The following is a 57059-nucleotide window of genomic DNA, read 5'->3' as shown; positions in this document are numbered from 1 at the left end:
GATCTGCGCCGCCGGATCGCTCCCCGGCGACCTGCACCGGCTCTGGCGACCGGCCGATCCGAAGCAGTACCACGTCGAGTACGGGTACTCCTGCATGGGCTACGAGATCGCCGGCGGCCTCGGGGTGAAGCTCGCCGCCCCGGAGCGCGAGGTCTTCGTCCTGGTGGGCGACGGTTCCTACCTGATGATGGCTCAGGAACTGCTGACGGCCGTCTCCGAAGGGATCAAACTCGTCGTCGTCCTGGTCCAGAACCACGGCTTCGCCTCGATCGGCGCGCTCTCCGAGACCGTGGGAGCACCCCGCTTCGGCACCTGGTACCGCTACCGCGACACGGAGACCGGGGCGTTGGACGGCGAACGGCTGCCCGTCGATCTGGCGGCCAACGCGGCGAGCCTGGGCGCGGACGTGCTGCGGGTGACCACGGTCGGCGAACTCCGGGGCGCCCTCCGCGATGCCAGGGCCTCCGACCGGAGCACGGTGATCCACATCGAGACGGACCCGCTGGCACCCTCCCCGTCCTCCGGGGCGTGGTGGGACGTGCCGGTCGCCGAGGTCTCGGACGCGCCGGAGACCGTGGCGGCCCGGGAGGCGTACGCGAAGGCCAAGTCGGACCAGCGGCCGTATCTCTGAGGGGGAGCGGCCGGCCCTCAGACCGCCCGCAGTGCCCGGGGCCCTTCAGGATCGGGGCGGTCGCCCACGAGGGCGGGCAGGTCGGTGAGCGCGGTGATCCGGAAGTCCGCGCTCTCCCGCACGTCGGGGTGGTCCGCCCACCAGTGGCCGTACGGGCCCCGGCGCAGATGGGCGGCGAGCAGGCCGCAGGAGCGGGCCGGGAACAGGTCGTCCGCCGGGTGGTCGCCCACGTACAGCGTCGCGGAGGGGGCGGCGCCGGACACCTCCAGGACGCGGGCGAAGAACTCCGGGTCCGGTTTGGTCACGCCCCATTCCTCCGACGTGACGACGAGGTCCGCGGGGAGGTCGAGGGCGCGCAGCAGGTCCCCCGCGCGGGCCGTGCCGTTGGCCGCGACGACCACGCGCACGCCCAGCGAACGGAGTTCGGCCAGGGCCGGGCGGACGTCGGGGTAGAGGTCGGACTCGTCCAGATACTCACCGCGACCGGCCGCCGCCCTGGCCCGTGCCGCCTCCGCGACGTCCATCCCGGGGCGCAGCAGCCCCAGCGCGTCTGCGCCGTCCCCGCCCCGGACGACCGAGGCCCCGACGAGGGCGCTCAGCGTGTGCGGGGGGACGCCGAGCCAGTCGGCCCAGGACGCCCAGTAGCGGTCGTCGCGGACGAGGGTCTCACCGATGTCGAAGACGATCGTTTCCATCACCGGACCGACCCTACGGCGCCGCCGCCGCCGAACGGCCGAGGCGCCAGGGGGCGTGGTGGCGCGCGAGCCGTACGGCGGAGGGCGCGCGACGGGCCCCGGCGACGCGCGGGGCCGCACCTCCGAGGCCCGGGGCCGGGCCCCTGTGACCAGGGGGGACATCCGGCCCGTCAGCGGCCGGCCACCCGCTCGTATGCTCGGTTCATGACCGATCCCCAGCCCGGACGTCCCACGACCAACTCCATGCGACGTGCCCTCAAGCGCGCCAGAGACGGTGTCGCCCTCGATGTGGCCGAGGCCGCCGTCCTCCTCCAGGCGCGCGGCGACGACCTGACGGATCTCACCGCGTCGGCCGCCCGGGTCCGCGACGCGGGCCTCGAAGCGGCGGGCCGGCCCGGCGTCATCACGTACTCCCGCAAGGTCTTCATCCCCCTGACCCGGCTCTGCCGCGACACGTGCCACTACTGCACCTTCGTCACCGTCCCCGGCAAGCTGCGGCGTGCGGGGCACGGGATGTTCCTGTCGCCCGACGAGGTCCTGGACATCGCGCGCCAGGGCGCGGCGACGGGATGCAAGGAAGCGCTGTTCACGCTCGGGGACCGGCCGGAGGACCGCTGGCCGGAGGCGCGGGAGTGGCTGGAGGCCGAGGGGTACGACGACACCCTCGCGTACGTACGGGCCATGGCGATCCGGGTGCTGGAGGAGACCGGACTGCTGCCGCACCTCAACCCCGGGGTGCTGACCTGGACCGACCTCCAGCGGCTGAAGCCCGTCGCCCCGTCCATGGGGATGATGCTGGAGACCACGGCGACCCGGCTCTGGTCCGAGCAGGGCGGGCCGCACTACGGCTCACCGGACAAGGAGCCCGCCGTACGGCTGCGGGTGCTGGAGGACGCGGGGCGGTCCAACGTCCCGTTCACCACCGGCATCCTCATCGGGATCGGCGAGACGTACGAGGAGCGCGCCGACTCCCTCTTCGAGCTGCGCCGCACCGCCCGCGCCTACCACGGCATCCAGGAAGTCATCGTCCAGAACTTCCGCGCCAAGCCGGACACCGCGATGCGGGCCATGCCGGACGCGGAGCTGGAGGAACTGGCCGCCGCCATCGCCGTGGCCCGGCACATCCTCGGCCCGTCCGCCCGCATCCAGGCCCCGCCGAACCTGGTCGACTCCGAGTACGCGCTGATCGTCGGCGCCGGCATCGACGACTGGGGCGGGGTCTCGCCGCTCACCCCGGACCATGTGAACCCCGAACGCCCCTGGCCGCACATCGACGAACTCGCGGCCCGTACCGCGGAGTCCGGCTTCGCGCTGCGGGAACGCCTCACGATCTACCCGGAGTTCATCCAGCGGGGCGAGCCGTGGCTCGACCCCCGCCTCCTCCCGCACGTCCGCGCCCTCGCCGACCCGGAGACCGGGCTCGCGAAGGAGGGGGCGATCCCGGCCGGGCTGCCGTGGCAGGAGCCGGACGAGGAGTTCGGCGCGTCCGGCCGCACCGATCTGCACCGCACCATCGACACCGAGGGCCGCACCGGCGACCGCCGCGAGGACTTCGACGAGGTGTACGGGGACTGGGAGGCGCTGCGCGAGGCCGCGGCGCCCGGAATGGTGCCGTCCAGGATCGACGGCGACGTCAGGGCCGCGCTGAGCCGGGCCGCCGACGACCCGACCCGGCTCACGGACGACCAGGCGCTCACCCTGCTCCACGCGGACGGGCCGGCGCTGGACGAGCTGTGCCGGATCGCGGACACGCTGCGCCGTGACGTGGTCGGCGACGACGTCACGTACATCGTCACGCGCAACATCAACTTCACCAACGTCTGCTACACCGGCTGCCGCTTCTGCGCCTTCGCCCAGCGGCGCACCGACGCCGACGCGTACACCCTCTCCCTGGACCAGGTCGCGGACCGGGCCGCGCAGGCGTGGGACGTCGGCGCGGTCGAGGTCTGCATGCAGGGCGGCATCCACCCGGACCTGCCCGGCACCGCGTACTTCGACATCGCGCGGGCGGTGAAGGAGCGCGTCCCCGGCATCCACGTCCACGCGTTCTCCCCGATGGAGGTCGTCAACGGGGCCACCCGCACCGGACTGTCGATCCGCGACTGGCTGCTCGCCGCCAAGGAGGCCGGGCTCGGCTCGATCCCCGGAACGGCCGCGGAGATCCTGGACGACGAGGTCCGCTGGGTCCTCACCAAGGGCAAACTCCCCACGGCCACCTGGCTGGAAGTCGTCAGGACCGCCCACGAGGTGGGGCTGCGCTCCTCGTCCACGATGATGTACGGGCATGTCGACCAGCCCCGCCACTGGCTCGGCCATCTGCGCACCCTGGCGGCGCTCCAGCAGGAGACCGGTGGCTTCACGGAGTTCGTGACGCTCCCCTTCATCCACACCAACGCCCCCGTCTACCTCGCGGGCATCGCCCGCCCCGGCCCCACCGACCGCGACAACCGCGCCGTCACCGCCATGGCCCGCCTTCTCCTCCACCCCCACATCACCAACATCCAGACCAGCTGGGTGAAGCTCGGCACCGAGGGCGCCGCCGAGATGCTCCGCTCGGGCGCCAACGACCTGGGCGGCACCCTCATGGAGGAGACCATCTCCCGTATGGCCGGCTCCGGTTACGGCTCCTACCGCTCCGTCCAGGACCTCGTCGCCATCGCCGACCTCGCCGGCCGCCCGGCGAAGCCCCGGACGACCCTCTACGGCGAGGTCCCCGAGGAACGCGTCGCGGCGGCAACGGCCTCCGACGGCCACCTCCCCGAACTCCTCCCGGTGCTCCCGCAGTAGCGGCCGCGCCCCTTCCCGTTCGCCGCCTCCTTCACTCACCCGGGTGAAGGAGGCGGCGAACGACCGTGGCGCGACAGGCTCCGGCATATGCTCCCGGCATGAACCGGCCCGGGGCGCGCAGGACGCGCCCCGGGGCTCGATCCGCCGGAGGAATCCGCATGGTCAGCTCGCCCCACGAGGCGATGCACCGCATCTTCCAGGAGTACCCGGGACTCTTCTCCCGCGTCTCCGAGTTACTGGGCCTCACCCTCGCCGCCCCCACGACCGTCTCGGTCATACCGACCGACCTCACCGAGAACCGCCCCTTGGAACGGCGCGTGGACACACTGCTGCGGTTCGACGCGAAGGGCGGTGAGTCCTTCCTCCTGGCCGTCGAGGCGCAGGGGAAGAGGGACGACGACAAGCCCGCGAGCTGGGCGTACTACCTCTCGTACCTGTACACGAAGTACCGGACCCCGCCGCTCCTCCTGGTCGTCTGCCAGGACCGGAGAACCGCCGAGTGGGCCTCCCGGGCCGTGCCCATCGGCCCCCGCCCGTGGCCGGCCCTCACCCTGCGCCCCCTGGTCGCCGGCCCGCACAACATGCCGGTGATCACCGACGTCGCCGAGGCCCGCAAGGACCTCGTCCTGACCACGCTGGCCGCGATCACCCACGCGGCCGATCCGGACATCGGTGCCATACTGAAGACGCTCTCGACCGCTCTGCGAGACACCCCCGAAGTCATCGCCGATCCCCTCGTCGAACTCACCGCACAGGGCCTGGGCACCCGCCCGGCCGCGCAACAGTGGAGGAACCTGGTGGCCGTGGACCTCTCCTTCTACAAGTCCGCCCTCTCCGAGGAGATCCGGGACGAGGGCCGCTCGGAAGGCATCGCCCAGAGCATCCTGCTCTTCCTCGCCCACAACGGCGTCGACGTCCCCGACGCGGCCCGCGAGCGGATCACCGGCTGCGCCGATATCGACACCCTCAACCGCTGGCTCCTGCGGGCGCCGACGGCCATGTCCGTCGAGGACGTCTTCGGCGGGGAGGGGTAGGGGGAAAGACGGGCGTACGCGCGGGACGGCCTCCCCCGCACCCCGTCAAACGCGACCCCGGGGACGTCCGCCCACATTCCTACGCGTACCCGCTCCGCCCCCCGACCGGGCGTCCCTGTTCGATTACAGTGCTGCGCAGCCGGCGCGCGGTAGATGTGCGCGCGGCGGACGTCCACGGAACCGGCCGACGGGGAGGCGCACGGTGGGCTCAGCGGGTGCGGCCGTCTGGGGGCGTGCGGAGCAGCAGGACTTCCGCAGCCGGGTACGCGGGACGCTGCTCGGCGGCGCGGTCGGGGACGCGCTCGGGGCGGCGGTCGGCGGGCTGACGCTGGAGGAGATACGGGAGGCCCACGGGCCGGACGCCGTGAGCGACTTCGTCCCCGTGCACGGGGGGCGGGGATCGGTCACCGCGGTCACCCAGCTCACCCTGTTCACCGTCGACGGGCTGATCCGCGCCCAGGTCCGCCGCGACACCGGGGCCTGGCATCCGCCGACCGATGTGCACCAGGCCCATCTGCGCTGGGCGGCCACCCAGCACGACTGGGGGCCCGACGAGCGGCGCACGGAGAACGGCTGGCTGGCCGGGCAGGAGTGGCTGTACAGCCGGCGCGCGCCCACCCGGGAGTGCCTGAACGGCTTCGGCGACACCGTCATGGGCACCCTGGACCAGCCCAAGCACCCCGCCGCCCACGACTCCGCCGCGCTGACCCGGTCCGCGCCCTTCGGGCTGCTCGTCGGCTGGGAGGCGCAGCTCGTGCTGCAACTGGCCGTGGAGTGCGCGGCCCAGACCCACGGGCACCCCACCGCGCTGCTCGCCTCCGGGGCCCTCGCCGTCATCGTGCACGGGCTGGCCCGGGGCGAGACCCTCGACGGTTCGGTGCAGCACGCGCTCGGGCTGCTCGCCGAGCGGCCCGGCCACGAGCCCGTCACCGGGGCGCTCCAGCAGGCCCTGGGCCTGGTGCGCCAGGGCATCCCCGGCCCCGCGCTCATCGAGTCGCTGGGCACCGAGGACTCCGCCGAGACGGTCCTGGCCATCGCGGTGTACTGCGCGCTCGTCGGCGAGGACGTCCGGCACGGGCTGCGCCTCGCGGTGAACCACGGCGGACCGTCCTCCGCCACGGCGTCCCTGTGCGGGGCGCTGCTCGGGGCCCTCCACGGCGAGACCGCCCTGCCGCCGGCCTGGCTGGCCGAACTGGAGGGACGCCCCACCCTTCTGGAGCTCGCCGACGACTTCGCGATGGAGATGACCCAGGGGGCCGCCCTGCACGGTCCGTCCGCCGCCGCCCCGGGCTGGCTGGCCCGCTACCCGCGCGGCTGAGCGGGGTACGCGCGACGGGGCGGGCCCGTACGCGTACCCCCGACGCTCAGTCCTTCACCGCGCGCGCCGTCTCCGCCGCGTCCGGGCCGCCCTGGGCCGGGACGGCGGCCGCGCCGGTGGGTCCGTCGCCGTCCGCGTTGATCCGCTCGATGATCGCGTCGCGCTCCGGGGTGTCCTCCGGCTTGATCAGGCCGACCACGATGTAGAGGACCAGCGAGATCGCCAGCGGCAGCGCCACCTGGTACTGGAGCGCCACATCCGTCTTCACCGAACCGTCCAGTTCGTAGTTGGTGAAGTAGAAGGCCAGCAGACCGGCCGCCCAGCTGGTGAGGGCCGCCGTCGGGCCGGACTTCCGGAAGCTGCGGAGCAGCCCCAGCATGAACGGGATCGCGATCGGGCCCATGAGCCCGGCGACCCACTTGATGACGACCGAGATGATGTCCTTGAACGTCGGCGAGTTGATCTGGGTCGCCAGTGCCATGGACAGGCCCAGGAAGCCGAGCGTCGACAGCCGCGCGGCCAGCAGCCCGGCGCGGTCGCTCCAGGTGCGGGCGGCCTTGGAGAAGACCGGCGCGATGTCGCGGGTGAAGACCGCGGAGATGGCGTTGGCGTCCGAGGAGCACATCGCCATCGTGTGCGAGAAGAAGCCGACGACGACCAGGCCCAGCAGCCCGTGCGGCAGCAGCTGTTCGGTCATCAGGGCGTAGCTGTCGGAGGCGTCCGGCTTCTGCGCGTCGACCAGCAGCGGGGCGCACCACATCGGGAAGAACAGGACCGTCGGCCAGACCAGCCACAGCACGGCGGAGAGCCGCGCGGAACGGGTCGCGGAGGCGGCGCTGTCCGTGGCCATGTAGCGCTGGGCCTGGTTCCACATGCCGCCGTTGTACTCGAAGGTCTTGATGAACAGGTACGCCAGCAGGAAGGTCGTGGTGTACGGGCCGGCCGTCGGGTTGGCGTGGCCCTCGGGCAGCTTGTCCCAGACCGTCCACAGGGTGCTGAAGCCGTCGAGCTCGCTCATCGCGGTGACGAGCATCGCCAGACCGGCGAGCAGCTGGATGACGAACTGGCCCAGTTCGGTGAGCGCGTCCGCCCACAGCCCGCCGACCGTGCAGTAGACGGCGGTGATGAGGCCGGTGATGAAGATGCCCTGGGTGAGCGTGATGCCGGTGAAGACGGAGAGCAGGGTGGCGATGGCCGCCCACTTGGCGCCGACGTCCACGATCTTCAGCAGCAGACCGGACCAGGCGAGGGCCTGCTGGGTCGGCACGTTGTAGCGGTTCTTGAGGTATTCGAGCGGTGAGGCGACGGCCAGCCGCGAGCGGAGCCGGTTGAGCCGGGGTGCGAAGAGCTGGGCGCCGATCCCGATGCCGATGGCGATCGGCAGCGACCACGTCACGAACGAGGTGACGCCGTACTGGTACGCGATGCCGGCGTAGCCGGTGAACATGACCGCGCTGTAGCCGGACATGTGGTGCGAGATGCCGGACAGCCACCACGGCATCCTGCCGCCCGCGGTGAAGAAGTCGCTGACGTTGTCGACTCGCTTGTGGGACCAGAGCCCGATCGCGATCATCACGCCGAAGTAGCCGATGAGCACGACCCAGTCGAGACTGTTCATGTGTCCCCTCCTGGGGTCCGCCTTGTGAACGGGTACGCACTTCGTCAGTACGACCGCTCAGCGGGGCCCCCGTGCGGGAGCGGGGACATCGGGGATTGAACCGTCTGTCCGGGGCCTCGGTCAAGAGACCTCTCGGTCAGAGATGTGAACGACGATCAGTAAGGCGAACGATTTTACTCGTTCTTGACCTTCGGGGGCGTTGTCGTGAACGTGACGGCGGCCACACGATGAGCGGGCACTTCGTCAGGCCGCCCGAGTACGCCGATGACACAGAGAAGACCGCACGGGATGCGGGTCCCGTGCGGCCGAGAAGGAGGAGAGGCGCTGTTGTCCGAACCCCGGGGTCAGCGCATCAGCTCACCGGCGTTGACCAGCAGGGACTGCCCGGTGATCGCCCGCGCCCGGTCGGAGGCCAGGAAGACGACGGCCTCCGCCACATCCCCGTCCGTGGCCAGCTCCGGAAGCGCCGTGCGCTCCGTCAGCCTCCCCAGCACCTCGGCCTCGGGCACACCCTCCGTGTGCGCGGTGAACCGGACGAACGCCTCCACCGGCGGTCCCCACATCCACCCCGGCAGCACCGTGTTCACCCGGATCCGGTGCGGGCCGAACTCCTGGGCCATCGAGTACACCGCCGAGGTCAGCGCCCCCTTGGATGCCGCGTACGCCGCCTGACGCACCTGCGTCGGCGCGGCCACGGCCGACTGTGTCCCGATCACGACGACCGAACCGCCCCGCTCCTTGAGCGCCGGCAGACAGGCCCGGGTCATCCGCAGGGTGCCGAGGAGGTTCACATCCACGACCCCCTTCCAGGTGTCCAGGTCCGCGTCCTCGACGCCCCCGAAGTAGGAGTCCCAGGCCGCCACATGGACCACCGCGTCGATCCGCCCGAAGCGCTCGACCGCCAGGGCCGCCAGCGCCTCGCAGCGGTCCGCGTCCGTGATGTCGGTCGCCCGGTACGCGGTGTGGCGTCCCGAAGGGTCGATCTCCGCCGCCGACTTCGCCAGGTGCGCCTCGGTGCGCGCCCCCAGGACCGCGTTGCCGCCGTCCCGGACGACCGCCGCCGCGATCTGATGGCCGAGTCCGGCGCCGACCCCCGACACGACGACGGTCTTCCCCGTGAGCAACATCGGTGCCTCCCGGCTCTGGCAGTTCTTCTGACGGGGCGTCAGAGTAGGTCCCTCCGGCGGAGGACGGAAGGGGAGCGAACGGCATGGGCGAAGGAACACGCAGCGACACGTACGCCGAGCTGGCCGCACTGGGGCCGTACGGGGTGCACCCCGGGCACGCGCTGATCACCCTGGTGGAACCGCATCCGGGCCACGAGTACGCGTACAACCGCTGGTACGAGGACGACCACTACTACGCGGGCGCGATGGCGATGCCCTGGATGTCGGCCGGGCGCCGCTGGGTGGCCACCCGCGACCTCCAGGAGCTGCGCTACCCGGCCACGTCCGCGATCGCACAGCCGGTCGGGGCCGGCTGCTATCTGTCCACGTACTGGGTGACGGACGGCCGTTACGACGACCACATGAAGTGGACCGTCGCCATCAACAAGCGGCTGAACCGGGACGGGCGGGTCTACCAGGACCGCACCCATGTCTTCACCTCGTTCCAGGACCACGAGGCGACCGTCTACCGCGACGGGGCCGCCGGGCCCCGCGACTACCACGCGCTCGACCACCCGTACCAGGGGCTGGTCCTGGAGGTGATCGACGCGGAAGGGCCCGAGCAGCGGACGGCGCTGCTGGAGTGGCTGCGCTCCCGGCATCTGCCGAAGCGGCTGCACGGCTCACCCGCCGCGATGGTCACCGTCTTCCGCCCGACCCCGCTGCCGGGGGACCGGATGACCTATGTGAAGCAGGTCGAGGGCGTCGACACCCGGCTGACCCTGCTCTGGTTCCTCCAGGAGGACCCGAGGGCGTGCTGGGCGGAGCACTTCACGGGGCTCGACACGGCGGTGGCGGAAGGGGGGCTGGGAAGAGTGGAGCTGGTCGCGCCGTTCGTCCCGACCGTGCCGGGCACGGACCGGTACGTGGATCAACTGCGCTGACCCCGGCCGGTGTGCGTCAGCCGCGCTGACTCCGGCCGGTGTGTGGATCAGTCGTGCCGACTTCGGTCACCTGCGGGGCGACCGGGCCCCGGACGACGCGGGAAGCCCCCTCGGCCAGGACGGCGGGCCGGACGAGAGGGCTGCCGGCAGCACTGAGATCAGTGCGGCGTCGTTTCTTCGGACACGCATCGGTCAGGCGTCGACGGCGTCCTTGGCGACGTCGCGCACGAACGCGTTCCAGCTGCCGGGAACGAAGGTGAGCGAGGGGCCCTCGGGCGCCTTCGAGTCACGCACGGCGATGGCCTGCACAAGGGGGGACCTGACTTCGACGCAGGCGCCGTTGCCCCCGGAATAGGACGACTTCGTCCAGTTGTCCGTAGCACCCTGACGAATAGCCATGTTCACTCCGGTTCGAAGAGTTGGTGTGAGCGCCAGCGGAATTCCGTTGGCGTGATCGACGCTACTCGCCAAGCTCCGCGAGTGAAGGGGCCGTTCACTCGACCGGATGGTATGCACCAGGCAACTCTTCCGCTGCGAGGTGGCGACGGTGTACCGTGCCGTCGCCTCACTCGTCACATCACTTCAATCCGCGCATACCCGGACGTTGGGGGCCGATCGGTTTACCCGGCCGCCCGGCAGGAAATCACTCCGCGTCCTCGCGGGTGTACTCCTTCGCGATGCCGTCGATGAAATCCCGTGTCTGTTCCACATTCAGCGACTGGGCGCGCAGGTGCTCGTACATGACGCTGTACCGCTGGACGTCGTTGCCCTTTTCCAGGTACAGGTCGCTGGTGACGCCCTCGATATAGACGACGCTGGAATCCGCGGCGTCCGGGAATTCGAGAATGGCGTACTGCCCGTTGATGCCCGGGTGCGCTCCCATGGCGAACGGCAGCACCTGGACCGTCACATGCGGCAGGTGCGACAGCTCCACCAGGTGTTCCAGCTGCTCGATCATCACCTGCCGGCCGCCGACCCGGCGGCGCAGCGCGGACTCGTCGATGACCGCCCAGAGCCGCAGCGGGGTCTCGGGCGCGCTGATCCGGTCCTGGCGGCGCAGCCGGACGCTGACGCGCTTGTCGATGTCGGACTGCGGCGCCTCCGGCAGCGCGCCCTTGATCACGGCCTCGGCGTAACTCCGGGTCTGCAGCAGGCCCGGCACGACCTGCGGTTCGTACACCCGCAGCGAGTCGGCGTCGGTCTCCAGACCGATGTAGACGCTGTACGGGATGTCACCGAAGGCGTGCCACCAGCCCTGCTGGCGGGAGTCCTTGGCCATCTGCATGAGCGAGTCGACGACGCGGTGGTCCGAGACCTCGTACACCCCGCAGAGGTCGCGGACGTCCCGCTGGCTGATCGAGCGGCGGCCGTTCTCCAGGCGGCTGATCTTGGACTGCGAGACGAGCAGGCGCTCGGCGACCTCCTCGGCTGTCATGCCCTTGATCTCGCGCAGTCTGCGCAGTTCCTGACCCAGCCGACGTCGCCGGACGGTGGGATTGACGTTGGACGGCACGGAAACGGCACCTCCGCTGTGTAGCTGTGCGTATCTACTGCTGAGCAGATTGCCACCCCCGGCCCCGGCCGCGCTGGGAAACGGCCACACACAGCGGCGCGGGGCAGCCGGTGGTACTGGCTGCCCCGCGCTTGGTGCGGCTCCCGAACCGGGTCTTTGGGGACGACGGTGCGGCGGTGTACGCGTGGTGCTGACGGTGCGTTACGGCCTCAGTGGACCGCGGTGTGGGCCATGCTGTCGCGGCGTGACTGCGACTGGACTTGCTGTTGCAACGGAACACCGGCCGCCTGGTTGCGGCGCGGCTGGGCCACCGCCCCGTTCTGGACGTCCATGACGGCGTGCGCCACGAGACCGCCCATCGGGTCGTGCCGGATCAGGTCCCGGAGCCGGGAGCGCGAGGAGCGCCCCTCGTTCCCGGGGTACAGGTGCTTGCCGAGTCCGACCGCGTGGGCCAGCGCGGCGAGCGCCGCGGTCCGCGGGTCCGGCGGTACACCGGTGCGGATCGCACTGTCCAGCCGGGCTCTGATGTCCCGGCTGATCGCCGTGTCCGTCGCCTGGTAGCGAGTCGTCGGCAGCACTCCGCACATCTGGCCCGCCACGGCATGCACCATGCCGCACCGCTCCAGATGAGCGAGGTAAATCTGGCGGAGCCCCAGCCGGGGTCCGCCGATCCAGTGGACGGCCCGGACCGGGCTGCCGCGCCTGCGCAGCAGTTCCAGTGCGGAGTCCAGAGTCGGATCTCCTGTCGGCCGTGGCATCACCACGGCGATACGATCCCCATCAGGGGCTATCCGTCCTGCCAGAGCCAGCTCTACTAGCTGCGCCCCGGCAAGGCCGAGGTCGAGCGACTGCGGCTGCGCTGTGGTACCCGTGGCCGGGTCCAGAGCGAGCAGCAGAAGCTCCTCCGGAATTGTTCTGCGGCTCCTGCCCATCCATGCCTCCCCGCGTGGATGAATGACAGGGTGACCCCTCTCACATCTGTCTGTCGAGAGTGCCTGGGCGCTATGTACGGGAACCAGTAGGTATGTCGTTCTCGTCTAGCAGCTCGCACAGGGGTTCACACGGGACACTGGTAGATGGTTCGGACAGCGCGGGGATGTCCCCGCGCCGCATGGAGGAGGCATCGGTGGCGGGCGAGTCCCCCGACAAGTCGGAGCAGCAGAAGTCGTCGGGAACGACTCGGAGCGAGGCCGATCCGCGTCTTGCCGTCTTCCGTGAACCGGCCTCTCCGGTGGAGACCGGAGAACGCCCGGACACGGCCACGGCCGTCTTCCGCGCCCCGAGCCGGGACGAGCTGGACGGCCGGGAGGAGTCCGGGGCCTCCGAGCCTTCAGACTCCTCCGAGACCCCGGCGGCCTCCGCGGCCTCCGCGACTTCCTCGACTTCCGAGGAGACGGACGCCGACGGGGTCCCCGATGGTTCCGACGCGGCCGTGACGGCCCCCGAGGGGCCGGTGGACGCCACGGACCGCCCCGAAGGCGAGCGTGGGGCGGCGGAGGGTGCGGCCGGGGGTTCTGGGAGCCCTGAGGGCGCTGAGCGCTCCGAGGACGCTGAGAGCGCTGCCAAGGGCGCTGAGGGCGGCGGTGAGGGCCCCGAGGACCCGGAGGCCTCTGAGGCCCCGGAGGCGTCCGACGGTCCGGCAGCGGCCGAGGACGGTGACGCGCGGCTGCGTGCGGCCGTCGCGGCGTGGGTGTCTAAGGACGGGGACGAGGGCGACGAGGACGAGGTCCGGGCCGAGGCTCGGGCCGAGGCTCGGGCCGAGGGTGGATCCGAAGCCGGTGACGCCCCCGAGGCGGCGGCCGAGGACGAGCCCGAGGCGACGTCCGAGGTGAAGTCCGAGGCGACGTCCGAGCCCGAGGCCAAGGCCGATGGTGAGCCGGAGCCGGAGCCGGAGCCGGAGAACAAGCCCGAGGTCGAGCCCGAAGGCTCCGACACCGACACCGACACCGACACCGACGCGGACCCCGAGCCCCGCATCCCCCGTACCCGCGAAGAGTCCGCCGAGAAGTCCGCCGAAGCCGAAAGCGCTCCGGGGAAGCCCGCGGACAAGGCGTCCGCGGAGAAGGCGTCTGCCCAGTCGGAGCCCGCAGGGTCGGAAGCCGCCGAGTCGGCGGACGCCGAGGACAAGACGGGGATCGACCAGGCGACGGCGGTGTTCAAGACGCCCCGGCTGCCCCGGGTCGACCAGCCGACGACGGCGCTGAAGATCACCCCGCCGCCGGTCAAGCGGCAGCCCGCGGCCGAGCCGGCCGAGGGCGACGGTGCGCCGGCGGACTCGGCGGCGGCCGAGCGGACCAGCCGGTTCGTCCCGCTGCGCTCCGACGACGTACGGCCGGCCCCCGCCCCCCGTACCCCCGAGGTCCCGGCTCCCGGGCCCGGTGCCGGGCAGCAGCCGCCCGCCGCCTCGCTCAGCGGCGCCGAGCGGACCCGGCAGCAGCCGATGCCGCCGCGTCCCCCGCTGGACCTGCTGGCCGAGCTGACGAACACCCCGCCGCCGCCGGAGACCCCGGTGCGGACGGCCGTGCGCCGGGTCAAGATCTGGACCCCGCTGGTCCTCCTGCTGCTGCTGGTGTTTGCGATCGTGCAGATGGTGCGCCCGCTGCCGGAGCCGGTGCTGACGATGACGGCGGAGCCGTCGTACACGTTCGGGGGCGGTGACCTGAAGCTGCCGTGGCCCGAGCAGGGGCAGTCGGCCGTCACCGTGGACGGGGTCGGCACGATGGGCTCGGCGGGGGCGCAGAAGCCGGCGCCGATCGCGAGCGTCGCCAAGATCATGACGGCGTACGTGGTGCTGAAGGGGCACCCCCTCACCGGCAAGGAGGAGGGCGAGCAGATCACCGTCGACCAGCAGGCGGAGGACGAGTCCAAGCTGGGCGACGAGTCGACCGCGCCGATCAGCAAGGGCCAGCAGTTCTCCGAGAAGGAGCTGCTCCAGCTGCTGATGATCCCCTCGGGCAACAACGCCGCCCGGCTCTTCGCCCGCTGGGACTCCTCCGAGACCGAGTTCGTGGCGAAGATGAACGCCGCGGCCAAGGAGCTCGGCATGACCCGCACCACGTACACGGACCCGAGCGGTCTGAAGAAGACGACCGTGTCCACCGCGGACGACCAGCTGAAGCTGGCGAAGGCCGTCATGCAGAACGAGGTGTTCCGGGAGATCGTCGACACCCCGCAGATCAAGATCGACGGCATCGACACGACGATCTACAACAACAACACGATCCTGCTGGAGCCCGGCGTCAGCGGCATCAAGACCGGTTCCTCCACCCCGGCCGGCGGCAACCTGGTCTGGTCGGCCAACACGGTCGTGGACGGCAAGAAGCTCTGGATCTACGGCGCGGTCATGGGGCAGCAGGCGGGCACCGGGCAGCCGTACGACAGCCTGGTCATGTCCCTGAACAACAGCCTCAAGCTGATCAAGGAGGCGCAGAAGGCGGTGGTCTCCGCCAAGGTCGTCAAGAAGGGCGATGTCGTCGGCTACGTGGACGACGGCTTCGGCGGCCGGACCCCGCTGGTCGCCACCGCCGACCTGAAGGCGAAGGGCTGGCAGGGGCTCCGGATCGAACTGTCCGTGACGGACGGCGGCAAGGAGATCTCGCGCAGCATGAAGGCGGGGACGAAGGTCGGCGTGGTGACCGTGGGGACCGGCACCGGCCGGGTCAGCGCCCCGGTCGCGCTCCAGCAGGATCTGAAGGACCCGACCTTCGGCCAGAAGCTGAGCCGCCTCGGCTGATACCGCGGCAGCCCCCGGGGTGCGAGGCACTTCACGGGCCCTTTCCGGGCAGCGTGAGTGCGGTGCGTGCTAGCGTCCCGGGGGCAACGCGTGGACCCTGGAACGCGTCTTTTGGCCCATGAGACCCGAACGGGAAAGCCGGCGGTTGCGACGCGTCCGGGGAGGGACGGGGAGAATCGCAGTGACCACTGCCGAGCCGACGCGGGCGGACAGCACGCCCTCCGGGCAGTCCGAGGACGCCGTGGCAGCCGCCTCCGGGGCGGGGACCGCCACCGGGCCCGAGCCGTCCGGGGCGTCGAATCGTTCCTCCGGGGCGCGGGCGCTCTACGGGAGCGTCAAGGAGCGCTGTCTCGGCCACCCGGTCCTCTTCACGACCGCCGTCGCGGCGGTCGCGCATCTGATCTGGTTCCTGTTCTTCGCCAACAGCGGCGGTGACATCGCGGCCCAGGACGCCTGGGCGGAGTTCGTCGGCCGCCATCCGGGCACGGCGTACAACCTGGCCTGGTACGGGGGCATGCACCCCGTCTCGTACAGCGTGGTCTCGCCGTATCTGATGTCGCTGCTCGGCGTCCGTACGACGATGATGATCGCCGGAACGGTCTCCGCCGGGCTGACCTCGCTGATCCTGTACCGGGTGAAGGCGGTCCGCAATCCGCTGGCCTGCTCGATGGCCGGTGTCTTCGCGTATCTGTGCAACGCGCTGTCGGGGCGGGTGACGTTCGGGCTCGGCATGATGTTCGCCGTCGGCGCGGCGGCCGCCGTCTTCTGCTGGCCGTACAGGTGGCGCTACAAGCGCTGGGCGAAGGCGGCCGTGGCCGCCCCGCTCGCCGCGCTCGCCACGGCGGGCAGCCCGGTCGCCGGGCTGTTCCTCGGTGTGGTCGCCGCGGCCCTGTTCCTGAACAAGCGGCGCCCCGGCGCGTACGCACTCGGCCTGGCCCCGGTCGTGGTCGTGGCGCTCTCGGCCTGGCTCTTCCCCTTCTCCGGCACCCAGCCGATGTCGGTCGCGACGCTCTCCGGGCCGTTCGTCTTCTCCGTGCTGGTCTTCCTCCTCGTGCCCGAGGACTGGAAGACGGTGCGGACGGCGGCGGCCGTGTACGGGATCGGCACGCTGCTCACGTACATCGTGGACTCGCAGATCGGCTCGAACGTCTCGCGGATGGCGATGCTCTTCGCCGGGGTGGTGCTGCTCGCCGCGCTGCCGTACGTCGCACCGCGCTCGCGGAAGTGGTACGCGCTGGTCCTCGCGTTCGCCGGGCTGAACTTCTGGATCGGCTTCAAGGGCATCGACGACATCGTCCGCACGGCCCCCACCGCGTCCTGGGCCCGCGAGCTGGCCCCGCTCGTCGACCAGCTCCAGCGGGTGGGCGCCGACCGGGGACGCGTCGAGGTCGTCCCGGCCAGCAGCCACCGCGAGGCCGCCGCGATGCTGCCCTACGTCAACCTGGCCCGCGGCTGGAACCGCCAGGCCGACATGGAGCGCAACCCGCTCTTCTACGACGACACCCTGGACGCGGTCAACTACCGGCAGTGGCTCGACCGCTGGGCCGTGCACTACGTGGTGCTGCCCAAGGGCGACCCGGACTCCAGCGGGGCGGTCCAGGAGGCGGAGCTGGTCGCCAAGGGGCAGCCCTATCTCAAGGCGATCTGGTCGGACGCCAACTGGCGGCTCTTCGCCGTCGACAGCCCGGTCCCGATGGCCGACCCGCCGGCCACCGTGGACGAGGCGGGCGCCGGGGAGCTGACCATCCACGTGAAGAAGGCGGGCCGGGTGCTGATCCGGATCCCGTACTCGCGCTGGCTGGCCCTCGTCGACGCCGACGGCAAGAGCCTGGAGCGGCCGAGGGAGACCGAGGCGTCCAAGAAGCGGCCCGACAAGGACAACACCCCCAGGTCCTTCGTCAACGAGAACGGCTGCCTGAACAAGCTGGACGAGGACGAGCACGGCGACGAGTGGACGGAGCTCCTGGCCCCGCACGCCGGTGTCTACCGCCTGGGCGCGCCGTACCAGCTGTCGCCCGGCACGCCCTGCCCGGAGGAGCTGCGCTGAACCCGGCCTGGCGCAATACGACGCACGACTGGGCGGCGGCGGTCGACCGCGACCATCTGGCGGGCATCCGCCGCGACCCGGCCGCCTTCGCCCCCTCGGGCCCCGGGCACCTGGTCCTGGAGGTCCTCGCCTACGCGGCCGACGAGGCGGAGTGCACCGGCGGGGGACGTGCCCGCGTCACCCTGTACGCCGACGGTTCGGTGGCCGTGGCGGACGACGGCCGGGGCACCGACACCCGCCGCGACGCGGACGGCCGGATCGTGAAGAAGCCCGTCATGGCCACGAAGGACCTCCGCTTCTTCGACACCCCCGGCGCGCAGACCCTGCCGGACGGCCACCCGCGCCGGGGCATGTCCGTCGTCGCGGCCCTCAGCGAGCACCTCGTCCACACCAACCGCCGTCTCGGCGGCGCGTGGACCCAGCGGTACGCGTACGGCGTGCCCGAGACCGGCCTGGACCCGGTCGCCGACGACGGCACCACGGGCACCCTGGTCCACTACCGCCCGGCCGCCCCGCTGCGGGACGCGGCGGGCCCCACGGCCGCCGACCTGGCGGACTGGACGGCCGGCTGGCCGTGGCTGACCGTGGAGGTGGACGACCGCCGGGGACCGCGGACCCGGTGAACCTGCGGTCGCACAGGACCGTGTGTTCCGACGCAGAGAGGGAGGGCGGTCGGGGGATGCCGGCACCTTCGGGATTCAGTTACGAGACGCGCGCGGACGGCACGGTGGTCATCACCCACCGCGACCGCAAGGCCACGACGCTGCGCGGGGACCGGGCGGCGAAGTTCACGGCCGAGGTCGAGTCCGGGGACGCCCAGGCCGTGATGGCCCGCTGGACGGGCGCGTACAAGTTCGGCAACGAGCGCACGGCCCGCAACCACCCCCGCAACCGGGGGCGCTGAGCCTCCGGCCGCCGTCAGCCGCCGCGCCGTTCGTACACCGTGACCGTGCGCCCGCGCGCCGTCGTCTGCGCGCGGCGTACGAAACGGTCCTCCAGGACGCGCCGCTTGGCGCGGTCGCGGGCGGTGGGGGCGGTCGGCGGTCCCGCGTCGCTGACGACCACGATCCGCCGGGCGGACAGCATGGCCCCGGCGATCCGCTCCGGCCCGGCCTCGACCCCGTTCAGCGTGCCCGATTCCAGCGGGCCCCGGGCCAGCGCCAGATCCCGGAGCCCGGTGAATCCGGTGGGCGAGACGAGGGCGGTGTCGCGGCGCGCGGAGGGGATGTACAGCACCGCGTCGCCCGGCTCGCTCACGGCGGCCACGTGCGCCGCCGTCACCAGGACGTCGTCGATCCGTCCGTCCGCGCCGCGCAGCGAGAGCTGGACCGGGAGCAGGCCGAGGAAGGCGAGACCGGCGACGGCGGCGACGGTGCGGTGCGGCGGTGTCCGCAGCCGGTGCGTCAGGGCGTGGCAGGCACCGCCGATGAGCAGGGCGAGCCCGAGATGGCCGAAGAGCACGTACCGGGTGAGGTAGACGGGGCGGAGGAGCGAGCCGGCGAGCAGGACGAGCGGGGGCAGGACGAGGAGAGGGAGGGCGAGGCGGGAGAGGGACAGGTGGGGGAGCCGTGGGCGGTGCGGGTGGGGGCGGCCAAGGGTGGGCGGACGCCCCGTTCCGCTTGCTGGGCCCGCCGGCCCGCGCGCAGCCTTCGTTGCCGTCCGGGCACAGACCGCGCCCCCGGCGAAGGTCAGCAGCAGCACCAGGAGGGTGCCGGGACCGGCCGGGCGTATCCAGTCGACCTGGGCGGTCTGCCCGGCGCTGGCGGCGATCAGCGGCAGGGTCCCGGCGACGGCGGCGCCCGAGGCGGCGGCCCAGCGGAGCACGGTGGCGCGCGGCGGGCGGACGAGGGCGAGGGTGCCCGCGTGGGCGGTGAGGACGAGGAGCGCGAACCAGTTGAGCAGGGCGGCCAGGAGGACCGCGGCCCCGTACGCCGTCCAGCGCCCCGCCGCCCCGGGCCGGTCGAGGGCGCGGACGAACAGCAGGCAGGAGAGCGCGGAGAAGGCCATGACCAGGGCATACGGCCGCCCCTCCTGCGCGTATTCCTGGACCGCCGGTAACAGGCAGAAGGCCAGTCCGGCGGCGAGCCCGGTGACGGTGCCGCCGGTCAGCCGGGTGCCGAGCACCGCGACGAGGGCGGCGGCGCCCGACATGGCCAGGACGGACGGCAGCCGCAGCGCGACGAGGCTGTCGCCGAAGAGCGCGAACACGCCGTGCATGAACAGGTAGTACAGCCCGTGGACGACGTCCGCGTGCTCCAGCAGCCGGCAGAGCTCCGGCACCGACCGGTGCGCCGCCTGCCAGGTCGCCGCCTCGTCCCGCCACATGCTCGTGTCGTGCGTGAGGCCCCACAGTCCCAGCAGCAGTCCGAACACGGCAGGACAGACGGGGACGGCCGCACCGGCCGGAACCAACTTCACTCTGGGCATGACGAAGAACCCGACCGGGGTGAGAGGGCGAGGGGAACGCGTCTCACGCTAGGCGGGGCCCGGGGAGGGGTCGTCCCCGTAGCAGGCGACCGGGAACGTCCGACGGGGGAACGACACGGACGGTTGCTCCCCCGGGGGATGTAGTACGTGAGGCGGGGCGGTGCGTCCGTCACACCGCGCGCCACGCCGGCACCGCACGTCGGACCCGCGGATGGGACACCACAAACGTGGAGGACCAGATTGTGAAGGCAGACGGATGGGTAACGTCCTCCTGCGTCGGCCCGGCGCCACGTCCGCCAGCCACGGGGAAGGGTGCGTCCAGTGTCCGAGGGGGAGCCGGTGATGCGGGAGGAAGCGACCAAGACCGCATGGCAGGTGCATTCTGTACTTGCCGAGTGGACCCGCACGGTGGACGCCAAGGCGTCCTTCGCCCTGGCCATGGAGTCCGCGGCTCTCGCGGGTGTGGCCGCGCTGTCCGGCTCGGAGAACCGGCTCGGCAGTGTCTCGGGTGTTTTGCCGAAGACGATCCTGTGGGTCGGCCTGGCACTGCTCGCCCTCTCCGCGGTGCTGGCGGTCCTCGCCGTTCTGCCCCGCCACAACCATGCGGGCCGCGTACGCTCGGAACACGTCGACGACTTCATCTTCTACGGCCACTTACGGCACTGGAGCGCGGAGGAGCTCGCCGACCGCCTCGGCCGGCACGCCCCCTTGCCCGCGCTGACCCGTCAGTTGGTCGACATGAGTCGCATCGTGTGGACCAAACAGCGGTTCGTACGGCAGTCACTGCTCGCCGCGGTGGGCGGCTGTGTGCTGATAGCGGTCGCGGGCCTCACCGGCTGATGGCGAGGTGAGCGGAAAGGCAGGGATGACCGCGGATTTGCGAGGGAGCGGCCCGTTCGGACACGAGTCCGGCCGACCACCGTTCTGGAACCTGCTGGACGCCGCAGCCCAGCGGACACTTCGCGAGGCGGGCAAGGCGACCACGTTCGCCGCCCGGGAACACCTGCTGCGACAGGACGAGTTCAGCGATCATCTCCTCGTCCTAGGGCGGGGTTGCGTCAAGGTCACCACGGTGGCCGCCGCCGGATACCAGGCGGTGCTGGCCCTGCGAGGGCCCGGCGATCTGCTGGGCGAACAGGCCGGGCTTGACGGGGGGCCCAGATCCGCGACGCTCACCGCCCTCGTTCCGGTCCAGGCGCTGGTGATACGCGCCGAGGCATTCCGGGCGGCCGCCCACGATCATCCGGTGATCACGAGCTCCGTCCGTCAGGTGCTCTCCGCCCGCCTACGGGACGCCGACCAGCAGCGCACGCTGGTCGGCGCCGACTCGCTTGCCGCGCGCCTGGCAGGCCTGCTGCTCGATCTTGTGGCCCGTCACGGCCGACGAAACGCCTCAGGAGTCGTGGACATCGGTCTACCGCTCTCCCAGGACGATTTCGCCGGCCTGGTACTCGGCTCCCGCCGAACGGTCAGCCGGGTCCTGGAACAATGGCGGGCCGAGGGCTGGGTGACGACCGGGCGCACTCAGGTGACCGTCCACAACGCGGACGCGCTGAAGCGGGTGCGGGAGGGCGGCCCGGCAGCGAGGTGAGCGCGGCTCGGGCAGCGGTTCACAGATCGGACCAGGCGAACGTTCCCAGTCCGAAGTCCCGGGCGACGGGGTTCCACGCGGTGACGAAGTCCTTTTTCGCCCTCGTGGCGCCGGCGCTTGCCGAAGCCGCGTCCCGCCACGCGCTCGATGCGGTCACGGCGGAGGCCGAGCAGCCGCCCGAGACGTTGTCGGCCACCCGCACATAAGCCCGGTCCGCGTCCTCCGAGCGCTGCCAGGCGCTGCGCAGGTTCGACGGCAGGTCGTCGGACAGTTGGTCGAGGGAGAGCGTGTCCAGCTTCTCGACCAGGTCGGCCCGAGCGTCCGCCGCGTTTTCGAAGACCCTTCGACTCTGTGGAAGTCGGCTGCACTTCATCATCGAAGCAACGGCGTCGGAAACCCCGCGACGGCGGTCGGCGTTCTGAGCCAGGAGCGTATGCAGTGCCGTCGCCTGACTCTCGCGCGAATCCGTGTATCCGACTCCGGTCTGGCTCGTACCGTTGCTGCCGTCGTTGCCCCCGGAGTCGTTGTGCCTCGCGATCTGCCAGATGATGAAAGCGATAAGGGCCAGCACGACCAGAGCGCGACCCACCCGCCGTGACGAGGGCGCGCGTTGGGGTGTGAGGATGGGATGGTGAGAGGGGCTGGTGGTGTGCGTGCCGACCGTCGGTGTAGTCCCCGTCGGCTCGGGCGTTGCCACGTGGGCCGTTGTCCGCGCCTCGGCCTGCGTGATGTCCGACCAGGTCGCGGGGGCACTATCAAGGGCGCGACGCAGGGGGTCGAGCCAGTCGCTGAGAGGGGGCCGGTCGGTGGGCGTGCGGCTCAGTCCGCGCTCGGCCAGGTCGGCCACGTCGCCGTCCATCTGCCGTAGCGCGGTGGTGTCCTCGCCGTACTGCTCCTGCAGGAAGAGCCGCACGGCGAGCAGCGCGAACTTGTAGCGGTCGCCCTCCGGTGTCTCCGGTGCCTCGCCGTCGGGCAGTTGCCAGCCGGGCGTCTGTACGGGCTTGAGTACCCAGTCGCCGCCCAGTCCCATGGCGTCGCAGTCGATGAGGAAGCAGTCGGGCCGCGGCCCGGACAGTGAGAACAGCAGGTTCTTCGGGGAAAGGTCGCCGGCCACCACGCCGAGGCCGTGCAGCCGTTCCAAGATGTCGGCGAGGGCGAGAAGCAGACCGAGAACGTGGCGGGGCGTCACAGCCCCCACCATCTTGTTCACGTAGGGCTCGGGGTTCAGCAGATACTCGAATCCCGCCGCCTTCGCGTCGCCGGACGGCATGGAGATGAAGAACTCGTCGGGGATCTGCCGCATCAGGAAGCCGCGGACCTGTGGTCCCTCCGTCACCAGGGCCGCGGGCCAGGCGGAGTGCTCAGCAAGCCACTGGCCGACCGCGAGGTGCTGTTCGGGCAGGAAGGCCACCATCCGCTCCAGCGCCTCGACTCGCAACTGACCCTGCCAGTCCGGCTTGTACTCCTTGTACGCGACCGGCCACTTCCTGTTGATCAGCCGTCTCTCGACCGTCCAGACCTTGCCCTGTCCACCGCCCCCCAACGGCGCGCCCAGCACCAGATCCGAATGGGCGATCCGCGTCGCCTCGAACCCCGTCATGGTGCCCCACCGGAGAGCCGGTGCCGGGGCCAGACGGCAAGGAGCGTGCGGTCGTCGTCGAACGTCTCCCGGGAGAAGTCCAGCAGATGGGCAAGAGCCCTCGGTTCGGGCGGGCCCATCGCCAACTGCGCGAACAACTCGCCCACCACACCGGAGCCGTCACCGAGCGGATCGCCGAAGCCGTCCGTACCGACCAGCAGGACGCAGTCCGAGGGCAGGAGGTAGGACAGTGGACGGGTACGAGCCGACAGACGCGGCAGCGCAGCCACCGCGTTGCTGGTGATCTCGCCGGGCCCGCTGTTCTTGTCACTCAGCAGCAGGCTGAATCGACCCTCCTGCAGGGACCATGCCGGGGAGTCCCCGGCATGGACCAGAGTGACACGCATCCCGCCGCCCTCGGCCGGTGCGACCGTGCCTGCCACCAAGGTCGTGGCCAGGGTCCGGGCCGCCTCCGAGAGGTCGCGCTCGTCCGGTTCCCGGCCGCGGGCCACCCGCATGAGCAGCTGATACCGGGCCGCCTGCAGCACCCGGGTCCAGTCGGGGCCGGATCTGTCCTCGCTCAGCTGCACCAGCAGGTCGTTGACCGCCGTACGGCAGACCAGCGCGGCCCCCACATGCGACTGCGCGGCCGCCGAGACACCGTCGGCCACGGCGAACACCACCGTGGACGACGGTTCGTGCCAGGCGACGACCACGTCGTCCTGGCGCGGCCGCCCGTCGAAGCGATGCTGGTCCCCACGGACGGAGGCCAAGCGCACAGTCAGCTCCCGGGTCGACCATCCGTCGCAGAGGGTGTCCGGCCGATAAGGATCAGCCGGCGGTGGTTTGGGTTCCACCTTCGCGGCGGGCTTCCCCAGCACGACGCGCTGGTACCGGTTCGCGCCACGTCGGGAGCCTGGCGCGGTTCCCTCGGACCCTGGTTCCGGTGCAGCGTGCTGCGACACCGGCCCGTGGTGCGGCGGAACTCCGACCTGCCCGTCCGGTGACGCGTGCCGCGGTGCCGGCGGGTCCTGCGGCGGTGCCGGCGACCACTGCTGTCGGGCAACGAGCGGGTTCCGTGGACCCTGCGGCTCCCGGTCGCGCGTTGGGCCGGCTCCTTGCGGCGGGCGTGGTGCCGATCGCTGTCCGGGGCCAGCGGAGGACGGGGGCGCGAGATCCGGGCCATTGTATTCGGGTACGACGTAATTCTCGACCCGGTACTCGGGCACCGCGAAGTCCGAGACGTGCCCCGAGCGAGGCGCCGTTCCCTCCCCACGTGGCGCGGGTGGGTACCGAGGCTCGGTCCGGCGCGGGGCGGACGGCTGCCGATCGGCGGCCCCGTCGGGATCGGCCCCCGCCGGATCGGCTGCGGGCGGTCCCGACGTCTCCCCTTTCTTGTCCTCCCGGCTCTTGCTGCGCCGGAAGCGCAATCGCTTGTCCACCCTCAGACCTCGTCGATCGCGAGACGGAAGCCTTCCGGCCTCTCCACCGCCAACTCGGCCTGCTGGCCGGCGGCCAGGGCGTTGGCCGACTCGACCACGCTCTTGGTGAGCGCGGTGAAGAACTTGGCGATCGCGTCGCCGAGCTGGGCACCGGGGATCGAGATGAACGCGAACTTCTGCTCGGTGGCCACGGCCAGAATCGTCTCCGCCCGCGCCCCGCCGATCCCGAAGGCGATGACGTTGGGCGCGGCACCGGTGACACTGCGGTCGGTCATCCGACTATGTGTCTGGCGCCACTCCTCACCGCAGGTCGGCTGGCCGTCGCTGAGGAAGAAGACCGTGGGACGCAGCACCTTGTATCCCTGGGACTTGAGCGTCCTCACATCCTGCGGGATGCGTTTCAGCAGCGCGGCGAACGCCGCGTCGTAGTTCGTGCCGCCGCCGGCGGACAGCCGGGGCAGTTCGTTTTCGCTCCTCAGATCGGCCAGCACCAGGTGTTCTACGACGCTGTTGGAGAATCCCAACACGGAGAAGCGCACCTTGGCCGCGGCCATCGGCTCCTCCAGGAGCGCGACGTGCAACGACTTCATTCCCTCGTTGAGGTCGCCGACGTGGCCCGACATGGAGCCGGATTCGTCGGCGAGGACGTACACCGGCAGCAACTGACCAAGTGTCTCGGCCATCCCAGTTCTCCCTTTCGCTGTTCAGCCGCTCTATCGCTCATGCATGACGGGCCGAAGGCCCTGCGGGCAGTCGAGTTTCAATTCCGTACCGCCCCCGATCGCGCTCCGGCCCAGATGCAGCAGCGTCTGCTGGAGCAGGACGGAGAACTGCACTGCCGATTGCGCGGGATCCGCACCCTCGACGGCGACGACGCCCAATTCGGGTCGGGAGGCGAGGCGCCGTACGACCCGGGAACGATCCGCGCCGATCCCGCACGCCACGACGTGCGGGTGGTACGTGTGCGCCATCAGCTCGGCGTGTGCCGCCGACCATTCGGTGTCGTCCTCGGCCTGGCCGATGGCCAGAAAGAACACGACCGGTCGCATCACCCGGGGCACCTGCTCCTTCAGCCGCTGCGTCTCCAGCGGGACCAGGTCCAGCAGCCGTCGCAGAACCGGCCGGTAGCGGCAGCCTGGCGCCGATGTCAGCCCCGGCATGCCCGTACGCCAGGAGACCTCGGTGAGCGGCAGCACCACGTCGGCGCTGTCGGCATAGGTGATCACCGAGAGGCGTACGGCGGCGCCCACGTCAGGGCTGTTGGCCAGCAGCGTCTGCACGGAGCGGAGCGCGTTGCCGAGTTCGGCGGCGCAGTCGGCCGCGGCACGAGAGGTGTCCAGGACGACGTAGACCGGAATCAGCCCGCTCGGTGGTGCCACAGCGGCTACCGGAGGGCTCCCGCCCCACTGCACGGGGCCGCCCTGTGCCGCCACGGGCGCGGATCCCGAGTACCTGGGGTCGTCCGGCGCTGTCCCGGAGATGAAGGAGGCCGGCTGTCCGGCGTCGGGCCGCTCCAGTACCCCGGCGACGCCCGTGCCGCGTGCGCTGGGACCGAGCACGCCTTCGCGCAGCCCAGGCAGGTCGATCTCGCGCACGACGCCCTGGTCGATGAGGTACTTGACCATCTCGGCGTGCCGCTGGTCGCGGATCTCATGCTGGGCGGCCTCGGCTTCGCGGACTCGCGCCAGCAGTTCAAGGGCGTGCGCGGTCTGCTCAGGATGACGGACCAGGTGCTCACGGACCAGGTTGTCGAAGTCGAGACGGGTGTTCCCCAGCACCGCGCGCTCTCCCGACTCCCGACGTATGCGGCCAGCGGCCTTGATGTCCTCGATGTCCTCGTCGGAATAGGTACTCGACCGTCTGGCCTCGTGAGCGTGTACCCCGAGCTTGGCCCGGCGCCGGGCCTCTTCCAGCTCCTGGATGTAGCGGGCCGCTGCCTCGTCGGGCTCCATCTGGACCTTGCAGTAATAGATGGTGATGCCCTCGGGAAGAGGGATCTCCCGGTCCAGCTCATGGTTGACGGCCAACTGCGCCGCCATGGCCTCGGTGATTGCGAAGCGCGCGGCGTGGAGCCGAATGCGGTCGGTGAGGTATCCGTAGACGACCGTCAACGCGTCCCGTACGTTCCTGGACACCACCATCCCCGGGTCGTGCACCCGGAAACCCACGTCGATCGCCGCCTGAAACCGGTGTCCGCCGTCCTTGCAGGTCAGCGGGGTCCTGGTGACGGACGCCTGGCGTCTGTGATCGCTGAGGTCGACGACATAGCAGGCCCGGCTCTTGCCGAACCAGCGCTGACCGAAGGTGCGGACGGTCTCGACCTCGAAGGGGCCGCCCTCCACCGGGTAGACGATCGCCACCGACGGCGGCAGGTCGGGCAGCTCGCCCACCCGACTGCGGGAGATTACCCGCTCGTTGAGAATCAGGGAGACGCTCATCGTCACATGCCTTCCATATCGAGCTGCGTGCGCACCATGGCCGCCGTTAGGGGAAGTCCGATGATCCGGTCGGGACGCACCCAGTCGTCGGCGCAGGAACGCAGGATCCGGCCCGAGCGTTGATCGCCATGGGCGATGGCTCCGACCAGCAGTCGTAACATTTCGCGGAGTTCGGAGTCCTTCTCGGCGAGCTTCGCCCAGTCGCCGATGACCTGTTCCGCCTCATCGTGGAAGAAGGACTCGTTCAGCGCCGCACGCCACAACCACACGAAGGAGTCGCGCAGTTCGGGTCTCCGATGCGCCAGATACAGCAACGTCGGCCACTCGGGCGCCGTGGCCCTCGGGCCGACTTCCTTCGTCTCCACGACCACCTGCGCGGCGACGATGAGGAAGGCGAGTACCGCTGACCGGCCGGAGCGGTGATCGCCGGTCCTGTCCCGCAGCATGGGCAGCACCGAGCCGGCAGCCTCGGGATCATCGGCGACCAGATCGGCCAGTGCGCAGCCGACAGCCACCGTCACCGTCACACTGTCGACCGCGAAGAGCCGGGCCAGCTCCTCCACCGGACGTCCTGACACCGCGCCGAGTCCGTGCACCCGGGCCGCGGCCGCCCGTACCTGTGGCCGCTCGTCGGCGTACCAACCGACCACCAGGGCAGTCGCCTGCGTCTGCACCCAGGGGTTCTGACAGGCCACGGACAGCGCGTAGGCCACGGCGGTGCGACGCAGCGCGCTGTCACTGCGCGCCCACGGGCCCAGGACCCTGCGTTCGATGTACCGGTATGCCTCGGTGGCTAGGACCCCAAGACCGGAGGCCGCTGCGTAGACGCGCACCTCCTGCGATGAGTGGACCACCAACCCGCCGAGCCAGTCGAGGAGTTCATCCTGTATGTCGTACTGGGTCCAGGCGTGCAGGATCATCCGTCGCGCGTAGCCGGGGTCCTTGTACTCGATGATCGTCCCGGGCTCGCCGAGCGGTTTGTCCAGCTCCTGGGCGCGCAGGTGCTGCAGTTGCCGCCGGCGGGGTGTTTCGAACAGGTCCTTGTACCGGACCGGTCGTCCGTCGGGTCCGGGGGCCCTGAGGTAGGGCCCGTCGTCCTCCAGTCGCTCGCGCAGCGAGCGTGCTGCCTGGGCGACGTCCTCCTGCGGCAGCCCGTTGAGTACGGCGAGGGCGAGAGCGAAACTGCGTGTGCCGGCGTCCGGCAAGCTCTCGGCCCAGATCTCGAAGTCCTCCGCCTCCAGCCGGGCCCGGTGTTCACGCAACCGGTCCAGGTCGACTGCGCCATGGAGGTCGTACTGCTGGGCCATCACCGCGGCGAGGTCCCCGGCCTGTCGGCAGGCGGGGAGCCCGCCCAGCAGTTCGGTGATGACGTCCTGGACATCCTGGCGCGCCAACAGCCGGTCGGCGTCGCGCTCCCCCAGACGCCATCGGAGGTGTGCGCGGACCACCTCCACCGGCTGTGGAGCGTCCGAGAGATCCCGTACTCCGAACAGTATTTCACCGTCGGCCAACTCGCCATCCGCCACGGTGACGACCATCCAGGAGTCCGCTCGGGACAGAGCCCCCTGCACCTTCTCGTACGTCTCCCGGCCGAGGTTCCCGATGTCCTCCGGCCGTTCCAGCAGGAAGCCGGCTCCAGGCTCGATGGACCCGCTGTCGTTCTCCAACCGGTCGGCCAGCGAGGCGAAGTCGACCCCGCTGTCCAGGTGGTAGACCGTGCCCCGGCACGCGCCGAGCAGGAGCCGTACGGCCATGGCGGACTTGCCGTAGCCCGCTGCCGAGCGCAGGATCAGCAGCCGCTGCCTGGCCAGCGCCTCACGGACGTCGGGCAGGTCGGCGGGGGAACTGTAGGCGAAACGGACGCGTTCCGCGATGAGCGGCGACAAGGCCCGCAGCCGGTGTCTGCCTCCGCCGACCACGACGACGTACTTGTCGCCGCCGACCATGTCTCCCTCGACGTTGGCGGCGGCGTTCTGCAGCAGTCCGCGGCGTTGCGAACTCTGCCCTAGCTGACCGGTCGCCTCGTACGATTCCGCACCCGGCCCGGACTGAGGGGGTGGTGCGGATTCCGCCCCACCCTCGGTCTGCGCGGCCGGCGGGGACTGCGGCGGGTCGCCCTGTCCGTCCTTGGCCCGCTCCTGGCCGGCACCCGGCGCGCCGCCTCCCGCGGCTTCCCCCGGCCCGGCCGCCGGCTGGCTCCCCCCTGGGCCGCCGGCGACCGGGGGCACTGCCGCTGCCGCCGTCACAACCGCACGTTCCCTGTGTTGTGGACGGTCACGTGCTTGGACCCGGCGACCTGGTCACCCTGCACGGTCCGGGCGCGCTGGACGACGGGGGGCTGCTCGGTGGCGGTGCTCGGCTGTGTGTCCGGGACGGACGGCGGCTGCCGTTCGACGGGCGGCTCGGTGGCCGGACCGGCCGCCACCGGTGGAGCCGGGTAGCCGGGGACGGTGATCCAGGTACTGATCGTTTCGTCGTGCTTGGTGGTGAGATCGAATGGCAGATAGGCCGCGGGGTCGATGCCCCGGTGACCGTGCCTGATCACCGCGTGATGCACCTCGTCCGATACGGCGAGCGCCATGCGGGCGGACGGTGCGGCGGCGAGGACATCCCGCAATGGCTGGGCGTCGACGATCCGGCAGGCGATGTTGATGGCGTCGCCCGACCAACCGTGCTCGTCGCTTGCCGTCAGGCCTTGGTGCAGTGCCATCCGCAGCCGGACCAGGTGATCCTCGTTGGCTTCCTCGGTGTATTCGCGGAGCCCTTCGTCGAGCTCGCGCACGAAGGGTCCCGCGATGACCACGGGGGCCACGGATGATCTGATGAGCATGAGCACGCCGTCTCCGCGATCCTCCGTCACGGTGTCCGCCGCCGCGAGCCCGGCACGCTCCATCGCGTCTCCGAGCACGCGGTACATCGCCGCTCGGACCCGTCGCTGCACGGGGTCCCGGCGCGGACTGAAGTTCTCGACGTCCAGCGCGACGATCCAGTGATGCGTGGCTTCCCCTGACATGTGCGGACCTCCCCCGTGTTCTTTGCATTGGGCGCTGCCGAACGATCGGCTCCGCCAGTAGAGGGCATTCTCGGAGAGCCGGTCCACGCCATCTGGCGCACGCGCGAGGTTGTCTTGAATTGCCCTACGACGAAGTGGCGTACGCGGGCCGGCCCCCCCCGGCGCCAACTGCAGTGCCGAACCCACCCCGCCTGCTCCGGCGAACGGTCCGGGACAGGAGGCCAGGGGCCGAGTAGTTCTCTCCCCCAGCAGCCCGTCTCCCCATCGCCACTCCATGCGCTGTTCGGCGTGCCGCGGGGCATGCACTCCGCTCGTCGTCCTCCCGTTTGGCGAGGATCAGTCCGATCGCCTTGAAGGAGAAGCCGTGCGCGGGCGTGTCCGCCGATGCCCGCACCGACGGTGTGCGCGATCGACGCGGCTGCCTCACCGCGAGGGGTCGGACGCCCTACTCCACGTCGATCCCGAAGTCCTGGACCAGTTCCTCCAGACCCCCGCGGTACCCCTTGCCGCCCGTGACGAAGTCCCAGTCCCCGTTCGCGCGGCGGCGGAAGGAGCCCAGCACGAGGGCGGTCTCTCCGGGGCGGCCGTCGGAGACGGCCAGCTGGTCGAGCGGACCGCCCTCGGAGTCCAGCAGCCGGATTCCGGCGTCGGTGAACCCGGCGAGGTCCGTGTCCGGATCGGTGACCGGGTCGATCGCGGCGATGATGACGAGCCGGTCGGCCCGGTCCGGCAGGGCGTCGAAGGAGACCTGCACGGCGGCCCGGTCCGGGGCGACGGGGACGAGCGCGCGGACCGTGCCGTCAGGGGTGGCGGGGTTGTTGTAGAAGACGAAGTGGTCGTCGTCCAGGACCCGGTTGCCGTGACAGACGAGGGCGCAGACGTCGAGCGCGACCTCGCCCGACCAGTACATGCCCAGCACGTTGTGGTCGTCGTCGGGGCCGTCCGCACTGTCCGGGGCCGTGCGCGGACCGGGCACCGGGGCCCCGCCGCCCGCGGGCCTCGCGCCGGCTCCGGGTGTGCCGCCGTCGCCCAGCCGTCCCCGCAGCCCGTGCCGGCGCAGCAGGTCGACGAGTTCGGGGCCGGAGACGAGTTCCAGCGGTTTGCCGTGGGCGAAGGTGTGCGATCCGGGTCCGAAGCCGGAGGTGGTGACCAGGACGCCCTTGTTGGCGCCGGTGTCCTGGACGGTGCCGTACAGGTCGCGCACGGCGGTCGGCGGAACGGTGGCGCTGTAGCGCTTGACCTGGACGACGATCTTGCCGCCACGGATGGGTGTGGGGTCGAGCGCGTCGACGTCCACGCCGCCGTCGTTCGAACGCTGCGTGGTGACGGCCTGCATGCCCATGGCCCGGAACAGCTCGGCCACCAGCGCCTCGAAGGCCAGCGGGTCCATGGCGTAGAGGTCCGGCTCGTCGTCCCCGCCGTGCGTGACGACCCCCTGACCGACGTCCTCGGGAACCCGGCCGGGGCGTACGGTCGCGTACTGGTCCGGACGCGACGACAACTGGCCCCGCAGCCCGTCCGTCAGGCAGGTGACGGCGTTCACCTGCTCCAGGTGGAAGCCGGCGAACGTCGCCCGTTCGGCCATGACCGTACCGAGGACCATGGACGTCCGCCGGCCGGTCGTCGGATCGTGGTCGTCGACGAATCCGTTCAGGGCGACGGAGTCCAGCGCGCCGAACTCGTCGGCCGCGAACAGATCCCGCAGCACCAGCAGCAGACACTGCGCGAGCAGGTCCCGGTAGAGCGCGCGGCGCTGCGTGACCGGCCGAGGCGATTCCTTCTCCTGGTCGGCGTTGATCATGTAGCGCACGGACTTGGCCGCCGGGACGGTGTCGTACGTCGGCAGCTCCCAGTTCAGCACCAGCTGCCGCGCCCCCGCGTCGTACGACGCCGCCACCTGCCGGGGGAAGCCGTCCGGCCACCCCGCCGAGGCGTACAGGGCGGCGGAGAAGTAGTCGACCACGGCCCCGGGGTCCCCGTCCCGCAGCCCGCGGCCCATCTCCTCGATCTCCGCGTTGTGCTGCCGGATCTCCCGCAGCCGCGCATCCGCCCACTGCTGGTACTGCTGCTGATATCCCGCCAGCTGCCGCAGCCGCTCCGCCTCGGCGGCCTGCGCGGCCTGCCGGTCCCGCTCGAACCGCGACCGCGCCTCCGCCTCGGCCTGGGCCCGCCCGTGCGGCGTCCACCCGCCCTGCGGCTGGTACTGCGCCTGCTGCGGATCCGGCATCGCCACCGGGTACGCGAGCTGCCCCGGAGCGAACGGCTCGATCGTCTCCGACCGCCTCAACTGCCCCGCCCGGAACGCCGGCGCCCGGCACCCCGAGGCCAGCAGCCCCTCCAACGCCTCAACCCGCGCGTCCAGTTCCTCCGTACGCCGCCGCGCCGCCGCCTCCCGCTGCTCCCGCCGCGCCGCCTTCTGCTCGTAACGGCTGCGATTGAGATCCCGCTGAAGCGCGCGCTGCTGCCATTCCTGATCCCGCAGGTACCCGGCCTGCGCCTCACGCTGACGCTGTTCCCGGCGCTGCGCCTCGGCCCAGTCACCGACCAACCCATTGGAGCGACGGTTCATGCTCTACAGGCCCTCCCCACCAGCGACATGACAGAGGCGCGCCACGTCCTGGACCCATGACCAAATGTGATGGTCCGACTCTAGTCGGCTACCGCACGGTCGCCCACGCCCTTGCACCAGATGCCCCCGCCACCGCCCTTCCCGGCACGGCGCGGAGCGACACGAGAAGGGGCCGCCTCCGAACAATCGAAGACGGCCCCTTCCGACCCGGTGCCCCCGGCAGGATTCGAACCTGCGACACCCGCTTTAGGAGAGCGGTGCTCTATCCCCTGAGCTACGGAGGCGCAACCGCAGACAGCCTAGCGGATAGAGGTTGGAGAGGTGGCCCCCGTTTGCGGCGGGCGGGGGCGGGTCCGTGGAGGGGCCGGGCCGGCTGTACGCCGAGGTCGGCGCCCCTCACCGCGGCAGCGTTCCGCTCAGGAGGCCGCCGTCACGGGCGCGGCCTCCCAGCCGAACCCGTCCGGGTCGGTGAACGGTCCCCCGTCGGAGGTCAGCGCGATGCGGTGGGAACCGCTGCCGTCGACGGGGACGCCCACGTCCTTGGCCAGGGCGCGGCGCCCGTACAGGGCCAGCTTCAGGGGGCCGTCCTGGGTGTCGAACTCGACGTACTTGCTGCCGAAGCTCTTGGCGACGGTCAGACCGTGCGCGAGGTAGAACTTCTTCGTCTCGGTCACGTTCGAGGCACCGAGCAGGAGCACCATCTGGTCGATCTCGCCGGTGGCGGGGACGTTGTCCTTCTTGTTCGACGTGGCGATCTTCCAGATGGTGCCGTCGGGGGCCCGGAACACCCCGCCGTAGCCCCAGAAGGACTTGGTCGCGGGCTTCAGCGTGGTGGCTCCGGCCTCGACCGCGGTGTCGACGAAGTGCCGGACGTCGGCCGGGGAGGACACCGTGAGGGAGAGCGAGAATCCGCGGAATCCGCTGGTGGGGGCGGTGGATTCGCGGAGCTGGACGCGGTCGGCGAGACCGAGGGCGGTGTAGAAGCGGTGGGCGGCGGCGGTGTCGGCCACCTCGAGGACGAGGGCTGCGATGGAGGTCATGTGCTTCACGCTAATGAGGCGGCGGCCACCGGGGCTTCTCGATTCCTGACCGCTTCCGGAAGGGTGTCCCGCGAGGCCGGAGGCGGAGGACCGGGACCACCCCGTCGGGCACGATGTGACGTGGGTCACGGGAACCGGGCCGGTCGCGTGGACAAGACAGGATGTGAACTACTCGATGCACGCCCGCATCCGCGCGGGGGATCCGGAAGCCTTCAGGGAGCTTTTCCGTGACTACGCGCAGCTCGTCTACCGGCATGCCGTGCGGAGTTCGGGGGACTGGGCCATGGCGGAGGACGTCGTGTCCCTGACCTTCCTGGAGGCCTGGCGGCTGAGGGAGAAACTGCGGGACGAGGGCGAGACACCGAGACCGTGGCTCATGGGCATCGCGGTCAACGTGCTGCGCAACACCGCACGCGCGGCCCGGCGGCACGACCGGGCGCTGGCCGGAATACCGCGCGGGGACGTGCTGCCCGATTTCGCCGACGAACTGGTCGGGCGGATGGCGGACGCGGAGCAACTGGCCGCCGCGAAGAAGGCGCTGGGCGCGCTGCGCCGTTCCGAGCGCGAGGTGTTCACGCTGTGCGTCTGGTCGGGACTGGGGTACGCGGAGGCGGCCGAGGCGCTGGGCGTGCCCGTCGGGACGGTGCGCTCGCGGCTGTCGCGGGCGCGGGCACGGCTGCGCAAGCTCACGGACGGCGAGCTGCGGAGCGCGCGGAAAAGATGGGAACCGGCAGTGCTGCCCGGACAAGTACGGGGTGACCGCATCGCCGCGGTCCGGTCGAACGAGGAGAGTGGCCGATGATGCGCACCCCCTGGCGACGGCAGGAGCCGATCGACCATGTGGAGCTGTCCGGACTGCTGCCGGGGCCGGGAGACCCCGTGCTTCCTCACGGCCGCATGACGGCCCTGGAGGAGCACTTGATGAACGAGATCCAGCAGCACCGGCGGCAGGAGTTCTCGGAGTCCCTGGAGTCCGTGGAGTGGGCGGGGGGCATGGCCGGTGAGCCGCGTCCCGTGCGCCGGCCGCGCCGCCGGGCCGTGCTGATCGGCGTGGCCGCCGCGGCCACGATGACGGTGATCGCCGGGGTGGTGGGTCTCGGCCGTCTCGGCCAGGGGCCGTCGGAGGGCGACACCACGGTGCAGGCGATGGTGCCGGCGCCCGTGGTGCGGGTGGTGCCCGGGACGACCCGGGGGCTGGGCAGCGCGGTGGACCGGATCTCGGGGGCCGCCGGCAAGGAGAAGCAGCCGGTGCCGGGCCCGGGTCAGTTCATCTACATCCGCAGCCAGGTCTCGTGGCTCTCCATCGAGACCAATATGACGACGAAGAAGACCCGCACCTGGGTGCAGAAGCTGCACCCGCGCGAGGTGTGGCTCTCGCCGGACGGCCGCAAGGGCTGGCTGATCGAGCCGGGCAACGGGACGACGTCCGAGGCGGGAATGGACCTCGACAGCGACACGCCCCCGCATCTGGCCGCCCCGAGCTACGACTATCTGAAGGCTCTGCCGGCCGACCCGGACGCGCTGCTGAGAAAGATCTACGCCGAGACGAGAGGCCAGGGCAACGGGAAGTACCAGGAGGCGTTCACGACCATAGGCGACCTGGTGCGTGAGCAGTTGCTGACGCCCGAGCTGACCTCGGCGCTCTACCGGGCCGCCGCGAAGATCCCCGGTGTCGTCCTGGTCGACGAGGCCAAGGACGCGGTGGGCAGGAGCGGTGTCGCCATCGCGCGGGTCGACGAGGAGAGCGGGGAGCGCACGGAGTGGATCTTCGACCGCACGTCCTTCACCTACCTCGGTGAGCGCACCGTGCAGGTGCGGCCGGCCCATGGCATAGCCGCCGGGACGGTCACCGCGCGCACGGCGATCACCGAGCGGTCCGTCGTCGACACGATGAAGGAGGTGCCGGGCGTCGACCGCGTGTAGCGGCGAAGGGCCCCGTCCTGCCCGCCCCGTCCTGCCCGCCCCGGGCGGGCTCCGCCGTCAGGAGCGGGTGACGCGCACCCGGTAGTCGCCCTTGCCGTTCTTGTCGACCACCGATATCCGGATGCCGTTGGTCCGGTCGGTGAAGGTCTGGCCGGGCTGGAACGGGGCGTCGGAGAGTTCGGCGTGGACGTTGGGCAGCCGGGTGCAGCCGCCGCTGTCCCTGGTGCTGTCCGCGACGGAGACGGGGCCCTGTCCGGTGTCGACGTCCGAGTTGACCTTGTAGATCAGCACGCCGGGCCGGCAGACCTCCTGGTCGTTCCCGGCCTGGGTGCGCACCTCGACCGCGTAGCCGGACTCGGCGGTCAGCGGGACGAAGGCGAGCTTCGTTCCGCCGCGCGTGGCCAGCGGTTCCAGGACGTGTTCGCTGGTGCCGGGCCGGGCGGAGCAGCTGATCTGGTCGTTGTCGAGCCAGCCGAGCTTCCACTTGTGCCAGCCCAGGAGGTCGTTGTTGGCGCCCCAGTCCTCCGACATGATGTCCCAGTGCCCGACGGAGCCGCCGCCCTCCATGGTGTAGAGGTCGGGCAGACCGAAGACATGGCCGTTCTCGTGCGGCAGGACGCGGAAGCCGGTCTGCGGGAAGGAGCCCGAGCCGTCGTCCTGGCGGCTGTAGACGAAGGACGTGTTCGAGAGCGGGACGCCGTCGGCGTACGGGGCGTCGCCGTTGCCGGAGAACGTCACCGACAGGACGGTGTCCAGCGCGGAGGGGCCGGCGTTCGGGGTGACCAGGATGTTGACCAGGTCGTAGGCGCGGAAGTCCACCTTGGGATCGGCGGCGGCGACGATGTCCTGGACGAGATGGCGGTAGCCCGGTTCGTACGGTGAGCCGCGCTCGATGCCGTACTCGGCGAAGGGCAGCGGCATCCGCAGCCAGCTCTTCACCGGGGCCTCGGGCACATAGGTGAGCCGCCCGTAGGAGCTGGTGCGGAACCAGTCGGTGGTCTGGGGGAAGAACTCCGCGAGCCGGTCCAGGGCCGGTTCCGTTCCCGGGGCGTCCGGGAAGTCGATCATCAGGTTCAGTGCGTGGACGCGGCCGGTGGAGCGGGCGTAGCCCGGCTGGGTGGGCATCCCCTCGGACATCTGGACACCCGTCGCCGCCGATATCCGGCACGGTCCGAGCCCCGCCGCCTGGGCGCTCGTCAGGGGGCCGGCGGAGGCGCGGCTCGGCAGCGGCAGGGTGCTGCTGGCCGAGGCCAGTGTGGCGATGACCAGGGCTGTTGCCGCCCCGAGAGCAAGCGGGTGGCGGTGTCTGCGTATCCGGTGGCGGGGCTGCTGCATAGAGGCGCCTTCGGGTCCGCGGCAGTCGGCCGACCCCTGACTGCGCTCTGTCGATCAGCCTTAGGCGGGTGGTGCGGCGGCGCGCGTTGGGTGCGCCGTTCGGTGGGTTTTTCGCGGTGGGGGGGCGTGGTGCGCGGGACAGTCATGGGGTGTGACCCAGGTCACATCAAGAGGTGAAATAACCGGGGATCCTTTCCCCGTTTGCATCGGTGTCCCCGCGAAACGGGGAGGCGGTCCCCGGTTAGCCGGACGGGCCGTCCATCTGACCACCGTGGTCCACCCGGCCACGAGGTCCGCAGCCGGGGCCGGGATTCCGGCCCGGTCCGGAGAACGGGAAGAGAGGGAGCATCGCCGTGGAGACCGTCGCACCTACCGCGCCCGGGAGCGCGCGGCCGCGTACGCCCCGACCGAGGGCCGACGCGCTGCGCAACCGGGAACGGATCGTGACGGCCGCGCGGGAGATGTTCGTCGAGTTCGGGCCGGACGTGCCGCTCGACGAGGTCGCCCGCCGCGCGGGTGTCGGCAACGCGACGCTCTACCGGAACTTCCCCGACCGGGCCGCCCTGACGCACGAGGTCGTCCTCGCGGTCACCTCACGCATCACCGACCGCGCCGACGAGGCCGCGCGTCAGGAGCGGGATCCCTTCGCCGCGCTCAGCCGCTTCGTGCACGCGGCGGCCGACGAACGCATCGGGGCCCTGTGCCCCATGCTGTCCGGCGGCTTCGACAAGGACCACCCCGAACTGCTCGCCGAGCGCCGGCGCCTCGAAGAGGCCGTCGAAGGGCTCGTCGAGCGGGCCCAGTCCGCGGGACGCCTGCGCGCCGACATCGCCGTCGGTGACGTCCTGGTCGTCCTCTCTCAGCTCACCCGGCCGCTGCCGGGCATCGCCTGCCCGAACATCGACCGGTTCACCCACCGCCACATCCAGCTGTTCCTGGACGGACTGGAGGCTCCGGCCCGGTCCGAACTGCCCGGAACGGCGGCGACCTTGGAGGACCTGAGGCGACGGACCTGACGCCCGCGCCGGGATCCCGACCGGACCCGGCCGCGCGCCCGCACCGCCTCGACCACCTGCGCACCCTTTTCCGACCCACCCTCCCGCTTCCCGTTCCTGCCGTTCCTCCTGCTTCTCCCGTTCCCGCGCCCGCTTCCTGACGGGCGTCCGTCCCGAGCCCTCACCCGGCCATGCCCCGGGCCCCTCGCGTCCGCACCGGACCACGGTTCACGATCCCGCGCGCCTCCGCGCGTCCTTAGGTGGCTACCCCCATGTCAAAAACAGCTGATACCCGACTCCCGGACCCCAGTCGCTGGAAGGCGCTGGCGTTCATCGCCCTCGCCCAGTTGATGGTCGTGCTCGACGCCACCATCGTGAACATCGCGCTGCCGCACGCCCAGACGGACCTCGGCATCACCGACGCCAACAAGCAGTGGGTCATCACGGCCTACGCCCTCGCCTTCGGCGGGCTGCTGCTCTTCGGCGGCCGCATAGCCGACCTCTGGGGCCGCAAGCGCACCTTCGTCGTCGGACTGGTCGGCTTCGCGCTGGCCTCCGCGCTCGGCGGTGCCGCGCAGAACCAGGCCATGCTCTTCGGCTCCCGCGCCCTCCAGGGCGTGTTCGGTGCCCTGCTGGCCCCGGCCGCGCTCTCGCTGCTGGCCGTGATGTTCACCGACGCCAAGGAGCGCGCCAAGGCGTTCGGCATCTACGGTGCGATCGCCGGTGGCGGCGGCGCCGTCGGCCTCATCCTGGGCGGCTTCCTCACCCAGGCGCTGAACTGGCGCTGGACGTTCTTCGTCAACATCCCGTTCGCGATCGTCGCCGCGCTCGGCGCGTACTTCGTGATCCGCGAGCCGGCCGGCAGCCGCAACCGCTCCTCGCTCGACATCCCGGGCGTCGTCCTCTCGGCGCTGGGCCTGGTCTCGCTGGTGTACGGGTTCACCCGCGCCGAGTCCAGCGGCTGGTCGGACCCGCTGACGATCGGCACGTTCGTCGCCTCCGCCGTGCTGCTGCTCGCCTTCGTCCTCACCGAGTCCCGGGTGAAGTCCCCGCTGCTGCCGCTGCGCGTGGTCATGGACCGCAACCGGGGCGGGGTCTACCTCTCGCTGGGCCTGGCCGTCATCGCGATGTTCGGCCTGTTCCTGTTCCTCACGTACTACCTCCAGGTCGTCAAGGGCTACTCGCCGATCCGGACGGGCTTCGCCTTCATGCCGATGATCGTCGGCATGATCGCCGGGTCCACGCAGATCGGCGCCCGGCTGATGACCCGGGTCCCGGCCCGGCTGCTGATGGGCCCCGGCTTCCTCACCGCCGCCGTCGGCATGCTGATCCTCACCCAGCTGCAGGTCGACTCCTCGTACGCGGCGGTCATCCTGCCGGGTCAGCTGCTGATGGGTCTGGGCATGGGTACGGCTTTCATGCCCGCCATGTCGCTGGCCACCCACGGGGTCGAGGCGCGTGACGCCGGTGTGGCCTCCGCGATGGTCAACACCTCGCAGCAGGTCGGCGGGGCCATCGGTACGGCCCTGCTGAACACCATCGCCGCCTCCGCCGCCACGGCGTACGCCACCTCGCACGCGGCGCTCGGGGCCACCGACCCGGAGCTGCTGAAGCTCCAGTCGATGGTGCACGGCTTCACCGGTGCCATCTGGTGGGCCGTCGGCATCCTGGTGGCCTCCGCCGCCATCGCGGTGACCTTCGTCAACGCGGGCCGCCCGGAGGCCTCGGTCACCCCCGCGGGTTCCGGCACCGCCGAGGGCGCCGAGGACGAGGTCAGGGTCCCGGTCGTCGCCCACTGACCCGGGCACCCGCCCGGACGCGACCCCGCCCGGACGCGCCGCCGCCCCGGTCCCGTACGCACGGGACCGGGGCGGCGGTCTGCCCACGGACGGAGGGGGTCAGCGCAGCCAGGGCAGGTCCGCGTCCGTGCCCTCAGGCTCCAGTCCGGAGGCCACGACGCGCATGATCTCGCCGAGCGCCCGCAGCTGCTCGGGGGTGAGCCGGTCGAACATGGCCTGGCGTACGGCGCCGACGTGACCCGGGGCCGAGCGGCGCAGCATCTCGTAACCCTCCTGGGTGAGAACGGCGTTCTGGCCGCGCTTGTCGGACGGACAGTTCTCCCGGCGGACCCAGCCGCTCTTCTCCAGCCGGGCGACGGCGTGCGAGAGCCGGGAGCGGGTGATCTTGGCGTCCTTGGCCAGCTCCGTCATCCGCTTCTGGTGGCGCGGCGCCCGGGAGAGTTGGACCAGCAGCCCGTAGTAGATGTGCGGCATGCCGGCATCGCGCTGCAACTGGCGGTCGAGGTGATCCTCCAGCAGCGTGGTGGCGTGGAGGTACGCACTCCAGACGCCCTGCTCTTCGTCGGTGAGCCAACGAGGCTGCTCACCGGTGGATGCCGTGGTCATGTGCTCCACTGTACGACCTTTTCTTGAAAGTTGAACTAGATAGAGCTAAGGTCTCCGAAGGTAGGAACTTGAAGATTAAAGAACAGTTCCTTCCGAAGGCTTCCTTCTGAACCTCGACGCCCAGAAGAAGACTTACCTTGACCAGCAGCGGATGGGGAGTGTCATGACAGTCACCGCGGAGCGCATGCCCGCCCTCTATCTCTCGCACGGCGCCCCGCCGCTGGCCGACGACCCGGTCTGGCCCGGCGAGCTGGCAGCCTGGTCGGCCGGGCTGCCGCGCCCCACCGCGATCCTCATGGTCTCCGCCCACTGGGAGGAGGCCCCGCTCGCCCTGGGCGCCACGGAGACCGTTCCGCTCGTTTACGACTTCTGGGGCTTCCCCGAGCACTACTACCGGGTGCAGTACGCCGCCCCGGGCGCCCCCGCCCTCGCCGAGAGCGTCCGCAAGCTGCTGCGCGGCGCCGGTACGCCCGTCCAGGACATCCCGGACCGCGGCCTGGACCACGGGGCGTACGTCCCGCTCGTCGAGATGTTCCCCGGGGCCGACATCCCGGTCCTCCAGATCTCCATGCCGACGCTGGACCCCCAGAAGCTGATGGACATCGGGCGCAAGCTCGCGCCCCTGCGCGACGAGGGCGTCCTGATCGTCGGCAGCGGCTTCTTCACCCACAACCTCGCCGCGCTGCGGCACACCGGCGGCGGCACGCCCGGCTGGTCGGCGGAGTTCGACGACTGGGGCCACCAGGCGCTCCGGGAGCAGAACATCGACGCCCTGCTGGACTTCGAGAACAAGTCCCCGGCGGGCCGGCTCGCCCACCCCCGCACCGAGCACTTCGCCCCGCTCTTCGTCACCCTCGGCGCCGCCGAGCAGGAGCTGGACCAGGGGCGCAGCATGATCGACGGCTTCTGGATGGGCCTGGCCAAGCGCTCGCTCCAGTACGGCTGACGGACGGCACGCACCCGCCCCGCCCCGGCCGGTGGGCCAGGGGCGGGGCGGGTTCCGCGGATCACAGGGTCGGCGGGTTCATCTCCACCGAGCGGAGCGCGGCGGCCAGGGCGCGCGGGTCACCGACGTCCAGCGCCGTGTCGGTGAACTTGATCGTGTGGTCGTCGCCGTGGGCGGCCGCTCGGGCGAACAGTTCCTCGGCGGTCGGCACCACCCCGTCGGGGACCGGTTCCCGGGGCCGCTCCGGGGCGTAGGCCGCCGTCACCGCCGCGCTCGCCGCCCAGGCCGCGTCCAGGCTCGGTGCCCACAGCCCGCCGGGGAGGGCGGGCAGGGTGCGCAGCACCGCGTTGGGTGCCGTCGCCGCGTGGACCAGCATGGTCGGCTCCCCGTGGCCGTGGGTCTCGTAGCGGTGCGTGGCGGCGCGTACCAGCTCCTCCAGCCGCTCCCGGGCGGCGTCGGGCCCGGTCACCGCCCGGTCCGGCCAGACCGGGAACGCGGTGAGCTGCCCCAGCCGGGCCCGGATGCCGCCGCTCTGGTCGGGCACCCGCGCCACGGCGTCCAGCGCGGCCGCGGCGTCGGCCGCCGGGGCCTGCGCGGACAGTTCGGGCAGCGGCTGGTGGCGGGCCGCCCAGTAGCCGAGTCCGTGGGCCAGTTCGGCGACGCGCGGCGCGTTCTCCTCGGTGTCCAGCAGGGTGCGCACGGCATGGCCGACCCGGATCACCGGATGGGTGGCGCCGGCCGCGATGCCCGGCAGCAGCCGGGGCCACCACTCCGCGAGGACCGCCCGCCAGGGCCGCTCCTCCGTCTCGCGGACGAAGAACCGCGTCCAGTCGGCGATGCGCCGGGGGTCGCCCAGTGCCTCCCGCCAGTTCTCCGGGGTCACCTCGGCGAACGGGACGGGCATGTCCTCCAGCCGTCCCCGGTAGTGGTCGATCCAGCGGTGCACCCCCGGCGCCTGGCCGTGGCGCACCAGCGCCTCCACGGCCATCGGGGCGTGGTTGCTCAGCCAGCCCTCCCGCTCGGGGCCGAAGGAGTGGAGGCGCTCCAGCGCCTCGTCGAGGGTTCCGGAGGTGTCGGACGGTGTGCTGCTCTGCGTGAGACTCATGTCACCCCACGCTAGGCACCGGGCCGCCGTCCCGGAACGGACCGTGGTCCCGGCCGCGCGGGCCCGGGACCTAGGTCCCCGGTCGCAGGCGCTTCTCGTACCAGGCGACGTCCCAGTACCGGCCGAACTTCCGGCCGACCTCCTCGTACGTGCCGACATGGCGGAAGCCGAAGCGCTCGTGCAGCCCGACCGAGGCCGCGTTGGGCAGGGCGATCCCGGCGTACGCGCGATGCAGGTCCTGCCCGGCCAGGGCCTCGAAGAGCGCCGTGTAGAGGAGCCGGCCGACGCCCCGGCCCACCGCGTCGGGGGAGCAGTAGACGCTCACCTCCACGGAGGTGGAGTAGGCGGGCTTGGCGCGGAACGGGCTGCTGGTGGCGTACCCCAGGAACCGGGGGCCCGCCCCGCTCGTTTCCTCCGTACCTCCGGTCTCCAGGGCCACCAGGAGACGGTGCGGACCGTCCCCGGCGCGCGTGCGCAGCCAGGACAGCCGCTGCTCGGGGGTGAAGGGGACGGTGTCGAAGGTGACGGCCGTCTCACGGACGTAGTGGTTGTAGATGTCCGTCAGCGCCGGCAGATCGCTCTCGACGGCCGGTCTGACCTGCGGATCCGTTCCCGATATGGCCATGCGTCCTCCTGGTCGGCGGCACAGGGTACTGCATGATCGCGAAATTCAATGCCGGTCATGGGAATTCTGTCCGGATTCCAGTCGTTGTTTCCATCGGATGCAGGGCACCCGAAAGGGTGTCGCGACCTACTCAGCAAGGGAGCACGCATGGCAACCCGTGCCGTCGCCCGACGTTCGTCCGCCACCGGCGGGACCGACCGGGCAAGCAGTGTTCGCGCCACAGGCGGGGAGATCGCCGATCGCGACCTGGTCGGCATGTACCTGGACGAGATCGCGCGTACGCCATTGCTCGACGCAGCGAAGGAGGTCGAGCTCTCGCAGGCCGTCGAGGCGGGCGTCTACGCCCGGCAGATCCTCGACAAGGAGGTGGAGAGCGACGCGGGCGGTGCCTCGCGCGAGGAGCTGGAGGCGCTGGCCGCCGAGGGCGAGCGCGCCAAGGACGTCTTCATCCGTTCCAACCTCCGGCTCGTCGTTGCCGTCGCCCGCCGCTATCCCAGGGCCGGGCTTCCCCTGCTCGACCTGATCCAGGAGGGCAACGCCGGTCTGGTCCGCGCGGTCGAGAAGTTCGACTACGCCAAGGGCTTCAAGTTCTCCACGTACGCGACGTGGTGGATCCGCCAGGCCATCACCCGTTCCATAGCCGACCAGTCCCGCACGATCCGGCTCCCCGTCCACCTGGTGGAGGAGCTCGGCCGGATCCGCCGGGTGACGCGCGAGTTCAACCGCGAGCACGGGCGCGACCCGGAGCACGCGGAGATAGCCGCCGAGCTGGGCTCCACCCCGGAGCGCGTCGGCGACGTGCTCGACTGGGCCCGCGACCCGGTCAGTCTCAACATGTCCGTGGACGACGACGGCGACACGCAGTTCGGTGACCTCCTGGAGGACACCTCCGCGGTCTCGCCCGAGCAGTCCGTGCTGACGCTGCTGCGCAGCGAGGAGCTGGAGGAGCTGATCGGCAAGCTCGACCAGCGCACCGCGTCGATCATCCGCATGCGGTACGGGATCGAGGACGGCCGCGAGCGGACCCTGACCGAGGTGGGCAAGCAGCACGGCCTCACCCGCGAGCGGATCCGCCAGATAGAGAAGCACGCCCTGCTCGAACTGAAGCGAATGGCTCACGACACGGGCTTTGACGCTGCGGCGTGACCTCGCGTCCAGTAACCTCCGAATTGGGCCGCTTCACCACGGCGGCCCCCCTGAGCTGAGTCCCGGCGCCCACCCCCCCTGGCGCCGGGGCTCATCCCTTTTCCGGCAGGTTTCCGACCGGCCTCCGACCGGCTTCCGACCGGCTTCCGACCGGCTTCCGACCGGCTTCCGACCGGCTTCCGACCGGCTTCCGACCGGGCCCGCCGGTCAGGGCGCAGGAATCGCCGCACGGCTGAGCCGGGCGCCCAGATCGTCGAGGTAGGACACCAGCTGCGGCGGCGCGTGCGCGGTGAATTCGCAGTCCACCAGCGCCAGCCGCACCGCCACCCACTCCAGCGCGTCCGTGACGGTGGCCCGCAACCGGCAGCGGTGCTCGCCCTCCGGCTCCACCGGCCCCATCGAGCGCGGCAGCCGCGAGGCGACGAACTCCGCCGGGGCCGCGAAGCTCACCTCGATCTCCAGCTCCGGCTGCATCCGCGCCATCGACTTGCTGAGGTACTCCGCCGCGTCCCCGGTCGGCAGCTCCCGAGGGGCGAACCGCGCCCCCGTGGCGAACGGATCGCTCACCCGGTCCACCCGGAAGGTGCGCCAGTCCGCCCGCTCCAGGTCGTACGCCACCAGGTACCAGCGCCATCCGGTGCTCACCAGCCGGTACGGCTCGACCTGCCGCCGGGTCTCGGCGCCGTCGCCCGCCCGGTAGGCGAAGCGGAGCCGCTCCCGCCCCGTCACAGCCGAGGCGATCACGGTCAGCGTCGCCGTGTCGATCGTCGCACCGTCGCCGCGGGTCAGCGGCATCGTCGCGTTCTGCAGGACGGAGACCCGGTGCCGCAGCCGCGAGGGCAGCACCTGCTCCAGTTTGGCCAGGGCCCGTACGGACGCCTCGTCGACGCCCTCGATGGCGTGCCCGGCGCCGGCCCGCAGGCCCACCGCGATCGCCACCGCCTCCTCGTCGTCCAGGAGCAGCGGGGGCATCGCCGCACCGGCCACCAGCCGGTAGCCGCCGACCGAGCCCCGCGAGGCCTCGACGGGATAGCCCAGGTCGCGCAGGCGGTCGATGTCGCGCCGGATCGTGCGGGGGCTGACGTCGAGCCGCTCGGCGAGCTCGCTGCCCGGCCACTCGCGGGGTGTCTGGAGCAGGGACAGCAGATTCAGCAGTCGTGCCGGAGTGTCGGTCATGTCACCCAGGATGCCCGTCCATTGGGACACGACCTGACCTATTGCCTGTTTACCTTTCTCATATGACTTCTTCCGCATCCCTGCCGTCGGCGGACACCCGAGCGGTGTCCCCGGCCCCGTCGGACCGCCGCCGGTGGTTCGCCCTGGCCATCGTCATGACCGCCGCCTTCATGGACCTGGTCGACGTCACGATCGTCAACATCGCCATCCCGAGCATCCAGCGGGACACCGGCGCCACGTTCAGCTCGATCCAGTGGATCACCGCCGGATACGCCCTGGCCTTCGCCGCCGGGCTGATCACCGGCGGCCGGCTCGGCGACATCTACGGCCGCAAGCGGATCTTCCTCATCGGCATCGGCGGCTTCACGCTCGCCTCCGCCCTCTGCGGATTCGCCGCCAACCCGGAGATGCTCGTCGCCTCCCGCATCCTCCAGGGCGGCACCGCCGCCCTGATGGTCCCGCAGGTGCTGTCGATCGTGCACGCCACGTTCCCGGCGCACGAGCGCGGCAAGGTCTTCGGCCTCTTCGGCGCGATCGTCGGCCTCGGCGCCGTCTCCGGCCCGCTGCTGGGCGCGCTGCTCACCGAGTGGAACATCGCCGGACTCGAATGGCGCCCGATCTTCCTGATCAACCTGCCGGTCGGCATCGCCGGACTGATCCTGGGCCGGATGTTCATCACCGAGTCCAAGGCACCCCGGGCGCTCCGCCTCGACCTGCCCGGCGTGGTGCTGGTGACCCTCGGGATGCTCATGCTGATCTACCCGCTGACCCGGGGCGAGGAACTGGGCTGGCCGCTGTGGGGCTATCTGTCGATGGCCGGCAGCCTCCTCGTCCTCCTCGTGCTGGTGGTGTTCGAGCGGGCGAAGGCCGCACGGACCGGATCGCCGCTGATCGAACTGTCGCTGTTCCGGGTCAAGAGCTTCGCCGCGGGCATCGCCGTGCAGCTGACCTTCGGCGTCGGCCTCGGCATCTTCTTCCTGGTCTGGACGCTCTACATGCAGCAGGGGCTCGGCTGGAGCGCGCTGCGGGCCGGCACCACCGGCATCCCGTTCTCCGTCTCGGTCTCCGCCGCGGCAGGCATCTCCGTCCAGAAACTCGTGCCGCGCTACGGCCGCAAGGTCCTCCAGGCCGGTGCGCTCCTCATGATCGCCGGACTGCTGCTCTACATCTGGGAGTCCGGCCGCTACGGGATGGGCATCACGTCCTGGCAGATGGCGCTGCCGTTGGTCGTCATGGGTGTCGGCATGGGGCTGATCGTCGCCCCGCTGGCCGACGCGGTGCTCTCCGAGGTCCCCAAGGAGCACTCGGGTTCGGCGTCCGGGCTGTTCAACACCGTGCAGCAGATGGGCAACGCCCTCGGGCTCGCGCTCGTCTCGGTGGTCTTCTTCGGCTCGATCGGCGACCGGCTGACCCCGCCGCAGATCGGCCCCGCGTTCGCCGACGCCTTCGAGCACTCGCTCTGGTGGGTGGCCGGTGTGCTCGCCGCGATCTTCCTGCTGATGTTCGCCCTGCCGGCCCGGCCGAAGCAGCACGTGGAGGGCGGCGGCGACGACGCCGGGCCCACCGAGGCCGCGGCACCCGCCGAGGAGCCGGTGCTCACCCACTGACCCGCGCGGACGGGACGGAGGAGAACAGCGGTGCCCGCACCCCGCAGGGGGAGCGGGCACCGCCGTTTCCGACGGCGCTCGTACGGCTCCGAGGCGCGGCGTCAGCAGATGCGCGTACGGCTCTCCATCGCGCAGCGGGCCGCCTCCTCGTCGCCGTACACCTCGCACATGTGGCGACCGTCGGGCGTCGCCGTGTGCTCGACCTCCCACAGGCTGGTCTCGCTGCCGTCCAGCAGCAGGAAGGCGTGCTCGTACAGGGTGAAGCCGGCGTCCCGGCCGTCCACCCGGCACTGCCGGCCGAAGATCTGCGTGATGTGGTGCGCGAAGGCGGCCCGCAGCAGGGTGGCCGTCTCCTCGCCCGGCACGTCGCGGTTCTCCGCGCGGCGCAGCACCCGCCGGGCGTGGTCCGCCGAGTTGTCCGGCGCGTACATCCGGGGCAGCGGGGCCGGGGGAGCCGCCATCAGGGCGGTCAGGATCTCCAGATCGGCCTGCGGCCCGTCGTCCCCGAAGAGCGGGGCCTCGCTGAAGCCGCCGGCCAGCCGGGACGCGGCGACGTGGACATCGGCCTCCTCGTCGTACAGCTCGTACTGGCGGTCGTCCGGGCCCTCGCAGCAGCGCACGCCGGCCACGCGCGGACCGCGGTGCACCAGTTCCCACAGCGTCATCGCCGAGCCGTCGGCCAGCAGATACGTGTGCCGGTAGGTCTCGCGGTGCAGGGACGCGCTGTGGTGCGAGGAGTGCAGCGCGCTGCTGTGGGCGAGCGCGGTGCCGAGCCGGTCGACCGTGCTGTCCGGCAGGTCGAACGAGTTGAGAGCCCGTCGCAGGAGTCGGTCGAGGTGCTGCTCGGTAGTCTCGTACGGATCGCTCAAGGTGCTGTCTCCAGGCCGTCGCCGCGTGTTACGTGGTGCGTGCTCAACGTAGTCCCTGGGTCCGACATCGTGACCGGGGTTGAGAAAAACGTACGGCACACGCAGAAGGTTCCCCGTCCGGCCGAACTTCCTTACGCGGACGGGGAGTCGGATCGTCCGCTTTCGTCGGCCGGGGACGCGTCCGGTCCCGCCGGTGCGCCGTACAGATCGCCGTACGAGGGGAACGTGCCGCCGCCGCTCCCGGTGCCCACGACACCCGTGGCCGCCCGGACGGCCTTCACGATCGCGCGCGTCACCGCGTCCGCACCCGCCGCCAGCAGGCCGTTGAGCGCGACCGGGTCCGCCGGGTCGAGCTCCCGCGCGCCCGTGGCGAGCGCGAAGACGGTGTCCCCGTCGGTCAGCAGATGGACCGGCCGGACGGCGCGGGCCAGCCCGTCGTGCGCGGTCCCCGCGAGCTTCTGCGCCTGCGCGCGGCCCAGCGCGGCATCCGTCGCGACGACGGCGAGCGTGGTGTTGAGCGGGGGGCGCGCGGACGCGTCGCGCGCCTCCTCCAGGCGCCGTCGCGCCGCCCGGTGGACCTCCGGCGCGGGCGCCACGGCCGGTTCGGCCCCGCCGTACTCCCCGTACAGCACCCCCGTGTGCGGATCGAGCACCGAACCCGCCGCGTTCACCACCACCAGCGCCGCCACCGTGACCCCGGACGGCAGCAGCACGCTCGCCGTGCCCACCCCGCCCTTCAACTGCCCGGCCACCGCCCCCGTCCCCGCCCCGACGCAGCCCTGCCCGACCGCCGCGCCCGGCTCCGACGCCGCGGCCGCCTCCACCGCCGCCCGCCCGGTCGAGGCGTCCGGCCGCGCCCGCCAGTCACCGCCGCGCCCCAGGTCGAAGACGCACGCCGCCGGCACCACCGGGACCACCTGCGCCGGATCGGGCCCGACCCGCACCCCGCGCCCCCGCTCCTCCAGCCAGGCCATCACCCCGGACGCCGCGTCGAGTCCGTACGCGCTGCCGCCGGTGAGGACCACCGCGTCGATCCGCTGCACCAGATTGCGCGGGTCCAGCGCGTCCGTCTCACGGGTCCCCGGGCCGCCGCCGCGCACGTCGACGGCGGCCACCGCGCCGCCCTCGGGCGCCAGGACCACGGTGGTGCCGGTCAGCGCGCCCTCCCCCTCGACCCGGGCGTGGCCGACGCGCACCCCCGCGACATCGGTCAGCGCGTCCCTGCGGGCGGACGCCGGGGGAGGGGTGGTGGGGGCGGTCATCCGGGACTCCTCGGGGTGGGCGGCCGATGCGGGTGCCGTGCACGGGTGAACGTACCCACGAGACGCCCCGCCGCCCGCCGGCCCGGAGCCCTCACACGACGCGCTCACCCCGTAGCTACACAAAACAGGTCCAATCGTCCCGTACGGACCTACGGTGACGGGGTGACCGAGCCACCAGAAGCCTCCGACGCAGCCGCGCAGCCCACGCCCGGCGCCGGCGCCGCACCGCAGTCGGCCACCGGCCGCGCCACCGACCCGCCGCCCGCGGGCGGCCCCTCCCGCCTCGCCGGCGCCGTACCGAAGTCCGTCACCGGCCGCGCCACCGCCGCCGGTGTGATCGTCTCCCTCCTGCTGGTCCTGGCCATCGTGCTCGGCAGCCGGCTCCTGGAGAACTTCGACTCCGCGCTCCTGCCGTACGCCGTGGCCACGGTCTTCCTCGCCTTCGGCGTCGCCTACCGCTACACGGTCTGGGTCTCCGCCCCGGGGGCCCGACGGCTGTTCAAGAAGGGCTGGGGAAGCCTCTTCTCCGCCGAGAACTTCCGCAAGGCCCCCACCGCCCTGCCGAAGATGATCGCCACCTACCTCGGCTTCCAGAAGTTCCTCGGCGCCCGCTCGCACGCCCGCTGGGCCGCCCACCAGCTGATCTTCTGGGGCTGCGTCCTGGCCGCGCTGATCACCTTCCCGCTCACCTGGGGCTGGTTCACCTTCACCTCGGGCACCGGCTCGGGCCCCGGCTACGAGATGCGGATCTGGGGCTTCAAGATCATCGGGTTCGACTCGCTGGACTTCCTCGGCTGGCTGATGTTCCACGGCCTGGACATCGCCGCCGTCCTCGTCATCCCCGGCGCCTCCTACTTCCTGTGGCGCCGGATGAAGGACCGCGGGGCCATCACCGGGCAGCGGTTCGCCTACGACCTGGTGCCGCTGATCGCGCTGATCGTCATCTCCGTGACCGGACTGCTCCTCACCTTCTCCTCGATCTTCCTGCACGGCGGCGGATACGAGTTCCTCGCGATCCTGCACATGGTGTCGGTGGTCTTCACCCTCATCTACATCCCCTTCGGGAAGTTCTTCCACATCGTCCAGCGCCCGGCCGCCGTCGGCATGCAGCTGTTCAAGTACACCGGCCGGCAGGACGACCAGGTCTTCAGCTGCCGCCGCTGCGAGGAACCGATCGACACCGCCCCCTACGTCGACAACCTCCGCGGCACCATGCGCGACCTCAGCCTCGGTTTCGACGAGTGGGCCGAGTACTGCCCGCGCTGCAAGCGGGTGCTGCGCGGCAGCGCCTACCTCTCCCAGGTGAAGAAGGGCTTCAAGTGACCGCGGACCCGCACGCCGGCACCCCTGCGACCGTGCCCCTCGACCCCTCCCTCGCCCCGCCCGGCACCCGGGGCTTCCGCGACGCCGGAGGCATCCCCGCCGACCAGTGGCACGCCGATCAGAACGGGGAGACGCTCGTCCCCACCCACTGCTGCTTCTGCGGCGTCCAGTGCGGGATGTATCTGCGCGTCGACCACGCGGGCAAGGTCTTCGGCGTCGAACCCCGCAACCACGACATCAACCGGATGCGGCTCTGCCCCAAGGGCATCAACGCCTACCAGCAGATCAACCACCCCGACAGGCTCACCGCCCCGCTCATGCGCCGCTCCCGCGACGAGGAGTTCCGCGAGGTCTCCTGGGACGAGGCCCTCGACTTCACCGTGTCCGAGATCAAGCGCATCCAGCAGGCCTACGGCAAGGACGCCTTCGGACTGCTCGGCGGCGCCAGCCTCTTCTCCGAGAAGACGTATCTGGTCGGCAAGTTCGCCCGCGTCGCGCTGAAGACCCGGCACGTCGACTACAACGGCCGGCTCTGCATGGTCAGCGCGGCGGGCGCCAACAAGCTCGCCTTCGGCATCGACCGGGCCGGCAACCCCTTCTCCGACATCCTCCTCACCGACTGCCTGCTGATCGCCGGGTCCAACGTCGGCGAGTGCTTCCCCGTGATGACCCAGTACGTCTGGGGCGCCCGCGACCGGGGCGCCAGCCTCATCGTCGTCGACCCGCGCGAGACCGCCATCGCCCGCACCGCCGACATCCACGTGGCCCTCAAACCCGGCACCGACTCCGCGTTCTTCAACTCCGTGCTCCAGGTCGTCATCGAGGAAGGACTCACCGACGAGGCCTATCTCGCCGCCCACGCCACCGGCTGGGAGGAGGTGAAGGCCAAGGTCGCCGAGTACCCGCCGGCCCGCGCAGCCGAGATCTGCGGCATCCCCGCCGAACAGATCGTCCGGGTCGCCCGCACCTTCGCCCGCGCCCCCAAAGCCATGGCCTGGCACGCCCGCGGCATCGAGCACCACTCCCAGGGCGTCGAGAACTGCCTCGCCGTGATCAACCTCTGCACCGCCACCGGACACATCGGCAGGCCCGGCGCCGGCTACGGCACCATCACCGGCCAGGGCAACGGCCAGGGCGGCCGCGAGCACGGCCAGAAGTCCGACCTGCTCCCCGGCGGCCGCTCCATCACCAACCCCGAGCACCGCCGCCAGATCTGCGAGATCTGGGGCATCGAGGAGTCCGAACTCCCGCCCGCCGGCACCTCCATGATGGAAATGGTCTGGCAGATGCAGCGCCGCGAGATCCGCGGCCTGATCGGCATCTGCAACAACCCCTTCGTCTCCCTCCCCAACTACCAGGTGGTCAAGAGCGGTTACGACACCGCCGAGTTCCACGCCCAGTGCGACTTCTTCCTCTCCGAGACCGCGGCCAACGCCCACGTCGTCTTCCCCGTCACCACCTGGGCCGAGGACGACGGCGTCATGGCCAACGCCGAGGCCCGGGTGGTCAAGCACAACAAGGCCCAGGAACCGCCGCCGGGCGTACGCACCGACACCTGGGTGATGTGCGAACTGGCCCGGCGCCTCGGCGCCGGTGACAAATTCGCCTTCGACGACTCCCGGGCCGTCTTCGACGAACTGCGGATCGCCTCCGCCGGAACCGTCAACGACTACTACGGCATCACCTACGAACGTCTGGAGGAGACCGGCGGGATCGCCTGGCCCTGCCCCTCCACCGACCACCCCGGCACCCCCCGCCTCTTCGAGGACGGCCGGACCTACCACCCCGACGGCAAGATCCATATGCAGGTCGTCGATTGGCACCTGCCGATGGACCCGTACGACGACGAACACCCCATGTCCCTCACCACCGGCCGCACCGTCGCCCACTTCCTCTCCGGCAACCAGACCCGCCGCCTCGGCGGCCTCGTCGAGCAGACCCCGCGCCCCTGGGTCGAGGTCCACCCCTCGCACGGCTTCCGCAACGGCGAACCCGTCCGCGTCGTCACCCGGCGCGGCAGCGAGGTCTTCCCCGCCCTGGTCACCGAGGCGATCCGCCCCGACACCGTCTTCGTCCCGTACCACTGGCCCGTCCCCACCGCGGCGAACGCGCTGACCATCGACGCGCTGGACCCCCGCTCCAAGATCCCCGAGTACAAGGTGTGCGCCTGCCGCATCGAGCACGCCGAGAAGATCGACGAGGTCCCCGCGCCCCCGGTCCCACCCGGCCACGTCGCCTACCCCGGGGCCCAGGTCTCCCGGACGGACCCGCTGCCGCCCACGTCCCCGCAGGGCCGCGGCACCTCGGAAAGGAGCTGACGCCCCATGATGGGCAGAACGATCTTCATCGACCCGGGGCGCTGCATCGGCTGCCAGGCCTGCGTCTCCGCCTGCCGCGAATGCGACTCGCACCGGGGCAAGTCGATGATCCACCTCGACTACACCGACGAGGGCCACTCCGTCGCCTCCCTTCCCACCGTCTGCATGCACTGCGAGGACCCCGTGGCCCCGTGCGCCGAGGTCTGCCCCGCCGACGCGATCCTGGTGACCGCGGACGGCGTGGTCCAGCAGGCCGACACCACCCGCTGCATCGGCTGCGCCAACTGCGTCAACGCCTGCCCCTTCGGCGTTCCCAAGATCGACCTCCAGGCGAAGCTCCAGATGAAGTGCAACCTCTGCTACGACCGCACCGCCTACGGTCTCGCCCCCATGTGCGCCACCGTCTGCCCCACCGGCGCCCTCTTCTACGGAACCGTCGAGGAGCTCCAGGCCGAGCGCCCCGGCGTCCAGGTCGCCGACAGCTTCGTCTTCGGCGAGAGCGAGGTGCGCACCGGCGTGGCCATGGTGGTCCCCGCCGAACGCGTCCAGTGGCCGGTGCCGGGCGGCCTGCCCGTCGTGGAGATCAACGGGAAGGACGTCCGCCGATGAGCGTCACCGAACAGCCGCCCTCCGGGGACCCCCGCGAGGCCCTCCACGACCGCATCGCCGCCGATTCGCTCACCACCCGCCGCGACTACCTGCGGATCGTCGCCACGGTCTCCGGCGGCCTCGCCGTCGGCGGCCTGGGCGTGGCCGGAGGCATGCTGCCCCGCCACGGCGACCCCGAGGACGGCAAGGCACCCGCGCCCAAGCGGATCGCCGCCCAGCTGCTGCCCGGGGAGTCCGTCTCCTTCCACTACCCCGAGGAGGAGGACCGCGCGGTCGCCGTACGCCTCGACGACGGCACCCTCGTCGGCTACTCCGCCATCTGCACCCACCTCGCCTGCGCGGTCCTGTGGCGCAAGGACCGGGGCTCCGAGGGCGAGCTGTACTGCCCCTGCCACGAGGGCGTCTTCGACGCCCGCACCGGCGAGGTCACCGCGGGGCCCCCGCCGCGCGGGCTGCCCAAGGTCGTCCTCACCGAGCAGACCGACGGCAGCGTCTGGGCCATCGGCACCACCCGCTCCGGCGAGAGCGTCGAGCACGGACTCTGCCGCCAGCTCGGCAGCGACCGCCCGGACCTCGCTTCCCGGATCGGCTGCCCCGGAGTGCGCGGGGGCGCCGAGGCGCCCGACGCCCCGGGCACCACCGGCACCGGGGCCGTCGCGCCCGAGACCCCGGGCAGGCCGGCATGAGCGACGCCGAGCGGCCCGGCACCCCGGGCTATCCCGAGTACCACCCCGGCAGCGCCCGCCCCGAACTCAACCGGCCGGTCCATGAGCGCTATCCCCAGATCCGCCCCACCAGCGGCTACGGCGACCCCCGCGTCCACCGCACCGGCCCGGGGCCCGGCGCGGGCACCGACCAGGAGCCCGAGCGGTCCTCGAAGCTGACCGCCCGGCTCGCCCTGGCCATGACCGTCGTCATCGGCCAGCTCTGGGGGCTGACGGTCATCGTCGACGAGTGGATGGAGGGCCACACCGGCACCGCCTGGTGGGGAGCCGGGTTCCTGTGCCTGTCGTTCCTGGTCGTCCTCGGGCTGTGGTGGCTCGACCCGAAGGACCGCTGACCCGTGACCCCGGTGGCCGGGAGGCTCCCGGTCCCGGGGCCCCGGCGGTCCGCAGACCCGGCCGTCCGTCGCGCCCCCGAGTGCGGCGGGCGGCCGTGCACGCGGCGGCCGTACCCTGGACGTATGAGTACCGCCCCCGCCCCCGGCCCGCGCGACGCGAAGCCGGACGCACCGGCCGGGCCCCGGCCGAAGCCCCGGCCGGCCCTGGTCTTCGACGATCCGCTGGACCAGCAGTCCTCGGACGATACGGACCGGGGCTGGGGTGAGCGGGCCCCCTCGGCCGGCAGTGCGGCGGATCTCGCGCGCTTCCTCGACGAGAAGCCGCCGCACCACATCTGACCCCCCGGGTCCGGGGCCGCCGCATCGCGCCGGCCCCGGGCGCGCTACTCCCGCGCGCCGCCCTCCGCGGGCCCGCCGCCCCCGGCGCGCTGGGCGACCAGCGTGTCGCGGATCTCCTTGAGGACCTCCAGCTCGGTGACCTCCAGGGTCTCCTGCACGCCCTCCTTCGCGGCCTCCTGGTCCGCCCGGCGGGCGAAGTACTTCGCCATGGGCAGGACCATGAGGAAGTAGACGACGGCCGCGGTGATCAGGAAGCTCAGGGTGGCGCTGAGCACCGAACCCCACAGGATCCGGATTCCCTCCGTCGCCTCGCCCGTCTTCGGGTCCGTCACACAGGGGCCCTTGAGGCAGGAGCTGTAACTTTCCAGGTCCTTGGTGCCGAAGGCGCCGACGAGCGGATTGATGACGCCCTTGACGACGGAGTTCACGATGTTCGTGAACGCGGCGCCGATGACGACCGCGATCGCCAGGTCGACCACATTGCCGCGCAGCAGGAAGGCCTTGAAGCCCTCCAGCAGACTGACCTTCTTCTTCTCGCTCACGGGTGAGCCGTCCTTCGCATGTGCCATAAGTGGAGTCAACTGTTCCGAAACTTACGGCAGTAGAGGGAGAAACCACCCCATTCGCGGCTGATGTCAGGTGACATGATGGTTCGTCAGTACGAATCAGCACAGGATCACCGCCAGCCCGGCCGCCATCCCGGCGCCCGCGAGCCTCGTGGCCGTCGCCCTCGGCACGGAGAGCACGACCAGGGCGCCGTCGCTCCCGGACGCCTCGCCGGACGGTGACGGCACCCGGTCCACCCGGGCCCCCTCGGCGAGCACCCGGCCCCCGGCCCCGTCGGCGCCGGGCGCGACGACGTCCACCCGGTCTCCCGGCCGCAACAGCCGTACGGCCGCCGCGTCGGCGATCCGGACCGGCGCCGACACCAGCGGCGCCGGGGGCGAGGCGCGCTCCGCCGCCGTACCGGCCGCCACGGCCCTCGGCCCGCCCCCGGGGTCGCCCCGCTCGCCCCCCACCGCCCCCGAGGCGGCGAGCGCCGCCGCTGTCAGCGCCAGTCCGGCAGCCAGGGCCCGCCGCTGCCGCCGCACCGCCCGACGCAGCCGGTGTCCGACGCCCCCGCGCACCCGGAGCGGCGGAAAGGGCGGCACCCCGCACGGCGGGGGCGCGGCCGAGGGCGGAGGAAGGGGCGCGGGCGGAGGAAGGGGCGCGGCCGTGGTCGTGGAGCGGGAACAGGATGCGGAGGAGGAGCGGGATGTGGAAGGGGATCCGTACGAGGACATGACGAACACCGCCCGGAGTGGGAGCGACAGGGACCGGAGTCCGGGCGGCCGGAGGGCCGGCGCCCGGAACGGGCCGGACAACGGAAACCGGACCGCGGGGCCCGGCCACCGGTTCTCCGGCGCACGGCTCCCACGATCCGGCATCCGCACGATTCCCGCCGAGCCCTGTGGACGGTCCACAGCTTGGGGAAAACTCCCTCACCCGCGGGAGGGACGGCGTCGGGGGGGGCTCCTCCCGCGATGCCGAAAGCTCCCTCATCCGCGGGAGGGACGCCCGCGGCGCACCGCGCTACGGCAGCTCGATCCCCGTGTCGATCCCGTCCAGCGCGTGGGCGCACGCGCACACGCGCTCCTTCGGGAGGCCGGCCACGGTGTCGAAGAGGACCGCGCGCAGCCGGTCGACATTGGCCGCGAACGCCTTCAGCACCTCCTCGTGGGAGACGCCCTCACCGGCCTCGGCACCCGCGTCCAGGTCCGTGACCAGCGTCATCGTCGTGTAGCAGAGGCCCAGTTCACGGGCGAGCACGGCCTCCGGGTGGCCCGTCATGCCGACCACCGACCAGCCCATCGCGGCATGCCAGCGCGATTCGGCGCGGGTCGAGAAGCGGGGTCCCTCGACGACCACCAGCGTCCCGCCGTCCACGGCCTCCCAGTCCCGGCCGCGCGCCGCCGCCAGCGCGGCCCTGCGGCCCTCGGCGCAGTACGGGTCCGCGAAGCCGAGGTGCACCACGTTCGGCACCGTGCCGTCCGCCCAGGGCTCGCCGTCGTAATAGGTCTGGACGCGCGACTTCGTACGGTCCACGAGCTGGTCCGGCACCAGCAGCGTCCCCGGGCCGTACTCCGGCCGCAGACCGCCCACCGCGCACGGGCCGAGCACCTGGCGGACACCGACCGAACGCAGTGCCCACAGATTGGCGCGGTAGTTGATGCGGTGCGGCGGCACATGGTGGCCGCGGCCGTGCCGGGGCAGGAACGCGACCTGCCGGCCGTCGATCTCACCGAGGAAGACGGAGTCGCTGGGCGCTCCGTAGGGGGTGTCCACGCGGACCTCGGTGACGTCCTCCAGGAAGGAGTACAGCCCCGAGCCGCCGATCACGCCGATCTCTGCATTGGTCGCCATGCGGGCCACAGTAGGCGCTGGGCCGTGCGGGCGGCCGACCCGGCCGGGAATACCAGGGACCCCACCGAATCGTTCGGAGGGGTCCCAG

The 57059-nt window shown here is 71.6% G+C and carries 49 protein-coding genes and 1 tRNA gene (1 of these 50 cut by a window edge); 24 read left to right on the top strand and 26 right to left on the bottom strand.

The window, feature by feature from the left end:
• Positions 1–631, top strand: partial view of a 3D-(3,5/4)-trihydroxycyclohexane-1,2-dione acylhydrolase (decyclizing) gene (gene iolD, locus ACFVDM_RS29860; RefSeq protein WP_383647335.1) — the 3' portion only. Its footprint begins 1226 nt before the window's first position; 631 of the gene's 1857 nt are visible here — the last part of the coding sequence; its start codon lies off the left edge, out of view; its stop codon occupies positions 629–631.
• Positions 632–648: 17 nt separating this feature from the next.
• Here the strand turns inward: iolD and ACFVDM_RS29855 are convergent, their stop codons facing one another.
• Positions 649–1326, bottom strand: coding sequence for an HAD family hydrolase (locus ACFVDM_RS29855; RefSeq protein WP_383647581.1), 678 nt, complete (start codon positions 1324–1326; stop codon positions 649–651).
• Between the two features lie 204 nt (positions 1327–1530).
• On the opposite strand from ACFVDM_RS29855, the gene ACFVDM_RS29850 reads away from it, so the two are divergent.
• The 3 genes from ACFVDM_RS29850 (at position 1531) to ACFVDM_RS29840 (ending at position 6465) form a co-directional block, all read left to right on the top strand.
• Complete coding sequence (locus ACFVDM_RS29850) at positions 1531–4113, top strand: bifunctional FO biosynthesis protein CofGH (RefSeq protein ID WP_383647330.1); 2583 nt, start codon at positions 1531–1533, stop codon at positions 4111–4113.
• A 158-nt stretch (positions 4114–4271) separates the two neighbouring features.
• Entirely contained in the window at positions 4272–5147 is an 876-nt protein-coding gene (locus ACFVDM_RS29845) for a hypothetical protein (RefSeq protein WP_383647326.1), read from the top strand.
• A 202-nt stretch (positions 5148–5349) separates the two neighbouring features.
• On the top strand, positions 5350–6465 hold the full coding sequence (locus ACFVDM_RS29840; protein ID WP_383647321.1) for an ADP-ribosylglycohydrolase family protein: 1116 nt from the start codon (positions 5350–5352) through the stop codon (positions 6463–6465).
• A 46-nt stretch (positions 6466–6511) separates the two neighbouring features.
• On the opposite strand, the gene ACFVDM_RS29835 is transcribed toward ACFVDM_RS29840, so the two are convergent.
• Both ACFVDM_RS29835 and ACFVDM_RS29830 read right to left on the bottom strand, forming a co-directional pair.
• Positions 6512–8083, bottom strand: coding sequence for a sodium:solute symporter family protein (locus tag ACFVDM_RS29835; protein WP_383647318.1), 1572 nt, complete (start codon positions 8081–8083; stop codon positions 6512–6514).
• A 344-nt stretch (positions 8084–8427) separates the two neighbouring features.
• Positions 8428–9210 (bottom strand): SDR family oxidoreductase, encoded by a 783-nt coding sequence (locus ACFVDM_RS29830; RefSeq protein WP_383647314.1) that lies wholly within the window; start codon positions 9208–9210, stop codon positions 8428–8430.
• Positions 9211–9293: 83 nt separating this feature from the next.
• On the opposite strand from ACFVDM_RS29830, the gene ACFVDM_RS29825 reads away from it, so the two are divergent.
• Complete coding sequence (locus ACFVDM_RS29825) at positions 9294–10133, top strand: hypothetical protein (RefSeq protein WP_383647311.1); 840 nt, start codon at positions 9294–9296, stop codon at positions 10131–10133.
• Positions 10134–10325: 192 nt separating this feature from the next.
• Here ACFVDM_RS29825 and ACFVDM_RS29820 read toward each other — a convergent pair whose 3' ends face one another.
• From ACFVDM_RS29820 to ACFVDM_RS29810, 3 genes are all read right to left on the bottom strand, one after another.
• Positions 10326–10532, bottom strand: a complete 207-nt coding sequence (locus ACFVDM_RS29820) for a DUF397 domain-containing protein (protein WP_383647308.1) — start codon at positions 10530–10532, stop codon at positions 10326–10328.
• Between the two features lie 244 nt (positions 10533–10776).
• Complete coding sequence (locus ACFVDM_RS29815) at positions 10777–11646, bottom strand: helix-turn-helix domain-containing protein (RefSeq protein WP_383647305.1); 870 nt, start codon at positions 11644–11646, stop codon at positions 10777–10779.
• Between the two features lie 209 nt (positions 11647–11855).
• Positions 11856–12578: a GPP34 family phosphoprotein gene (locus ACFVDM_RS29810; RefSeq protein WP_383647302.1), complete on the bottom strand. Its 723-nt coding sequence runs from the start codon at positions 12576–12578 to the stop codon at positions 11856–11858.
• A gap of 179 nt (positions 12579–12757) precedes the next feature.
• Here ACFVDM_RS29810 and ACFVDM_RS29805 point away from each other — a divergent pair, with 179 nt between their 5' ends.
• The 4 genes from ACFVDM_RS29805 (at position 12758) to ACFVDM_RS29790 (ending at position 18330) form a co-directional block, all read left to right on the top strand.
• Positions 12758–15379: a serine hydrolase gene (locus ACFVDM_RS29805; RefSeq protein ID WP_383647299.1), complete on the top strand. Its 2622-nt coding sequence runs from the start codon at positions 12758–12760 to the stop codon at positions 15377–15379.
• Between the two features lie 181 nt (positions 15380–15560).
• Entirely contained in the window at positions 15561–17426 is a 1866-nt protein-coding gene (locus ACFVDM_RS29800; protein WP_383647296.1) for an MFS transporter, read from the top strand.
• Positions 17330–18049, top strand: a complete 720-nt coding sequence (locus tag ACFVDM_RS29795) for an ATP-binding protein (RefSeq protein WP_383647293.1) — start codon at positions 17330–17332, stop codon at positions 18047–18049. Before ACFVDM_RS29800 ends, ACFVDM_RS29795 begins: the two co-directional genes overlap by 97 nt.
• Before the next feature lie 56 nt (positions 18050–18105).
• Complete coding sequence (locus ACFVDM_RS29790; protein ID WP_383647290.1) at positions 18106–18330, top strand: hypothetical protein; 225 nt, start codon at positions 18106–18108, stop codon at positions 18328–18330.
• A gap of 14 nt (positions 18331–18344) precedes the next feature.
• Here the strand turns inward: ACFVDM_RS29790 and ACFVDM_RS29785 are convergent, their stop codons facing one another.
• Positions 18345–19853 carry a glycosyltransferase family 39 protein gene (locus ACFVDM_RS29785; protein WP_383647287.1) on the bottom strand — a complete coding sequence of 503 codons (1509 nt, stop codon included), beginning with the start codon at positions 19851–19853 and terminating at the stop codon, positions 18345–18347.
• Between the two features lie 342 nt (positions 19854–20195).
• On the opposite strand from ACFVDM_RS29785, the gene ACFVDM_RS29780 reads away from it, so the two are divergent.
• Both ACFVDM_RS29780 and ACFVDM_RS29775 read left to right on the top strand, forming a co-directional pair.
• A complete protein-coding gene (locus ACFVDM_RS29780; RefSeq protein WP_383647284.1) occupies positions 20196–20693 on the top strand; it encodes a Pycsar system effector family protein in 498 nt (165 codons plus the stop codon).
• A 25-nt stretch (positions 20694–20718) separates the two neighbouring features.
• On the top strand, positions 20719–21444 hold the full coding sequence (locus ACFVDM_RS29775) for a Crp/Fnr family transcriptional regulator (RefSeq protein ID WP_383647280.1): 726 nt from the start codon (positions 20719–20721) through the stop codon (positions 21442–21444).
• 19 nt (positions 21445–21463) lie between these two features.
• Here ACFVDM_RS29775 and ACFVDM_RS29770 read toward each other — a convergent pair whose 3' ends face one another.
• The 9 genes from ACFVDM_RS29770 to ACFVDM_RS29730 form a co-directional block, all read right to left on the bottom strand.
• Positions 21464–23044: a hypothetical protein gene (locus tag ACFVDM_RS29770; RefSeq protein WP_383647275.1), complete on the bottom strand. Its 1581-nt coding sequence runs from the start codon at positions 23042–23044 to the stop codon at positions 21464–21466.
• Positions 23041–23796 (bottom strand): protein phosphatase 2C domain-containing protein, encoded by a 756-nt coding sequence (locus ACFVDM_RS29765; RefSeq protein WP_383647272.1) that lies wholly within the window; start codon positions 23794–23796, stop codon positions 23041–23043. Before ACFVDM_RS29765 ends, ACFVDM_RS29770 begins: the two co-directional genes overlap by 4 nt.
• A 671-nt stretch (positions 23797–24467) precedes the next feature.
• Positions 24468–25148 (bottom strand): hypothetical protein, encoded by a 681-nt coding sequence (locus ACFVDM_RS29760; protein ID WP_383647267.1) that lies wholly within the window; start codon positions 25146–25148, stop codon positions 24468–24470.
• 30 nt (positions 25149–25178) lie between these two features.
• A complete protein-coding gene (locus ACFVDM_RS29755) occupies positions 25179–26903 on the bottom strand; it encodes a hypothetical protein (protein WP_383647263.1) in 1725 nt (574 codons plus the stop codon).
• Positions 26904–26905: 2 nt separating this feature from the next.
• Positions 26906–28849: a hypothetical protein gene (locus ACFVDM_RS29750; RefSeq protein WP_383647259.1), complete on the bottom strand. Its 1944-nt coding sequence runs from the start codon at positions 28847–28849 to the stop codon at positions 26906–26908.
• 296 nt (positions 28850–29145) lie between these two features.
• A complete protein-coding gene (locus tag ACFVDM_RS29745; RefSeq protein ID WP_383647256.1) occupies positions 29146–30003 on the bottom strand; it encodes a hypothetical protein in 858 nt (285 codons plus the stop codon).
• Between the two features lie 358 nt (positions 30004–30361).
• Entirely contained in the window at positions 30362–32485 is a 2124-nt protein-coding gene (locus ACFVDM_RS29740) for a restriction endonuclease (RefSeq protein ID WP_383647253.1), read from the bottom strand.
• Between the two features lie 211 nt (positions 32486–32696).
• Positions 32697–32769 (bottom strand) — tRNA-Arg (locus tag ACFVDM_RS29735).
• Between the two features lie 132 nt (positions 32770–32901).
• Complete coding sequence (locus ACFVDM_RS29730) at positions 32902–33525, bottom strand: glyoxalase (protein WP_383647251.1); 624 nt, start codon at positions 33523–33525, stop codon at positions 32902–32904.
• A 175-nt stretch (positions 33526–33700) separates the two neighbouring features.
• Here ACFVDM_RS29730 and ACFVDM_RS29725 point away from each other — a divergent pair, with 175 nt between their 5' ends.
• The gene (locus ACFVDM_RS29725; RefSeq protein ID WP_383647578.1) at positions 33701–34327 is read left to right on the top strand and encodes an RNA polymerase sigma factor; all 627 of its coding nucleotides are present in this window, start codon (positions 33701–33703) and stop codon (positions 34325–34327) included.
• Positions 34324–35448 carry a CU044_5270 family protein gene (locus tag ACFVDM_RS29720; protein WP_383647248.1) on the top strand — a complete coding sequence of 375 codons (1125 nt, stop codon included), beginning with the start codon at positions 34324–34326 and terminating at the stop codon, positions 35446–35448. The genes ACFVDM_RS29725 and ACFVDM_RS29720 overlap by 4 nt, the downstream gene beginning before the upstream one ends.
• Before the next feature lie 57 nt (positions 35449–35505).
• Here the strand turns inward: ACFVDM_RS29720 and ACFVDM_RS29715 are convergent, their stop codons facing one another.
• Positions 35506–36783 (bottom strand): M6 family metalloprotease domain-containing protein, encoded by a 1278-nt coding sequence (locus ACFVDM_RS29715; RefSeq protein WP_383647245.1) that lies wholly within the window; start codon positions 36781–36783, stop codon positions 35506–35508.
• 353 nt (positions 36784–37136) lie between these two features.
• On the opposite strand from ACFVDM_RS29715, the gene ACFVDM_RS29710 reads away from it, so the two are divergent.
• Positions 37137–37799 (top strand): TetR/AcrR family transcriptional regulator, encoded by a 663-nt coding sequence (locus tag ACFVDM_RS29710; RefSeq protein WP_383647242.1) that lies wholly within the window; start codon positions 37137–37139, stop codon positions 37797–37799.
• Positions 37800–38050: 251 nt separating this feature from the next.
• Positions 38051–39577, top strand: a complete 1527-nt coding sequence (locus ACFVDM_RS29705) for an MFS transporter (RefSeq protein ID WP_383647236.1) — start codon at positions 38051–38053, stop codon at positions 39575–39577.
• A gap of 99 nt (positions 39578–39676) precedes the next feature.
• On the opposite strand, the gene ACFVDM_RS29700 is transcribed toward ACFVDM_RS29705, so the two are convergent.
• Complete coding sequence (locus ACFVDM_RS29700; protein WP_383647231.1) at positions 39677–40192, bottom strand: MarR family winged helix-turn-helix transcriptional regulator; 516 nt, start codon at positions 40190–40192, stop codon at positions 39677–39679.
• Between the two features lie 154 nt (positions 40193–40346).
• Here ACFVDM_RS29700 and ACFVDM_RS29695 point away from each other — a divergent pair, with 154 nt between their 5' ends.
• Positions 40347–41129, top strand: coding sequence for a dioxygenase (locus tag ACFVDM_RS29695; RefSeq protein WP_383647222.1), 783 nt, complete (start codon positions 40347–40349; stop codon positions 41127–41129).
• Between the two features lie 61 nt (positions 41130–41190).
• Here the strand turns inward: ACFVDM_RS29695 and ACFVDM_RS29690 are convergent, their stop codons facing one another.
• On the bottom strand, positions 41191–42234 hold the full coding sequence (locus ACFVDM_RS29690) for a questin oxidase family protein (protein ID WP_383647216.1): 1044 nt from the start codon (positions 42232–42234) through the stop codon (positions 41191–41193).
• Between the two features lie 70 nt (positions 42235–42304).
• Positions 42305–42859, bottom strand: a complete 555-nt coding sequence (locus ACFVDM_RS29685; RefSeq protein WP_383647210.1) for a GNAT family N-acetyltransferase — start codon at positions 42857–42859, stop codon at positions 42305–42307.
• A 147-nt stretch (positions 42860–43006) separates the two neighbouring features.
• On the opposite strand from ACFVDM_RS29685, the gene ACFVDM_RS29680 reads away from it, so the two are divergent.
• On the top strand, positions 43007–44005 hold the full coding sequence (locus ACFVDM_RS29680) for an RNA polymerase sigma factor RpoD/SigA (RefSeq protein ID WP_383647203.1): 999 nt from the start codon (positions 43007–43009) through the stop codon (positions 44003–44005).
• A gap of 207 nt (positions 44006–44212) precedes the next feature.
• On the opposite strand, the gene ACFVDM_RS29675 is transcribed toward ACFVDM_RS29680, so the two are convergent.
• The gene (locus ACFVDM_RS29675) at positions 44213–45181 is read right to left on the bottom strand and encodes a helix-turn-helix transcriptional regulator (protein WP_383647195.1); all 969 of its coding nucleotides are present in this window, start codon (positions 45179–45181) and stop codon (positions 44213–44215) included.
• A gap of 62 nt (positions 45182–45243) precedes the next feature.
• On the opposite strand from ACFVDM_RS29675, the gene ACFVDM_RS29670 reads away from it, so the two are divergent.
• Positions 45244–46788 carry an MFS transporter gene (locus tag ACFVDM_RS29670; protein WP_383647187.1) on the top strand — a complete coding sequence of 515 codons (1545 nt, stop codon included), beginning with the start codon at positions 45244–45246 and terminating at the stop codon, positions 46786–46788.
• 101 nt (positions 46789–46889) lie between these two features.
• Here ACFVDM_RS29670 and ACFVDM_RS29665 read toward each other — a convergent pair whose 3' ends face one another.
• Both ACFVDM_RS29665 and ACFVDM_RS29660 read right to left on the bottom strand, forming a co-directional pair.
• Positions 46890–47657: a DUF6227 family protein gene (locus ACFVDM_RS29665; protein ID WP_383647182.1), complete on the bottom strand. Its 768-nt coding sequence runs from the start codon at positions 47655–47657 to the stop codon at positions 46890–46892.
• Between the two features lie 131 nt (positions 47658–47788).
• Positions 47789–48919: a P1 family peptidase gene (locus ACFVDM_RS29660; protein ID WP_383647175.1), complete on the bottom strand. Its 1131-nt coding sequence runs from the start codon at positions 48917–48919 to the stop codon at positions 47789–47791.
• A 162-nt stretch (positions 48920–49081) separates the two neighbouring features.
• On the opposite strand from ACFVDM_RS29660, the gene ACFVDM_RS29655 reads away from it, so the two are divergent.
• The 6 genes from ACFVDM_RS29655 to ACFVDM_RS29630 all read left to right on the top strand — a co-directional run bounded on the left by ACFVDM_RS29655 (position 49082) and on the right by ACFVDM_RS29630 (position 54568).
• A complete protein-coding gene (locus ACFVDM_RS29655; RefSeq protein WP_383647168.1) occupies positions 49082–50242 on the top strand; it encodes an MFS transporter in 1161 nt (386 codons plus the stop codon).
• Positions 50239–52560 carry a molybdopterin oxidoreductase family protein gene (locus ACFVDM_RS29650; protein ID WP_383647164.1) on the top strand — a complete coding sequence of 774 codons (2322 nt, stop codon included), beginning with the start codon at positions 50239–50241 and terminating at the stop codon, positions 52558–52560. Before ACFVDM_RS29655 ends, ACFVDM_RS29650 begins: the two co-directional genes overlap by 4 nt.
• Before the next feature lie 6 nt (positions 52561–52566).
• Positions 52567–53169 carry a 4Fe-4S dicluster domain-containing protein gene (locus tag ACFVDM_RS29645; protein ID WP_383647156.1) on the top strand — a complete coding sequence of 201 codons (603 nt, stop codon included), beginning with the start codon at positions 52567–52569 and terminating at the stop codon, positions 53167–53169.
• Positions 53166–53855, top strand: a complete 690-nt coding sequence (locus tag ACFVDM_RS29640; RefSeq protein ID WP_383647149.1) for a ubiquinol-cytochrome c reductase iron-sulfur subunit — start codon at positions 53166–53168, stop codon at positions 53853–53855. Before ACFVDM_RS29645 ends, ACFVDM_RS29640 begins: the two co-directional genes overlap by 4 nt.
• Positions 53852–54229 (top strand): hypothetical protein, encoded by a 378-nt coding sequence (locus tag ACFVDM_RS29635; protein ID WP_383647141.1) that lies wholly within the window; start codon positions 53852–53854, stop codon positions 54227–54229. The genes ACFVDM_RS29640 and ACFVDM_RS29635 overlap by 4 nt, the downstream gene beginning before the upstream one ends.
• A gap of 123 nt (positions 54230–54352) precedes the next feature.
• Complete coding sequence (locus ACFVDM_RS29630) at positions 54353–54568, top strand: hypothetical protein (RefSeq protein WP_383647135.1); 216 nt, start codon at positions 54353–54355, stop codon at positions 54566–54568.
• Between the two features lie 44 nt (positions 54569–54612).
• Here ACFVDM_RS29630 and mscL read toward each other — a convergent pair whose 3' ends face one another.
• The 3 genes from mscL to ACFVDM_RS29615 form a co-directional block, all read right to left on the bottom strand.
• A complete protein-coding gene (gene mscL / locus ACFVDM_RS29625; protein ID WP_383647129.1) occupies positions 54613–55137 on the bottom strand; it encodes a large conductance mechanosensitive channel protein MscL in 525 nt (174 codons plus the stop codon).
• A 96-nt stretch (positions 55138–55233) separates the two neighbouring features.
• Positions 55234–55659 carry a hypothetical protein gene (locus tag ACFVDM_RS29620; RefSeq protein WP_383647124.1) on the bottom strand — a complete coding sequence of 142 codons (426 nt, stop codon included), beginning with the start codon at positions 55657–55659 and terminating at the stop codon, positions 55234–55236.
• 481 nt (positions 55660–56140) lie between these two features.
• Positions 56141–56971 (bottom strand): S-methyl-5'-thioadenosine phosphorylase, encoded by an 831-nt coding sequence (locus tag ACFVDM_RS29615; RefSeq protein ID WP_383647117.1) that lies wholly within the window; start codon positions 56969–56971, stop codon positions 56141–56143.
• Between the last annotated feature and the right edge of the window lie 88 nt (positions 56972–57059).

The organism is Streptomyces sp. NPDC057682 (genome assembly GCF_042799575.1).
In the GTDB taxonomy this organism is placed as follows: Bacteria; Actinomycetota; Actinomycetes; order Streptomycetales; family Streptomycetaceae; genus Streptomyces.
This window is presented reverse-complemented; position numbering and strand designations above follow the sequence as displayed.

Coding starts and splice junctions, on each gene's coding strand:
- ACFVDM_RS29855 (WP_383647581.1), bottom strand. CDS start 1,326: ATGGAAACGATCGTCTTCGACATCGGTGAGACCCTCGTCCGCGACGAC.
- ACFVDM_RS29850 (WP_383647330.1), top strand. CDS start 1,531: ATGACCGATCCCCAGCCCGGACGTCCCACGACCAACTCCATGCGACGT.
- ACFVDM_RS29845 (WP_383647326.1), top strand. CDS start 4,272: ATGGTCAGCTCGCCCCACGAGGCGATGCACCGCATCTTCCAGGAGTAC.
- ACFVDM_RS29835 (WP_383647318.1), bottom strand. CDS start 8,083: ATGAACAGTCTCGACTGGGTCGTGCTCATCGGCTACTTCGGCGTGATG.
- ACFVDM_RS29830 (WP_383647314.1), bottom strand. CDS start 9,210: ATGTTGCTCACGGGGAAGACCGTCGTCGTGTCGGGGGTCGGCGCCGGA.
- ACFVDM_RS29825 (WP_383647311.1), top strand. CDS start 9,294: ATGGGCGAAGGAACACGCAGCGACACGTACGCCGAGCTGGCCGCACTG.
- ACFVDM_RS29820 (WP_383647308.1), bottom strand. CDS start 10,532: ATGGCTATTCGTCAGGGTGCTACGGACAACTGGACGAAGTCGTCCTAT.
- ACFVDM_RS29810 (WP_383647302.1), bottom strand. CDS start 12,578: ATGGGCAGGAGCCGCAGAACAATTCCGGAGGAGCTTCTGCTGCTCGCT.
- ACFVDM_RS29805 (WP_383647299.1), top strand. CDS start 12,758: ATGGAGGAGGCATCGGTGGCGGGCGAGTCCCCCGACAAGTCGGAGCAG.
- ACFVDM_RS29790 (WP_383647290.1), top strand. CDS start 18,106: ATGCCGGCACCTTCGGGATTCAGTTACGAGACGCGCGCGGACGGCACG.
- ACFVDM_RS29785 (WP_383647287.1), bottom strand. CDS start 19,853: ATGCCCAGAGTGAAGTTGGTTCCGGCCGGTGCGGCCGTCCCCGTCTGT.
- ACFVDM_RS29780 (WP_383647284.1), top strand. CDS start 20,196: ATGCGGGAGGAAGCGACCAAGACCGCATGGCAGGTGCATTCTGTACTT.
- ACFVDM_RS29775 (WP_383647280.1), top strand. CDS start 20,719: ATGACCGCGGATTTGCGAGGGAGCGGCCCGTTCGGACACGAGTCCGGC.
- ACFVDM_RS29770 (WP_383647275.1), bottom strand. CDS start 23,044: ATGACGGGGTTCGAGGCGACGCGGATCGCCCATTCGGATCTGGTGCTG.
- ACFVDM_RS29760 (WP_383647267.1), bottom strand. CDS start 25,148: ATGGCCGAGACACTTGGTCAGTTGCTGCCGGTGTACGTCCTCGCCGAC.
- ACFVDM_RS29755 (WP_383647263.1), bottom strand. CDS start 26,903: ATGAGCGTCTCCCTGATTCTCAACGAGCGGGTAATCTCCCGCAGTCGG.
- ACFVDM_RS29750 (WP_383647259.1), bottom strand. CDS start 28,849: ATGGTCGGCGGCGACAAGTACGTCGTCGTGGTCGGCGGAGGCAGACAC.
- ACFVDM_RS29740 (WP_383647253.1), bottom strand. CDS start 32,485: ATGAACCGTCGCTCCAATGGGTTGGTCGGTGACTGGGCCGAGGCGCAG.
- ACFVDM_RS29730 (WP_383647251.1), bottom strand. CDS start 33,525: ATGACCTCCATCGCAGCCCTCGTCCTCGAGGTGGCCGACACCGCCGCC.
- ACFVDM_RS29725 (WP_383647578.1), top strand. CDS start 33,701: ATGCACGCCCGCATCCGCGCGGGGGATCCGGAAGCCTTCAGGGAGCTT.
- ACFVDM_RS29720 (WP_383647248.1), top strand. CDS start 34,324: ATGATGCGCACCCCCTGGCGACGGCAGGAGCCGATCGACCATGTGGAG.
- ACFVDM_RS29715 (WP_383647245.1), bottom strand. CDS start 36,783: ATGCAGCAGCCCCGCCACCGGATACGCAGACACCGCCACCCGCTTGCT.
- ACFVDM_RS29705 (WP_383647236.1), top strand. CDS start 38,051: ATGTCAAAAACAGCTGATACCCGACTCCCGGACCCCAGTCGCTGGAAG.
- ACFVDM_RS29695 (WP_383647222.1), top strand. CDS start 40,347: ATGACAGTCACCGCGGAGCGCATGCCCGCCCTCTATCTCTCGCACGGC.
- ACFVDM_RS29690 (WP_383647216.1), bottom strand. CDS start 42,234: ATGAGTCTCACGCAGAGCAGCACACCGTCCGACACCTCCGGAACCCTC.
- ACFVDM_RS29685 (WP_383647210.1), bottom strand. CDS start 42,859: ATGGCCATATCGGGAACGGATCCGCAGGTCAGACCGGCCGTCGAGAGC.
- ACFVDM_RS29680 (WP_383647203.1), top strand. CDS start 43,007: ATGGCAACCCGTGCCGTCGCCCGACGTTCGTCCGCCACCGGCGGGACC.
- ACFVDM_RS29675 (WP_383647195.1), bottom strand. CDS start 45,181: ATGACCGACACTCCGGCACGACTGCTGAATCTGCTGTCCCTGCTCCAG.
- ACFVDM_RS29670 (WP_383647187.1), top strand. CDS start 45,244: ATGACTTCTTCCGCATCCCTGCCGTCGGCGGACACCCGAGCGGTGTCC.
- ACFVDM_RS29660 (WP_383647175.1), bottom strand. CDS start 48,919: ATGACCGCCCCCACCACCCCTCCCCCGGCGTCCGCCCGCAGGGACGCG.
- ACFVDM_RS29645 (WP_383647156.1), top strand. CDS start 52,567: ATGATGGGCAGAACGATCTTCATCGACCCGGGGCGCTGCATCGGCTGC.
- ACFVDM_RS29640 (WP_383647149.1), top strand. CDS start 53,166: ATGAGCGTCACCGAACAGCCGCCCTCCGGGGACCCCCGCGAGGCCCTC.
- ACFVDM_RS29635 (WP_383647141.1), top strand. CDS start 53,852: ATGAGCGACGCCGAGCGGCCCGGCACCCCGGGCTATCCCGAGTACCAC.
- ACFVDM_RS29630 (WP_383647135.1), top strand. CDS start 54,353: ATGAGTACCGCCCCCGCCCCCGGCCCGCGCGACGCGAAGCCGGACGCA.
- mscL (WP_383647129.1), bottom strand. CDS start 55,137: ATGGCACATGCGAAGGACGGCTCACCCGTGAGCGAGAAGAAGAAGGTC.
- ACFVDM_RS29615 (WP_383647117.1), bottom strand. CDS start 56,971: ATGGCGACCAATGCAGAGATCGGCGTGATCGGCGGCTCGGGGCTGTAC.